Below are 54,618 nucleotides of genomic sequence, written 5' to 3'. Positions count from 1 at the left end.
GATGTCCTTCGCCAGCGCGAGGTTGCGGATGCCGGGTTCGATGATGTTCATGCGGATATCGGGAGTTCTCAAAAAAGTTGTCGGGTGCTGCCGGGCAGATGGGTGGGCCGCGCGGCGTTTCAAGCGGTGCGGCGGATTCAGGTCAGCACGCGGTGCCGCCACGCGGGCAGGCTCTGGCGTACGTCGGCGATGCGTTGCGGATCGAGCGTGCCGAGCACGACGCTCGCACCCTCGTCGCGCACCGCGACGATCTCGCCCCACGGGTCGATCAGCATGCTGTGGCCCCACGTGCGCCGGCCGTTCTCGTGCTTGCCGCCCTGCGCGGCCGCGAGCACGTAGCACTGATTCTCGACGGCCCGCGCGCGCAGCAGCGTTTCCCAGTGCGCGCGGCCCGTCGTATACGTAAACGCCGACGGCACGACCATCAGCGCGCAGTCGCCCATGCGGCGATACAGCTCCGGAAAGCGCAGATCGTAACAGACCGACAGGCCGACCCGACCGAACGGCGCGTCGAACGCGACGACCGTGTCGCCCGCGCGGATCGTGCGCGCCTCGTCGAACGATTCGTCGCCTTTCTCGAAGTTGAACAGGTGGATCTTGTCGTAGCGCGCGGCCTCGTTGCCGGACGGATCGAACACGAGCGTCGTGTTCAGCACGCGGTCGGGCTGCGGCGCCTTCAGCGGCAGCGTGCCGCCGATCACCCAGATGCCGTGGTCGCGCGCGGCGTCGGCGAGGAATTGCTGGATCGGGCCGTCCCGGTACGGTTCGGCGAGCGCGAGCTTGTCGGTGTCGCGGTGGCCCATGAAGCAGAAATACTCGGGCAGCAGCACGAGCTGCGCGCCTTCGCCGGCGGCCTCCGCGATCAGGCGCCGCGCTTCGGCGAGATTGCGGGTGACGTCCGGCGCGCTCACCATCTGCAGCGCGGCGACCTGGAAGGGCGTGGCGGAACGGGCGTGGTCGGTCATCGCGGAATCGCTTGCGTCATAAATGGGGTGCGGCCCGGCACCCTGCGGCGCGATATGCGCTCAATGGCTCGATGCATCGGCCGGACCGTGATTCATCTTACCCTGATCGCTCCGCACCCGCTCGATGTGCGGGTGCGCCCACGAGCCGGTGATCGCGTAGTCGAGCGCGAACGCGTGCGACAGCGTTTCGGACAGCGCGTAGTTCGCGGCCAGCACGCCGACGCCGAGCAGCGGGTTGATGATGGCTGCCCCGATCGCGGCCGCGCCCGCGCTGATCTTCGGCGCGACGTGCGCATGCAGGTCCTGCGTTTCGGTGCCGAGATCGACCGCGCCGCGCACGGTGACGTTCGCGGGGCCCGTCATCATCGAGAAGTCGTCGGTGCGCGCGATCCCGTTCGAAATCCGGCCGGTGCCGGTGATCTTGTCGAACGGCAGCCCCTTGCCGACCACGTCGCGGAAGTTCAGCGTCAGGAAGCGCGCGAGGCTCTGCAGGCTCAGCACGCCGAGCAGTTTCGCCGCGCCCGGGTCGACCTTCAGGATCTTCCCGTGTTCGAGGTCGACCGCGACCTGGCCGCCGAGCGACGGGAAGTCCAGCGCGGTCGGGCCGCCGCGCCAGCCGACCTTGCCCGTGACCGAGCCGTGACCGTCCGCGAGCGTGCGCGGCAGGCCGACGCGGTCGAGCAGCGCGCCCGCATTGTCGATGTCGAGCTTGAAGTCGAACACGGTGCGGCGCGGCGCGTCGTTTTCGTCGGCGCCACGGGCGAGCGCGCGGCGCGACGTGCGCCAGTTGCCGGTGGCCGTGAGCTTCGCGGCCGGGTTCGACAGTTCGAGCTTGTCGAGCTGCCACACGGGCGTGCCGTCTTCGTCGATGTTGCGCGCGTTCACGACGAGCCGGCCGATGTCGTGATCGCGCGCGACGACCTGGTCGACGATCAGGTCGATCGACGGCATCGGGCGGTCGGTCGGCGTCGGCAGGTTCATCGCGCGGCCGACGAGATCGTGCTGCGCGCTCTGCGGCACGACGAGCTTCGCGAGCCGCGCGTTGAGCACGCCCGCGCCGTTGTGGCCGCCGCCCGGCGCCCACGACAGGTAGCCCGACACCTGGTTCGACGCGATGTTCGCCTGCCAGAGATCGTCGACGTGCGACGCGCCGACGATCACGTTCTCCCAGTTGCGCTTGAGCAGCTTCAGCGTGCCGAAATGGAACGCGAAGCGCTTCGGCGCGAAGCTCGCGAAATCGACGCGCGGCGCGGCCGGCGGCGCCGGTGCGCGCGGCGTGTCGGGCCGCAGCGTGTGGGCGAGCGCGAGCCACGCGTCGGCGTCCAGCTCGGCGACGTCGACGGCCGCGCTCACGCCGTCCTGCGGCATGTCGGGCATCCGGTGGATGCCCATCGCGCCGCGCACCGCGCGCAGCGGCTGGCCGCGCGTCGCGTCGAGCAGGTAGGTCGCGGACACCGGGCCGAGCGTCAGGTCGGCGTGTTCGAGGCGTTTGCCGTCCGCCTGCGGCGCCGGCTGGAGCGTGAAGCGGAACGGCATCGGCGTGCCGGCCGGTTTCGCGAACGGCGCCGGGAAGTTCAGCGCGACGCCCGTCAGGTCGGATTGCGCGCTGACGTCGGGCAGGCGGCCCGGCGCGCCACGCACGGCGACCTGGTACGGTGCGTCGCCGACCACGTGTTCGAGCAGCGCGGCGGCCGCGCCGTGCAGGTTCAGGCCGCGCGCGGCGTCGAGCGCGAGCCGGCCGTCGACGTCCACCGCGTACGGGCCGTGCGACCGGAATGTGCCGTTCGCGCGCACCGGGCCGCCGAGGAAGCGCCCCGACAGGCCGTGCAGCGACGCGCCGGCCTCGGTGAAGCGGACGCTGCCGCGCAGGGCCGACAGCGGCGGCACGCCGCTCGTCGACAGCGTGTTGCCGCCGAACGCGAGCGCGCCTTCGACGTGCGTGTGCGGATGGGGGACGTGCTGCGGAATCGTGATCTTGAGCGCGAGCGACGCGGGCCCCTGCGCATCGATCCGCTGGCCGATGTGGCCGCTCATCGTGCCGAGCGAGCTGTTGTCCGCGTAGTCGATCAGGTCGGCGAGCGGGCCCTGCGCATGGCCGTCGATGATCAGCGGCGAGTGCGACGGATTGCCGAGATCGTCAATGCGGCCCGCGACCTTCGTCAGCGTGACGCGCTTGTAGCGCGCGCGCTCGATGTCGAAACGCAGCTTGTTCTGCGCGAGTTCGAACACGCCGTCGATCCCGTCGAGCGCCGGCCAGACGCTCGGCGTGCCGTTCGCGAGCTTGCGCGGCGGGTACGGCGTCGGCTCGAAGCGGCCGCCGGTGAACGGCGCGACGATGTGGAACACGCCGGCGTCCGGCTCGTGTTCGAACGGGAATTTCTCGAGCGGGCCGCGTGCGACGATCGACGCGCCCTTGGTCACCTTGCCGTCCTGCAGCGCATGGCCGAGATAGTCGCGCAGGTGCTCGGACATCCCGGTCGGCAGGTAGCGCGGAATGCGCGCGACCGACGCGCGCGCGAAATCGGCGCGCAGGTCGAGCGAGCCGCGGCCGTGGCCGGGGTTCGTGTACGAGCCGGACACCGCGATTTCGGCATCGGGGTTCGACACGAGCAGATCGGGCAGCGACACGTCGACGCGCGCGTGCTTGTCGCCGGGCGCGGGCGTGATCGTCCATTTGGCGTTGCCGCGCAGCCGGTCGAACGTCAGGCGCGGCTCGTCGAATTCGCCGGGCACGGTGACCGCCGCGTTGACCGTGTCGATATGCGCGGAGCCGCCGGTCTCGTTCGCATCGACGCGGCCCCACAGGTTCTCGACGCCCGGCCAGCCGGCGCGCGGGTGACCGCGCGGCGAGAGCCCGGGCGGCGGCTCCTGCGCGGCGAAGCTGATGCCTTGCAGATCGCCGAGGAAGCGGTAGCGGACGATCGGCGCGGCGCCCATGCGCCGCTCCTCGTCGGCGAGATCGGCGTGCGCGGGTTTCGCGCGCTCGACCTCGATGTGATAGTTCGACACCATCCCGCGCGGGTCGATCTTGATCAGCTCGTTGCGCAGGCGCGCCGGCAGCGGCAGCCCGCGGATGAATTCGCTGAGGATGCCGAGATCGACGCGGTCGCCGACCACGCTGAGCAGTTGTCCCTGGGTCGCGGTCGGCACGCGGTAGCGTGCCGTCAGCGTCGACAGCGCGAGCGAGCGGGCGAGCGGCGTGCCGTCCGGCAGCGGCGGCTGGCCGAGCTCCGCATTGAATCGCGTCAGGTGCAGCGTGTAGTCCTGGCCCGCATCGAGCGCCATGTCCCAGCCGAAGCGGACCGTCGGCACGTCGAGCCGCGGCTGCGTCGGGCGCACGCGCAGCGCGACGTCGGCGCCTTGCAGATCGCCGCCCGCCGAGCGCAGGTGGCCGTCGCCGAAGGTCGCCCAGATCGCGTTGTCGATCCGGCCCGCGTGGATCGTGAGCGGCATGTCGAGGTAGCGCGCGAGCGTCTGCAGGTCGACCGGGCCGGTCGACAGGTACGCGTCGCCGGTCCAGTTCGACGGCTTGCCGATCGGCGCGAGCGGCTTGTGCTTGAAGCGCGCGCGGAAATCGAGCGGGCCGAGCAGCAGCGTGCCGTTCGCGGGCGCCTGCAGCGCGGCCTTGTGCACGCGGCCGTCGTTGAGCACCGCGAGCCGGATGCCCGACAGCACGAGCTCCGGTGCATCGTGCTGCGCGTCGCGCCAGCGCAGCGTGCCGCCGCGCAGCACGATCGCCTCCTGTTTCAGCAGCCACGTGCCGAACGTGTCGTTGCCGCCGTGGGTGGTGGCCACGCCGACGCCCGCGACGCTCAGCGAGCCGTCGGCCGCACGCGCGACGACGAGGTCGGGCTGGTCGACGATCAGGCTCGACAGCGCGGGCGACAGCCGCAGCAGCGACATCCACGACAGCGCGGCCGTCGCGTGCGGCACCGACAGCGCGACCTTGCCGTCGCGGCCGCGGATCGTCAGGTTCGTGAGTTCGACGCCCGGCTGCATGCCGGACCAGTTCGGGGAAAGCTTGCCGATCGAAAGCTGCGCGTGGAGCTTGTCGGACACGGCGCGCTCGATGCGCGGGCGGTATTCGTCGATGCGCGGCAGCAGCACGTAGCGCAGCCCGAGAAACGCGCCGGACGCGACGAAGTAGGTGCCGATCCCGACTGCCAGCGTCACCCTGAACACGCGACGCAGGACCGGATGATCGTGCTTCGGAGGTCCCGCTTCGGGCGCTGCTACGGCGGATTCCTGACGGTCGGACATGCGGCGGACGGGCGGCGATATGGTAGTTTTGCAGACTGACGTTGAAATGTATCACACGGGTTCGTGTCGGCGGCCGTTGGGGGCCGTACGGCACGGGCTTTCCGGCGCGCGGCGTCGCGACGGGCGCACGCGCGTCCGGCGCGGCCGCGCCGAGTCCATTCGGGCCGGTCGGCAGCGGGGCGCGCACGTGCCGGCCCGCTGCCCGCCGGTCTTTCCGCCAGGCCCGCTTCTCGATGACCGACGCTTCCGCCCTGCTCAGCACGTCCTATTCCCGATACCTTGCCCGCGCGGCGGCCGCCCGGCCCGCGCTGGCCGCGCAGATCGCCGCGTGGGCGGCCGCGCCGCTCGGCCGCGCGCGGCTCGACGCGCGCCTCACCGAGCTGCTCGCGACGCCGGCCGGCACGTCCGCGCCGGACGAGGAGCAGCTGAAGCGCGCACTGCGGCAACTGCGGGCCGAGGCGTTCGGCGCGGTCGCGGAGCGCGACCTGCGCGGGCTGGCGGACGTCGCCGAAGTGACGGGCGCGATGACCGATCTCGCCGAAGTGGCCGTGCAGCGTTCGCTCGCGCTGCTGTCGGCCGAACTCGAGGCGCTGTACGGCGAGCCGCGCGGCGCCGACGGCCAGCGCGTCGTGCTCGGCGTGGTCGGGATGGGCAAGCTCGGCGGCCGCGAGCTGAACGTGTCGTCGGACATCGACCTGATCTTCGTCTATGAGGACGACGGCGAGACGACGGGCGGCACGCGTTCGCCGCTGTCCACGCAGGAATACTTCACGCGGCTCGGCCGGCGCCTGATCGGCGTGCTGTCCGAGGTCACGGCCGACGGCTACGTGTTTCGCGTCGACATGCGGCTGCGCCCGAACGGCGATTCGGGGCCGCTCGTCTGCAGCATCGGCATGCTCGAGGAATATTTCTACGTGCAGGGGCGCGAGTGGGAGCGCTATGCGTGGATCAAGGGGCGGCTCGTGTCGGAAGGCGACAGCGACGCGGCGCGGCGGCTCGCGGCGCAGCTCGAGTCGATCGTCAAGCCGTTCGTGTACCGTCGCTATCTCGATTTCGGCGTGATCGGCGCGATCCGTTCGCTGCATCAGCAGATCCGGCAAGAAGCCGCGCGGCGGGCGTCGATGCGGCCCGACAAGGCCGACGACATCAAGCTCGGGCGCGGCGGGATCCGCGAGATCGAGTTCAGCGCGCAGGTATTCCAGTTGATCCGCGGCGGCCAGGATGCGGAGTTCCGCGTGCGGCCGACGCTCGCGGTGCTGCGGCATGCGCAGGCGCGCGGACTGATCGGCGACGACGTATGCGCGCGCCTGACCGACGCCTACCGTTTCCTGCGCACGCTCGAGCACCGGCTGCAATACCGCAACGACGCGCAGACGCACGCGATGCCGGTCGAGCCCGACGAGCGCGCGGCGCTGGCCGCGTCGCTCGGGTTTGCCGACTACGCGGCGCTGATGACGGTGCTGGACGAGCACCGGAACTTCGTCGAGGCGCAGTTCGACCAGATCTTCGCGGACAAGGTGAAGGGCGGCGGCCCATGCACGGCCGGCGACGACACGGCCGCCGCGTGGATCTGGAGCGGCGCGCTGGCCGACGACGGCGAGGACGACGCGCTGGTCGCGCGCCTCGACGGCCTGGGCTTCGCCGATCCGGCCGCCGTGCTCGCGCGGCTGCGCGCGATCTGGCAATCGTCGCGCTATACCGGGCTGCCGGAAAAGAGCCGGCAGCGCTTCGACAGCGTCGCGCAGCGCGCGCTCGACGCCGCGCCGACGATCGACGCCGCGCGCCGCGACGAGACGATCGTGCGCCTGTTCGACCTGCTCGAGACGGTCAGCCGGCGCGGCGTCTATCTCGCGCTGCTGACCGAATACCCGGCCGCGCTCGACCGCGTGCTGTCGGTGCTCGGCGCGACGCGCTGGGGCGGCGGCTACCTGATCCGCCACCCGCAGCTGCTCGACGAGCTGCTCGACGACGAGGCGATCGCGAGCCCGTTCGACTGGCCCGCGTTCAAGGAGGCGCTGCGCGCGCGGCTCGCCGCGGCCGACGGCCCCGAGCAGCAGATGGACCTGCTGCGCCATGCGCAGCACGCGGAGGTGTTCCGGATCCTGCTGATCGACCTGGCCGGGCAACTGTCGGTCGAGCACGTGAGCGACCGGCTGTCCGAGCTGGCCGACGCGGTGCTCGACGTGACGATCGAAGTCGTCTGGTCGCAGCTCGCGAAGCGCCATCGCGACGTGCCGATGTTCGCGGTGATCGCGTACGGCAAGCTGGGCGGCAAGGAGCTCGGCTATGCGTCCGATCTCGACCTGATCTTCCTGTACGACGATCCGGACGAGCGTTCGGCGGACGTCTACACGACCTTCACGCGGCGCCTGATCACGTGGCTCACGACGGCGACCGGCGCGGGCGCGCTGTTCGACATCGATCTGCGGCTGCGGCCGAACGGCGAGGCCGGGTTGCTCGTCACCGATCTCGACGCATTCCGCCGCTATCAACTGCGCGAGGGCGACGCCGCGAACACCGCGTGGGTGTGGGAGCACCAGGCGCTGACGCGCGCCCGCTACAGCGCGGGCGACGCGCGGATCGGCGCGGCTTTCGAGGCGATCCGCCAGCAGGTGCTGACGACGCCGCGCGACGGGGCGATCCTCGCGAAGGAGATCGTCGACATGCGCGGGAAGGTGTTTGCCGGCCACCCGAACCAGACCGGGCTGTTCGACCTGAAGCACGATCGCGGCGGGATGGTCGACATCGAGTTCATCGTCCAGTACTGGGTGCTGCTGCACGCGTCGAGCGACGCCGAGCTGATCCGCAATACCGGCAATATCGCGCTGCTGCGCGAGGTCGCGCGCTTCGGGCTGATGGGTGCGGACGAGGCCGAGCGCGTCGGCGCGGCGTATCGCAAGTACCGCAAGCTGCAGCACAAGCTGCGGCTCGACGGGATGGAGAAGGCGCGCGTCGAGCCGGCGCTGGTGGCCGACGAGCGGGCGGCCGTGACGGCGCTGTGGGCGCGCGTGTTCGGGGCGGTCGAACCGGGCGTTTGAGTCGCCCGTTCGAATCCGGCGTACGAATCGGCGGCGCAGGCCGGCCGCGATCGAGCGGCTGGCCTGCCGTAACAAAAAAGACCGGCGCATGCGCCGGTCTTTCCGCATCCGGACCAACGTGGAGCCGGCGTCAGGCCGCCAGCATTTCCTTCGCGTGCTTGCGTGTGGTCGCGGTGATTTCGAGCCCGCCGAGCATCCGCGCGACTTCCTCGATCCGGCTGGCGCGGTCGAGCGCGACAACGGTCGATACCGTGCCACCGCGCTCGTCGGCGCCCTTCGCCACCTGGAAATGATGGTCGCCGCGCGCGGCGACCTGCGGCAGGTGGGTCACGCACAGCACCTGGCGGTCGCGCCCAAGCTGGTGCAGCAGGCGGCCGACCACTTCGGCGACGCCGCCGCCGATTCCCGTATCGACTTCGTCGAAGATCAGCGTCGGCGTCGGGCTCGCGGCGCTGGCGATGACCGCGAGCGCGAGGCTGATCCGTGCGAGCTCGCCGCCCGACGCAACCTTCGCGAGCGGCCGCAGCGGCACGCCCGGGTGCCCGGCCACGCGGAATTCGACCTGTTCCAGCCCGTGCGGGCCGCCGTCGGCGAGCGGCACGAGCGCGACTTCGAAGCTGCCGCCTGCCATCGACAGTTCCTGCATGCCGGCCGTGACGGCCGTGCCGAGCGCCTTCGCGGCCTGCGCGCGCGCCTTCGACAGGCGTTTCGCATCGGCGAGATAGGCTTCCCGCGCCTTGGCCTGCGCAGCTTCGAGCGCGCCGAGATCGGCGGCGGCGTCGAGCGCGGCGAGTTGCGCGCGGCGCGCCGCATGCTCCTCGTGCAGCGTGTCGGGCGGCAGCCGGAACTTGCGGGCGGTCGAGTGCAGCGCGTCGAGCCGCGTTTCGACCTGCGCGAGCCGCTCCGGGTCGAGATCGACGCGCTGGGCATAGTGCGACAGCGAATACACGGCTTCCTGCAACTGGATCTCGGCTGGCTCCAGCGATGCCAGCGCATCGCCGAGCGCGGTGTCGTAGTCGGCCAGGCTGCGCAGCTTCGACACGATCGCGCCGAGCTGCGCGAGCATCGCGTCGTCGGACTCGGACAGCGCGTTGAGCGCGCCGCGCACGCCTTCGATCAGGTTCGCCGAATGCGACAGGCGCTTGTGTTCGTTGCTGACTTCGTCCCATTCGCCGGCTTGCGGCGCGAGCTTGTCGAGTTCGGCGAGCTGCCACGCGAGCTTTTCGCGCTCGAGCTGCAATTCGCGCTCGTGCGCCTTCGCGGCGTCGATCGCCTGCGTCGCGTCGCGCCACACGCGCCACGCGCGCGCGACGTTCGCGGCATCGGCGACGAGCCCCGCGTGCGTGTCGAACAGCTCGCGCTGCGCGTCGGGCCGCATCAGCAACTGGTGCGCGTGCTGGCCGTGGATGTCGACGAGCATCTCGCCGAGTTCGCGCAGTTGGGCGAGCGTCGCGCTGGTGCCGTTGATGAACGCACGCGACCGGCCGTTCGCGTCGATCACGCGGCGCAGCATCACGGTGTCCTCGGCGTCGAACGCGTGGTCGTCGAGCCAGCGCGCGACACGGTCGTGCGGCGTGAACTCGGCCGTGATGTCGGCGCGGCCGCAGCCGGTGCGCACGACGCTCGCGTCGGCGCGTTCGCCGAGCGCGAGGGCGAGGGCGTCGATCAGGATCGACTTGCCGGCCCCGGTTTCGCCTGAAAAGACGGAAAAGCCGCTGTCGAATTCGAGATCGAGCGCGGCGACGATGACGAAGTCGCGGATCGAGAGGTGGCGGAGCATGGTGTCGGGCGGAGCGGCGTCAGGACGCCTTGTCGTCTTCGTTCGATGCGTGTTCGTTCCAGTGCAGCTTCTTGCGCAGCGTCGTGTAGTAGCTGTAGCCGATCGGGTGCAGGAACGGCACCGTGTGCTTCGAGCGGCGCACCTCGATCGTGTCGTTCAGCTCGAGCGACGTGAACGACTGCATGTCGAAGTTCACGTTGACGTCGCGGCCGCCGACGATCTGGATCGCGATCTTCGAATCGTCGGGCAGCACGATCGGCCGGTTCGACAGCGCGTGCGGCGCGATCGGCACGAGCACGATGCCGGCCAACTGCGGATGGAGGATCGGGCCGGCCGACGACAGCGCATACGCGGTCGAGCCGGTGGGCGTCGCGACGATCAGGCCGTCGGAGCGCTGGTTGTACATGTAGCGGCCGTCGACCGACGCACGCAGCTCGACCATCCCGGAGAAGCCGCTGCGGTTCACGACGACGTCGTTGAACGCGAGCGCGTGGTAGATCGGTTCGCCGTCGCGTACGATCCGCGCCTCGAGCAGCGAGCGCTCCTCGCGCTCGAACTTGCCGGCCAGCATCACGGGCACGAGCGCCTGCATGTCGGAGGCCGCGATGTCGGTGATGAAGCCGAGCCGCCCGTGGTTGATCCCGATCAGCGGTGTCCGGTACGGCGCAAGCTGGCGGCCGATGCCGAGCATCGTGCCGTCGCCGCCGAGCACGATTGCCACGTCCGCTCGTGCCCCGATTTCGGCCGGAGTGAGCGCCGGGTAGCCGGCGATGCCGATTTCCCGCGCGGTATCGCCTTCGAACACGACCTCGAAGCCGAGCGTGGCAATGCTGTCCGCCAGCGTGGCGAGCGGCTCGGCGATGCCGGGCGTGTTGCTCCGGCCGACGAGCGCGACAGTGTTGAACTGATTACCGGTTTTCATGCCGGCATTACACCATAGCTCGTTGACGAAAAGAACCGCCCGTGCGCCGACGGGGCCGGATCGGGCCGGCCCGCGCAATGGTGGCCGACGCCACTCGCCGTGCTTGCGCGGTTGCGCTAAAATTTTCCACCATGCTAGATCCTCGCGCACGAACCCTCCTGAAAACCCTGATCGAACGGTATATCGCCGACGGTCAGCCAGTCGGATCGCGCACGTTGTCCCGTTACTCCGGGCTCGAGCTGAGCCCGGCGACGATCCGCAACGTGATGTCCGACCTGGAGGAGCTCGGCCTCGTGTCGAGCCCGCACACGTCGGCCGGCCGCGTGCCGACGCCGCGCGGCTACCGGCTGTTCGTCGACACGATGCTGACGGTCGAGGCGCCGATCGACGCGGAGGCCGTCGCGCGTCAGGTGCAGAACACGCTGCAGGCCGGCGAGCCGCAGCAGCGGGTGGTGGCGGCCGCCGCGAGCGTGCTGTCGAACCTGTCGCAGTTCGCGGGCGTCGTGCTGACGCCGCGTCGCAGCCACGTGTTCAAGCAGATCGAATTCATGCGCCTGTCCGACAAGCGCATCCTGCTGATCATCGTCACGCCCGAGGGCGACGTGCAGAACCGCATGCTCGCGACGCCGCGCGACTATTCGCCGTCGCAGCTGACCGAGGCGTCCAACTACATCAACGCGCATTTCGCCGGCCTGTCGTTCGACGAGGTTCGTCGCCGCCTGCGCGACGAGATCGACCAGTTGCGCGGCGACATGACGACGCTGATGCACGCGGCCGTGACGGCCAGCACCGAGGTGCCCGACACCGAGGACACCGTGCTGATTTCCGGCGAGCGCAACCTGCTCGAGGTGGCGGACCTGTCGTCCGACATGGCGCGGCTGCGCAAGCTGTTCGACGTATTCGACCAAAAGACGGGCCTCCTGCAACTGCTCGACGTGTCGAGCCACGCCCAGGGCGTGCAGATCTTCATCGGCGGCGAATCGACGCTCGTGCCGATCGAGGAAATGAGCGTCGTGACCGCGCCTTACGAGGTGAACGGCAAGATCGTCGGCACGCTCGGCGTGATCGGCCCGACCCGCATGGCGTACAACCGCGTGATACCGATCGTCGACATCACCGCGCGCCTGCTGTCGCTCACGCTGAGCCAGCAGTAGCAGCCGCCCCCGACGCCGTCCCGCCATCGTGCCGCGGCGTCGCGCGCGCCGCCAGTCGGCCGAACGGCCAGCCGACCCGAGCGCTGCGGCCCGCTATAATTGAGGGCCGTCCGACTGCGTGCCCCGAGCACGTTCCTGCCCATGCGTTTCGATCTTGAGCCGCCATCGAGTGTCGCGGCTGCCCATCGCATCGGTGTGCTGCTGATCAATCTCGGCACGCCCGACGCGCCCACCCCGCGCGCGGTGCGGCGCTACCTGGCCGAATTCCTGTCGGATCCGCGGGTCGTCGAAATTCCGCAGGCCGTCTGGCAGGTGCTGCTGCGCACGCTGATCCTGCCGCTGCGCGGCCGCGCGTCCGCGAAGAAATACGCGGCCGTCTGGATGCCCGAGGGCTCGCCGCTGCGTGTCTACACCGAGCGCCAGACCGACAGCGTGCGGCACCTGCTCGCGTCGAACGGCTATCACGTGATGGTCGACTACGCGATGCGCTACGGCAGTCCGAACATTGCGCACGCGCTCGCGCAGTTCAAGCGGGCGGGCGTCGAGCGCGTGCTGCTGATGCCGATGTATCCGCAATACTCGGCGTCGACCACCGCCACCGCGTTCGATGCCGCGTTCGGCGCGCTCGCGCGCATGCGCAATCAGCCGGAAGTGCGCACGGTGCGGCACTACGCCGACCATCCGGCCTATATCCACGCGCTGGCCGAGCAGGTGCGCCAGTACTGGGCGCAGCACGGCCGGCCCGATTTCGCGGCCGGCGACAAGCTGGTGCTGAGTTTCCACGGCGTGCCGAAGCGCACGCTCGACCTCGGCGATCCCTATCACGACCAGTGCCAGCAGACGGGTGCGTTGCTGATGGCCGCGCTCGGGCTGTCGGCCACCGAATGCCGCGTCACGTTCCAGTCGCGCTTCGGCAAGGCCGAATGGCTCCAGCCGTATACCGCGCCGACCCTGCGCGAATTCGGCGAGGCCGGCGTGCGGCGGGCCGACGTGTTCTGCCCCGGCTTCACGGCCGATTGCCTCGAGACGATCGAGGAAATCGGCATGGAAGTGCGCGACGAGTTTCTCGCCGGCGGCGGCAAGACCTTTCACCGCATTCCGTGCCTGAACGGTGCCTCCGCATGGATCGGCGCGCTCGGCGAGATCGTCGCGGAAAATCTGCAGGGCTGGCCCGTCAAGGCCGCGCAGCCCGAACCGGTCAATTGAGATGAAACGATTCCCACGCGCGCGTTGTTCGCCGTTCCCCGGGGCGGCGGTCAGCCATCACACGGCGGCCCGGCGGAGGCTTGCATGAACTACAGGATTTCCACGGAGCCGGGCGCGAAGCTGCGCATCGACAAATGGCTGTGGGCAGCCCGATTCTTCAAGACGCGCTCGCTCGCGACCGATGCGGTCGACAAGGGGCACGTGAAGATCGGCGGCGCGGCGGTCAAGCCGGCGAAGGACGTGCGGGTGGGCGACGAGGTCGAGATTGCGATCGACGGCATCGTCTGGCACATTGCCGTGCTGGGCGTGTGCGACGTGCGCGGGCCCGCGAGCGTCGCGCAGACGCTCTACGAGGAAACGGCTGCGGGGCGAGCCGCGCGGCTCGCCGAACTGGAGCGGCGCCGGACGTATCGCGAGCCGGCGGCCGAATTGCACGGCCGGCCGACGAAGCGCGACCGGCGCATCATCGACAGATTTTCTGGTGGGAGCTGAACATCTGGTCGAACGTCGCCCGCGCGCTTCCGTATTCGGTCGTGCGGTCGGTGACGGCCCCCGACAGGCAGATGGTGGTGGTGCCGGCAATGAGTACCAGCGCGACCACCGATATCGCAAAGGTCAGTTTCACGGTACTCCCCTCGAGAACAAGGGTGAAAACGGCGCCAGGTGGAAGGTCACGCGGCGGTCAGCTAGGGTAAACACGCTTTTCCGACGCTTGAGTGGAGTGTAGTGCAGCCGGCCTGTGTGCAGCTAGTACTTGCCGGGTAAGCGTTGTTACAGGCCGTTTCGCCCGAGGCGGCGGACGATGCGGCGCCTGCCCCGGCAGACGCGCGGTTGTTTCGCGGCATTGGAGAATGCCGGCGAATAACCCTCTTGAAACCGCAGTTTTCGCCCTTATTTGCACCAGTAATGTGCGGTGCCGCCGGGTATACGTCCGGCGGTTGCCGATTTGGCTTCAACCTCTAATCGACTTTCAGCGACATGGAAAACACGCAAGAGAACCCGGCTACCCAATCGGCCGAAGACATCGGCAGCGAGAAGCAGGCGGAGCAAGGCGCCGCACCCGCCGCCGAAGCCGCCGACGCGGCGCTCGCGGAGGCTCAAGCCAAGGTCGCCGAGCTCCAGGAAAGCTTCCTGCGGGCGAAGGCCGAAACCGAGAACGTGCGCCGCCGCGCGCAGGACGACGTGTCGAAGGCGCACAAGTTCGCGATCGAGAGCTTCGCGGAGCACCTGCTGCCCGTGCTGGACAGCCTGGAAGCGGCCGTCAACGATACCTCCGGCGACATCGCGAAGGTGCGCGAGGGCGTCGAGCTCACGCTGCGCCAGTTGACGAGCGCGCTCGAGAAGGGCCGCGTCGTCGCGATCAATCCGGTCGGCGAGAAGTTCGATCCGCACCAGCACCAGGCCATTTCGATGGTGCCGGCCGAGCAGGAGCCGAACACCGTCGTCACGGTGCTGCAAAAGGGCTACATGATCGCCGACCGCGTGCTGCGCCCCGCGCTCGTCACCGTCGCGCAGCCGAAGTAAGGCGGCCGACATGGTGCCCGCCGGCGTCGATCCGGCCGCGTTCGACGCGTTCGACATGCAGGCGCTCGACGCCGGCACGTTCGACGCGGCCGTCGACGGCGCGGGCGATGCGCTGGCCGTGGTGTTCTTCTGGGGTGTCGACTGCTTCAACTGCGAAATCGCGAAGAAGGCGATGCTCGCCCAGCCCGACGCGATCCGCGCGCTGGGCCTGAAGTGGTTCCATTGCAACGTGTACGAGCACCATCAGCTGGGGCGCCGCTTCGGGCTGCACGGCGTGCCGACGTGGTTCTTCTTCCACCGCGGCAAGCGGTTGGGCCGCGCGACGGGCTGGCATGGTCTCGCGCAGTTCCAGGCAGCGGTTGCGGCGGCACGCGCGAAGATCGGCGCGGCGGCCGGTGCCCCGTCCCGCGAGGGCACCGGCCCACACGATCCGCTGGCCGGCGGCGATTGAAAAAATTTAATATCCGCATCGCTCGTCGGGTCTTGAAAACGGATCGGGCGGACGCATTTCGGGAACAGAGTTGAATTCTGGCGTGCGAAACCGCCCAAAAACGCGGCGTTTCGCGCAGCAAACAAGCATTTCTGGAGATTAGGAAAAAATGGGAAAGATCATCGGTATTGACCTCGGCACCACGAACTCGTGCGTCGCCATCATGGAAGGCAACCAGGTCAAGGTCATCGAGAACTCGGAAGGCGCTCGCACCACGCCGTCGATCATCGCGTACATGGACGACAACGAAGTGCTCGTCGGCGCGCCGGCCAAGCGCCAGTCGGTGACCAACCCGAAGAACACGCTGTTCGCGGTGAAGCGCCTGATCGGCCGCCGCTTCGAAGAGAAGGAAGTCCAGAAGGACATCGGCCTGATGCCGTATGCGATCATCAAGGCCGACAATGGCGACGCATGGGTCGAAGCGCACGGCGAAAAGCTCGCGCCGCCGCAGGTGTCGGCCGAAGTGCTGCGCAAGATGAAGAAGACGGCCGAAGACTACCTCGGCGAGCCGGTCACGGAAGCCGTGATCACGGTGCCGGCATACTTCAACGACAGCCAGCGCCAGGCGACCAAGGACGCCGGCCGCATCGCGGGCCTCGAAGTCAAGCGGATCATCAACGAGCCGACCGCGGCCGCGCTCGCGTTCGGCCTCGACAAGGCCGAGAAGGGCGACCGCAAGATCGCCGTGTATGACCTCGGCGGCGGCACGTTCGACGTGTCGATCATCGAGATCGCGGACGTCGACGGCGAAATGCAGTTCGAAGTGCTGTCGACCAACGGCGACACGTTCCTCGGCGGCGAAGACTTCGACCAGCGCATCATCGATTACATCATCGGCGAGTTCAAGAAGGAGCAGGGCGTCGACCTGTCGAAGGACGTGCTCGCGCTGCAGCGCCTGAAGGAAGCCGCCGAAAAGGCGAAGATCGAGCTGTCGTCGAGCCAGCAGACCGAAATCAACCTGCCGTACATCACGGCGGACGCGTCGGGCCCGAAGCACTTGAACCTGAAGATCACCCGCGCGAAGCTGGAAGCGCTGGTGGAAGACCTCGTCGAGCGCACGATCGAACCGTGCCGCATCGCGATCAAGGACGCAGGCGTCAAGGTGTCGGACATCGACGACGTGATCCTGGTCGGCGGCCAGACCCGCATGCCGAAGGTGCAGGAGAAGGTGAAGGAGTTCTTCGGCAAGGACCCGCGCCGTGACGTGAACCCGGACGAAGCCGTCGCGGTTGGCGCGGCGATCCAGGGCCAGGTGCTGTCGGGCGACCGCAAGGACGTGCTGCTGCTCGACGTGACCCCGCTGTCGCTCGGTATCGAGACGCTCGGCGGCGTGATGACGAAGATGATCAACAAGAACACGACGATCCCGACGAAGCACGCCCAGGTGTATTCGACGGCGGACGACAACCAGTCGGCCGTGACGATCAAGGTGTTCCAGGGCGAACGCGAAATGGCGGCGGGCAACAAGCTGCTCGGCGAGTTCAACCTCGAAGGCATTCCGCCGGCCCCGCGCGGCGTGCCGCAGATCGAAGTGACCTTCGACATCGACGCGAACGGCATCCTGCACGTCGGCGCGAAGGACAAGGCGACCGGCAAGGAAAACAAGATCACGATCAAGGCGAACTCGGGCCTGTCCGAGGCTGAAATCGATCAGATGATCAAGGACGCGGAAGCGAACGCAGCGGAAGACCACAAGCTGCGCGAGCTGGCCGATTCGCGCAACCAGGGCGACGCGCTGGTCCACAGCACGAAGAAGGCGCTGACCGAGTACGGCGACAAGCTGGACGCGGGCGAGAAGGAAGCGATCGAAGCGGCGCTGAAGTCGCTCGAGGACGTGCTGAAGGACACGTCGGCCGACAAGGCCGCGATCGACGCGAAGGTCGAGGAGCTCGGCAAGGTCTCGCAGAAGCTCGGCGAGAAGATGTACGCCGACATGCAGGCCCAGCAGGCAGGTGCGGCCGGCGCGGCCGGTGCGGCGGAAGGCGCGGCCCACGCAGGCGGTGCGCAACAGGCTGCCGACGACGTCGTCGACGCCGAGTTCAAGGAAGTGAAGAAGGACTAAGCCAGGTTGCAATGGCACCGCATGCCGCGCGCGCAAAAACGCGCGCGGCGCGACTGACCAGCGGCTGAAAAGCGGTCTGTCTTTCCTTCCGGATGGCCGGATCGACTCCACGCCTGGCGGGCCTTGCGGCCCTCCGGGCACATTTGTTTTTTGGCGGGTGCTGCGCGAGCCGTCCGCGGACGGTGCAGCGCCAGACGAGTCGAGAGACTTTACTGCGGGCGAAAGGAGCCGCCGCGTGCGCGATGCGTGGCGGCACAGTGAATCGATATGGCGAAACGGGATTACTACGAGGTTCTGGGCGTCGCGAAGAATGCGAGCGACGACGAAATCAAGAAGGCATATCGCAAGCTTGCGATGAAGTATCACCCTGACCGCAATCCGGACAGCAAGGATGCGGAAGAGCATTTCAAGGAGGCGAAGGAAGCCTATGAAATGCTGTCGGATGGCCAGAAGCGGGCCGCGTATGACCAGTACGGCCACGCGGGCGTCGATCCGAACATGGGCGGTGCGGGTGCGCAGGGCTTCGGCGGCTTCGCGGATGCGTTCGGCGACATCTTCGGCGACATCTTCGGCCAGGCCGCGGGCGGTGCCGCGCGCGGCGGCCGCGGCGGCCCGCAGGTGTATCGCGGCGCCGACCTGCGCTACAGCATGGAAATCACGCTCGAGCAGGCCGCGCACGGCTACGACACGCAGATCCGCGTGCCGAGCTGGGTGTCGTGCGAAGTCTGCCACGGCTCGGGTGCGAAGCCCGGCACGAAGCCGGAAACCTGCCCGACCTGTCACGGCCAGGGCACGGTGCGCATGTCGCAGGGCTTCTTCAGCATCCAGCAGACCTGCCCGAAGTGTCATGGCACCGGCACCTACATCCCCGAGCCGTGCGCGCATTGCCACGGGTCGGGCAAGGTGAAGGAAACCAAGACGCTCGAAGTGAAGATTCCGGCCGGGATCGACGACGGGATGCGGATCCGCTCGGCCGGCAACGGCGAACCGGGCATCAACGGCGGGCCGCCGGGCGACCTGTACGTCGAGATCCACATCAAGCCGCACTCGGTGTTCGAGCGCGACGGCGACGATCTCCACTGCCAGATGCCGATTCCGTTCACGACCGCCGCACTCGGCGGCGAGATCGAGGTGCCGACGCTGGCCGGCCGCGCATCGTTCCCGGTGCCGGAAGGCACGCAGTCGGGCAAGACGTTCCGCCTGCGCGGCAAGGGCATCAAGGGGCTGCGTTCGAGCATCGCGGGCGATCTGTACGTGCACGTGCAGGTCGAGACGCCCGTGAAGCTGACCGACCAGCAGCGCGACCTGCTCAAGCAGTTCGAGAAGTCGCTGGCCGAAGGCGGCGCGCGTCACAGCCCGCAGAGCAAGAGCTGGTTCGACCGGGTGAAGAGCTTCTTCGAGTAACGGGCATGACTGAAGGCAACGAGAGCGCGTCGTTCGCGCTCTTGGACGATTGCGACTCGACCGCGTCCGCGCGGTCGAGTCGTTTGTATTCGGGCTTCGTGCGCGAACGCGTGTGCACGGACCCGGCGCAGCTCGACGCCATCGATGCGGCGCTCGCGCGGGATCTGCGCGACGGGCTGCATGCGGTCGTCGTCGGCGATTACGAATTCGGACGCAACCTGCAAAAGGCGCAGCCGGGCGATGCCCCGCTGCGCTTTTTGCTGTATGCGCACTGCGAGCGGCTGTCGCGCGACGAAGTCGACGCGTGGCTCGCACAGCAGGATGGCGGCGGCCCGCCGTCGATCGCCGGTGTCGCGCACGTCGCGAAGAGCGTGTCGCGCGACGCGTTCGACGCGGCGATCGGCGCGGTGCAGGACGCGCTGCGCGCAGGCGATTCGTATCAGGTCAACTACACGTACCGGCTGAATTTCGACGTGTTCGGCACGCCGCTCGCGCTGTACCGGCGGCTGCGCGCGCGCCAGCCCGTGCGGTACGGCGCGCTGATCGCGCTGCCCGGCGGCGCGTGGGTCGTATCGTGCTCGCCCGAGCTGTTCGTCGAGAAGCAGGGCGACGTGCTGCGCGCGCGGCCGATGAAGGGCACCGCGCCGCGTTCGGCCGATCCGCGCGACGATGCGGCGGCCGCCGCGTTCCTCGCGAGCGATCCGAAGAACCGCGCGGAAAACGTGATGATCGTCGACCTGCTGCGCAACGACGTGTCGAGGATCGCACGCACGGGCAGCGTCAAGGTGCCGGCGCTGTTCTCCGTCGAGCCGTATGCGTCGGTGTGGCAGATGACGTCGACGGTCGAAGCCGGCTGGCGCGACGGCACGACGTTCGCGCAGATGCTGCGCGCGCTGTTTCCGTGCGGGTCGATCACCGGTGCGCCGAAGTACAAGACGATGGAATTGATCGACGCGATCGAGTCGACGCCGCGCGGGCTCTATACGGGCGCGATCGGGTGGCTCGATGCGCCGCGGGACGGCGCCGTGGAGGACGCCGCGAAAGACGTTCCGTCGGCGAGCCACGGCGCCGCGCGACAGGTTGACGGCGCCGGTGCGTCGCCGGGCCGTGCGGCGTCCTGCGGCGATTTCTGCCTGTCGGTCGCGATCCGGACGCTGACGCTCGATGCGGCTGGCGTCGATAATGACGCGGACGGCACGGGCATCGCCGCGGCCGGCCGGCGGCGCGGCACGATGGGCGTCGGCGCGGGCATCGTGCTCGACAGCGTCGCGGCCGACGAATATGCGGAGTGCGAATTGAAAGCGCGATTCCTGACCGATGCCGACCCCGGCTTCCAGCTATTTGAAACCGCCGCCGCGACGCGCGCGGACGGCATCCGGCATCTGGAGCGCCATCTCGCGCGGCTGCAGCGCAGTGCCGATGCGTTCGGCTTCCGCTTCGACGCCGACACGCTGCATCGCGAGATCGATGCACGCTGCGCGGCGCTCGACGGTGACAGTCCATACCGGATGAAGCTCGCGCTCGCGAAGGACGGCGCGGTCGACATCACGGCCGCACCGCTGAAGGCGCTGCCCACCGGGCCGGTTAGCGTGATGCTCGCGTCCGAGCACGGCTTTGCGCCGACCTGCGCGAGCGACGCGCTGCTGCTGCACAAGACCACGCGCCGTGCCGAATACGACCGCGCGTGGCAGGCGGCCGAAGCACTCGGCGGATTCGACATGCTGTTCGTCAACGAGCGCGGCGAGGTGACGGAAGGCGGGCGCTCGAACCTGTTCGTGAAGCTCGACGGGCAATGGGTGACGCCGCCGCTTGCAAGCGGCGTGCTGCCGGGCGTGATGCGCGGCGTGCTGCTGGACGATCCGGCGCTAAACGCAACGGAGCGCGCGCTGACGCTCGACGATGTGCTGAACGCAGACGCGTTGATGATCTGCAATGCGTTGCGCGGGCCGATGACGGCGCGGCTGATTCGCGACTGCGCATCGGCCTGAACGGATTACTTTCGTGGCGTACATTGCCAGGTTTGTACGATGGCGTGCCCTCGTTTATAGCGCGCGACGCAAGTTTGCGCATGTTTGCCGAGTGGCCGTGCGATCACGACGCTCGTATTGCCGTAGTCACACGAGACCCAGTAGTCTTCACGGGCTTCGGCCAGCGACCAGGTGTACACATCGCTTTTGGGCTCGGTGCGCGAGCGATTGGGCAGCAATGACATTATCCGGTCCGGCGGCCCCGACCAGAAGGTGACACCGGCAAGCGGATAGGTGCGTTGCGTGTCGAAGTTTTTCCAGCCATCGGGTGGTTGACCGTCGAGCTGCTGGGTGACGGCAATGCGTGCGGGGCAATTTGCAATGGCGGCGGATACGGGTAAGACGGTGAGCGAACTGAATGCGAACGCGGTAATGGTGAGCAGCCGGTACGGCGTTTGCCGGATGAACGTCATCATTTCACCACCGAAAATGCATCGGCATTGTTGCTTGGATCGATGTAACGGCCAGTTTGGTCCTTGCCCTTGAATGCAATACATCGTCTCTTGATTGCCCTGCGAATATGGGACGTGTATGGAATTGCGATGTGTACGACGCGTGATAGATGTTCTCGAGCGGGCGTCGACATTGTCTTCGCCTTCCGCTGCACCCTCATCCGCAGTGCCAGTCGATCATCTTCGGCGGCGTCCGCTTCGCGTCGTAGCGGACCGTGCAGGTTCGCGCGGCCGTGCCCAGCGGACGGGCAATGATCGCGGCCGTGTCGAAATACTCACAACTCACCCAGTAATCGGTTTCGGCTTCCGCGAGTGGCCACGTGTTGACGAGCATATCGCGCCGTTTGACGCCGCTCGATGGGGCGAGCATGGCGAGTTGATCGGGCGGCCCGGACCAAAACGACACGCCGATCAGCGGATGTGCCTTCTGTGAATCGTAAGGGCGCCAGCCGTCGGGCGCGGGATCTGTGACCGTCTGTGAAACCGCCAGGCGGGCCGGACACTGAACAGGCGCCGAAGTGGCGTACGCCGACGAGATGCAACTAGCTGTCAGCAACGCGGCGAGCGCCGCATTGGCTGGAAAACAGGCGAGTGCCATCGTCATCGCACCACCGAGAACGCATCGGCGTTGTTGCTCGGATCGATATAGCGACCGTTTCTGTCCTTGCCCTGGAACCGGATGTGCCGTTTCCGGATTTTCGACAGACTGCGCCATTGTTCGACGACGTAGATGCCTTTCGAATCCTGACTCAGATAGAACGCCGCATGGTTGCCGTACGATTTGTTCGGATAACGCTCGTTCTCGAAAGTCGCGATGACCGTGCCCGGACGAATGGTCGAATCGCCCTTTACCGTCTTTTCCGGTCGCCACCCCGAGGTCGCGCCCACTTTGGTATGGACCTTCACGAGCGCAACGCACTCACCATCGCCTTGTAGTGGTTCGCCGGCCAATTGGGCTGCGCGTTCGTATACGTGGGACATTTCGCCTCCATGGAATGATGGAAGCGCAATGGTCTCCGCAACGAAGGCCTACGGATATAGGACGTGTTTGAAAATGCAGTGCTGCCAAATCGAACGACGGGTGTCGTCGAGCAGGTGGCGGCCTTTGCCTTCGCATCGAGCCGCCACCTCGTCCGAAATCAGAACGAATGCTCCGGGCCCGGGAACGTGCCGTCCTTCACGGCGCGCACGTACGCTTCGACGGCCGCCTGAATGTTCGGCTGCCCCTGCATGAAATCCTTCACGAAACGCGGCCGCTTGCCGGGGAACACGCCGAGCATGTCGTGCAGCACGAGCACCTGCCCCGAGCAGTCGACGCCCGCGCCGATGCCGATTGTCGGAATCTTCAGCATGTGCGTGACTTCGGCCGCGACGAGCGTCGGCACGGCTTCGAGCACGACGAGCTGCGCGCCGGCATCCTCGATCGCGCGCGCGTCGCGCAGCAGTTGCGCGGCGCCGGCTTCCGTCTTGCCCTGGACCTTGAAGCCGCCGAACGCATGCACCGATTGCGGCGTGAGGCCGAGGTGCGCGCACACGGGCACCGAGCGTTCGACGAGGAAGCGGATCGTATCGGCGAGCCATTCGCCGCCTTCGAGCTTCACCATCTGCGCGCCCGCGCGCATCAGCTTGACCGCGTTCGCGAACGCGTCGGCCGGCGTTCCGTACGTGCCGAACGGCAGATCGGCGACGACCAGCGCGCGCGGTTGAGCCCGCGCGACACAGGCGGTGTGGTACGCGATGTCGTCGAGCGACACGGGTAGCGTGGTCGTGTGGCCCTGCAGCACGTTGCCGAGCGAATCGCCGATCAGCAGCACGTCGGTGCCGGCGCGATCCAGCAGCGCGGAAAAGCTCGCGTCGTAGCAGGTCAGCATCGCGATCTTCTCGCCGGCGTCGCGCATTGCCTGCAGCTTGGGTACGGTCACGGCAGGCCGGCTCGATTCCTGGAGATAGGTCATGGGAAATCCGGGTCGGTGGGGAAGAACGACGGGCGATGACGCGTCAGCGCGTCGTCTCGCCCTTGACGAAGAATTCCTTGCGGCCGCGCATCGTCTCGATGCGCTCGACCAGCAGGGCAAGGTCTTCGGGGGAATCCAGCGGGTTCAGGTGCTCGGCTGCGACCGTCAGCACCGGCGTGCGGTCGTAGTGGTAGAAGAATTCGTTGTACGCGTCGACGAGCGAGCGCAGGTACGCATCGCTGATCTGCAGCTCCATCGGCAGCCCGCGCTTCTGGATGCGCGAGAACAGCACTTCGGGGCTGGCCTGCAGATAGACGACGAGGTCGGGCGACGGCGCGTGCGGAACGTCGACGTGCGTGGCGACCGAGCGATACAGTTGCCATTCGTCTTCCGGCAGGTTCAGCCGCGCGAAGATGTCGTTCTTCTGCGGCATGAAATCGGCGATGACCGGGCGGCCGGTGTCGAGCGCGCCGATCAGCTCGCGTGCCTGCTGCGCGCGCTGCAGCGCGAACGACAACTGGACGGGCAGCGCGTAGCGCGCGGTGTCGCGGTAGAAGCGTTCGAGGAACGGGTTGTCCTGCGGGCGCTCGAGCAGCGCCTGCATCGACCAGCGCTCGCCGAGCAGGCGCGCGAGCGTCGTCTTGCCGACGCCGATCGGGCCTTCGATCACGAGATAGCGGTGCGGGGCGCGCAGGTCGGGCGCGGTGACGGTCAGCGGAGTCGAGTTCATCGGCAGCGGGTCTTGTCGGCGTCTGCGTCGGCCGCGAGCGCCTTCTGCATCGGGCACTGGCAGGTCTGCACCTTTTCGACGCGCTGATCGGCGACGGCGGCGAGAAAGGCGTCGGCACGGCCGCGCGCGGGGATGTCGAGCGCCGGCTCGATCTCGACGAGCGGCACGAGCGCGAACGCGCGGTCGGTAAGGCGCGGGTGGGGGACGATCAGGTCGGGTTCGTCGATCGAATCGGCGCCGAACAGCAGGATGTCGAGGTCGAGCGTGCGCGGCGCATTGCGATACGGACGCTCGCGGCCGAAGTGATGTTCGATCTTCTGGCAAAGCGCGAGCAGCTCACGGGCCGACAGCGTCGTGTCGAGCTTGACGACGCAGTTGTAGTAGTCGTCGCCGCCCGCTTCGAACGGCGCCGTGCGATACAGGCTCGATTTGCCGAGGATCGAGATGGTGCGCTGCTGCGCGAGGCACACCACCGCGTCCTTCAAGGTCTGGCGCGCATCGCCGAGATTCGCCCCCAGTCCGATATATGCAACCGTCATGGCATCACTTCCTACGTCGTTCGCCGGCGGGCGCGTCAGTCGTCGGACCCGCCCGCGGTATCCGGCGCCTGCTCGGCGGCACCTTCACCCGGCTTGCGGTTTCGCGCACCGCCGCGGCGGCGCCGCTTGCGGGGCGATTTTTCCTTCGAGCCGCCCTGCGTGAGCAATGCCTCGCGAGCGGCCGCGTCGCCTTCGATGAAATCCGTCCACCACTGTCCGACTTCCGCATCGAGCTCGCCGGATTCGCAGCGTAACAGGAGGAAATCATACCCCGCTCTAAACCTTTGGTGTTCCAGCAGCCGCATCGCGCTGCGGCCCGAGCGTTTCTCGAGGCGCAGTTGCAGGCCCCAGATCTCGCGCATGTCGGCCGAGTAGCGCTTGTGGATCGCGAGTTTCTCGGTCTGCATGTCGAGCACGTCGTCCATCGCGCGATGCAGCGCCGGCACCGGGATTTCGCCCTCGGCCGTGTATTGCTCGAAGCGCTGGCGCATGTCGTGCCACAGCAGCGTCGCGAACAGGAAGCCCGGCGACACCGGCTTGCCGGCGCGCACGCGCGCGTCGGTGTTGTTCAGCGCGAGCGTGATGAACTTCTCGCCCTGCGGCTGTTCGAGCACGACGTCGAGCAGCGGCAGCAGCCCGTGATGCAGGCCTTCCTTGCGCAGCTTCTTCAGGCACGCGAGTGCGTGGCCCGACAGCAGCAGCTTCAGCATTTCGTCGAACAGGCGTGCGGCCGGCACGTTGTTGATCAGGTCGGCGAGCGCGTGGATCGGCTCGCGCGTATGCGGCTCGATCTCGAAATCGAGCTTCGCCGCGAAGCGCACGACGCGCAGCATCCGCACCGGATCCTCGCGGAAGCGCGTGGCCGGATCGCCGATCATCCGCAACAGGCGGGCGCGTACGTCGGCCATCCCGTCGTGGTAGTCGAGCACCGTCTGCGTCGACGGGTCGTAGTACATCGCGTTGATCGTGAAGTCGCGGCGCGCGGCGTCCTCGTGCTGCTCGCCCCACACGTTGTCGCGCAGTACGCGGCCGCTCGCGTCGACCGCGTGCGTGCGGCGATCGAGTTCGTCGCGCTTCAGGCGCCTCGGCGGCTCGGCCGTGGCCGCGGCCGCCTCGGGCGGCGCGTCGACCAGCGCGCGGAACGTCGACACCTCGATCAGTTCCTGGCCGAACTGCACGTGCACGATCTGGAAGCGGCGGCCGATCAGGCGCGCGCGGCGGAACAGGCGCTGCACCTCGGTCGGCGTCGCGTCGGTCGCGACGTCGAAGTCCTTCGGCGCGATGCCGAGCAGCAGGTCGCGCACCGCGCCGCCGACGATGAATGCACGAAAGCCCGCCTGCTGCAGCGTGTCGGTCACGCGCACCGCGTTCTTCGAGATCAGCGCCGGGTTGATGCCGTGCACGCTGGCCGGCACGACGGTCGGCTCATGGTTGCTGCGCGGTTTCTTCGCGCCGCCGCGAGCGCCCTTCGGGGCGCGCGGGGCGGCTGGGGCCGCTTCGTCGGCCGGGGCCGCGGCGGGAGGCGTTTGCTCGGTTTCGTCCTGGCCGAGCAGCTTGCGGATGAATTTTTTGATCACGACGTTCAGAAGAGATCGAGGATACGCCAGCCGCGGTTGCTTGCATGCGCGCGCAGCGTGTCGTCAGGGTTGGTCGCGATCGGGTCGGTGACTTTCTCGAGCAGCGGGATGTCGTTGTGCGAGTCGCTGTAGAAGTAGCTATGTTCGAAGTCGTCCCAGTGCTTGCCGAGCGATGCGAGCCATGCTTCGGTGCGCACGATCTTGCCTTCGCGATAGCTCGGCGTGCCGGTCGGCCGGCCCGTGTACGGCGAGTCGGGATGCCCGTCGGTCGTTTCGACCTCGCACGCGATCAGCGTGTCGACGCCGAACGCGGTCGCGATCGGACGCGTGATGAATTCGTTGGTGGCCGTCACGACGCAGCACAGGTCGCCGGCATCGACGTGCTTGCGCACGAGTTCGAGCGCGGCGGGCGTCATCGCGGGGCGGATCACCTCGTGCATGTACTGCTCGTGCCATTCGGCCAGCTGCGCGCGCGAATACTTCGCGAGCGGCGTGAGCATCGCGCACAGGTACGCGTGGATGTCGAGCTTGCCGGCCTTGTAGTCGGCGAAGAACTGGTCGTTCTGACGCGAGAAGCTTTCCGCGTCGACGATGCCGAGCTTCACCATGAAGCGACCCCATTCGTGGTCGCTATCGGTGGGGATCAGCGTGTGATCGAGGTCAAAGAGTGCCAGATTAGTCATGGAAGCGCATTTTACTCGAAGCGGTTCGGGCCCGTGCCCGGTGGTGTGATGTCGTCGCCGGGACGCGCGAGCATCCGGCGCAGCAGCGGCAGCGTGACCGCGCGTTTCTGCTCGAGCGAGAAGCGGTCGAGCGCGTCGAGCAAGGCCATCAGGCTCGGCATGTCGCGCCGGAAATGGGTCAGCAGGTACGCGGCGATGTCGTCGGTGAGCGCGATCCCGCGCTCCTTCGCCGCGAGCTTGAGCACGGCGATCTTGCCGGCGTCGGACGGCGGCGACAGGTGGAACACGAGCCCCCAGCCGAGGCGCGTGCGCAGATCCTCGCGCACGTCGAGCGCGAGCGGCGCCGCCGGGCCCGCCGCGACGAACGCGCTCGACGGGTGCGCGCGCACTTCGTTGAACAGGTTGAACAGCGCGACCTGCTGCGTGTCGCTCATCCGGTCGCAGTCGTCGATCGCGTAGATGCCGATGCGCGGGTCGAACGTGAACGCGCCGAGCGGGCTCTGCGGGCTCAGGTAGCGCGCATAGCCGTACGACGCGTCGCTCACGAGCGCCTGCAGCAGGTGGGTGCGGCCGCTGCCGGGCTCGCCCCAGATATAGAACGACCGGTCCGGCACGGGGCCGGCCGCGAGCGCGAGATCGAGCTTCTGCAGGCGCGTGACGAGCTCGTCGTTCTCCTCGCTCATGATGAAGTTGTCGAACGTGGCGGGCGGCGGCGTGCCGAGATCGAGCGTCAGTTGACGGGACACAGCAGTCACAGTGCGGATCGGTTGAAAAAACGCGTGCCGTACGCCGGGCGCGCGCGCGGGAAGGCGCCTCGGCCGGCTTCACGCGCGACCGTACGCACGGCGGCGCGGCGCGGGCTTCGGCGCGCTTCGCCCGGCGATGAAAACGGGGACGTGTTGACCAAGATGCAATCCCTGACGATTCGGTGCTCGGAATTCCGGCCAACGGGCCGGCTTCGGGTAAAATCGCATTTTACCGACCTTCTCGCATTCCCCCATGAATCCTCCGAAATCCGCTCCCGACGCTCAGGGTCTGTCCTATCGCGACGCAGGTGTCGACATCGACGCCGGCGACGCGCTCATCGACAAGATCAAGCCTTTTGCGAAGAAAACCCTGCGCGACGGCGTGCTCGGCGGCATCGGCGGGTTCGGCGCGCTGTTCGAAGTGCCGAAGAAGTACAAGGAGCCCGTGCTCGTGTCGGGCACCGACGGCGTGGGCACCAAGCTCAAGCTGGCCTTTCATCTGAACAAGCACGACACCGTCGGCCAGGATCTCGTCGCGATGAGCGTGAACGACATCCTCGTGCAGGGCGCCGAGCCGCTGTTCTTCCTCGACTACTTCGCGTGCGGCAAGCTGGACGTCGACACGGCCGCCACCGTCGTCAAGGGCATCGCGCAGGGCTGCGAACTGTCGGGCTGCGCGCTGATCGGCGGTGAAACGGCCGAAATGCCGGGTATGTACCCGGACGGCGAATACGACCTGGCCGGCTTCGCGGTCGGCGCGGTCGAGAAGAGCAAGATCATCGACGGCAGCACGATCGCCGAAGGCGACGTCGTGCTCGGCCTCGCATCGAGCGGCATTCACTCGAACGGCTTCTCGCTCGTGCGCAAGATCATCGAGCGCGCGAACCCGGATCTGTCCGCCGATTTCCACGGCCGCTCGCTCGCCGACGCGCTGATGGCGCCGACGCGCATCTACGTGAAGCCGCTGCTCGCGCTGATGCAGAAGCTGACGGTGAAGGGCATGGCGCACATCACCGGTGGCGGCCTCGTCGAGAACATTCCGCGCGTGCTGCGCGAAGGCCTCACCGCGGAGCTCGACCAGAAGGCATGGCCGCTGCCGCCGCTGTTCAAGTGGCTGCAGGAGCACGGCGGCGTCGCCGATGCGGAAATGCACCGCGTGTTCAACTGCGGGATCGGCATGGCCGTGATCGTCTCGGCGGCCGATGCCGACGCAGCGATTGCCGACCTGACCGCCGCCGGCGAACAGGTGTGGAAGATCGGCACCGTGCGTGCGACCCGCGAAGGCGAGGCGCAGACGGTCGTGGTCTGACGCATTGCCGCAGCAGATGCAGCAAGGAAAGCCGCCCGGGATGGATCCGGGCGGCTTTTTTTTCGGCCGCTCGAGCGCTCAGTATGGCCGGCGCACGCCGACGCTCAAGCGGCCGCTCGCGGTGCGTTCGCCGGGCGCGCGCCGGCCAGCAGCGGCGGCACGAGCAGGTACAGCAGCGCGGCGCCAGCCCACACGAGCCCCGGCCACGTCGTGCGCGTCGCCGCGTAGGTTGCGGTAACGACCAGCGGCCCCGCGACGCCGATCAGGCTCGCCACGCTCGCCAGCGTGCCTTGCAGTTCGCCCTGGCGCGTATCGTCCACCTGCCGCGCGAGCATCGCCTGCAACGCCGGCAGCGTCATGCCGCCGGCCGCGAACAGCGGCAGCAGTGCAAACGGCACCCATGAGGCCGTGGCGAACGCGATGACCACAAGCCCGAGCGCATCGCCTGCCAGCCCCAGTGCGAGCGCGCGCCGCTCGCCGAGCCGCGCGATCAGCGGCCCGATCGCGAACGCCTGCGCGAGCGTGTGGCATGCGCCGTAGCCGGCGAGCGACAGTCCGGCGACCGGCGTCGACCAGCCGAAATGCTCCTGGCCGTACAGGATCCACAGCGTCGCGGGCGCCTGCGACACGAGTGCCACGATCACGTAGATGCCGACCAGCGGTGCGAGCGCGGGCGCGCCGCTCAGCCGGCGCAGGCTCGCGAACGGGTTGAGCGTGCCGGCCGTCCGGCCTTCCCGGGCCGCGCGCGGCCGCGATTCCGGCAATGCACGCCACACGAGCACGAGATTCAGCGCGTTGAGCGACGCGGCCGCGACGAACGGCGCACGCAGGTGCAGCGCGCCGAGCAGCCCGCCGATCAGCGGGCCGGCGATGAAGCCGATGCCCATCATCGCGCCGAGCTGGCCGAAGCGCCGCGCACGGTCGGGTTCGGCCGTCACGTCGGTCACGTACGCGGTCGCGACCGCGACGTTCGCGCCGGTGATGCCGGCGATCAGCCGCCCGACGTAAAGCCACGTGAGCGTGGGCGCGAGCGCCATCAGCAGATAGTCGAGCGCGGCGCCCGCGAGCGACGCGAGCAGCACCGGCCGGCGGCCGAGACGGTCGCTCAGCGCGCCGAGCAGCGGCGCGCACAGGAACTGCGCGAACGCGTACAGCGCCAGCAGAATGCCGTAGTGGGTGTCGGTGCGGCCCGCAGTGGCGAGCGCGCGCAGTAGCCCCGGCAGGATCGGCATCACGATCCCGACGCCGATCGCGTCGAGCAGGACCGTGGCAAGAATGGCAATCAGGGACGGATTCAAGGGCATTACTCTATCGATGATAGAGTGAGGATTATTCCACAGTTTCCCTATCGGTGATAGAGATGAAGGACGCAGGCGCGCGGCTGACGCGCGACACGGTATTGCGCGCGGCGCTCGAACTGCTGAACGAAGTGGGCATCGACGCGCTGTCGACGCGGCGGCTCGCCGAACGGCTCGGCGTGCAGTCGCCGACGCTGTACTGGCATTTCAGGAACAAGGCCGAGCTGCTCGACGCGATGGCCGAGGCGATCATGCTCGAGCGCCACGGCGCGTCGCTGCCGAAACCCGGCGACGTGTGGGATGCGTGGCTCGCGGAGAATGCGCGCAGCTTCCGCCGTGCGCTGCTGGCTTATCGCGACGGGGCGCGCCTGCACGCCGGCACGCGGCCGCGCGCGCTGCATTTCAGCTCGATCGAACGCAAGATCGCGCTGCTCGGCGACGCGGGGTTCACGCCGGACGAAGCGGTCGACGTGATGGTCGCGATCGGCCGCTTCGTGGTCGGATGGGTGCTGGAAGAGCAGGCGGCGCCGGACGCGGACGCCGATGCGTCGCTGCCGGACGCGGCCGACTATCCGTTGTTCGCGAAAGGCTGGGCCGTGCTGCGCGAGCGCGGCGGCGACGAAGCGTTCGAGCGCGGCATCGCATGGATCGTCGACGGCGCGCGCGCGCGCCTGGTGGCGCGTCGGGCGGATTGAGCGGTCAGCGCGGCGTGCGGCCGTCGAGCACGCGTTCGAGCGCGTCGAGCGCGCGAGCCGTCGAATCCGGCGCGATGCAGTCGACGACGATCCGTTCCGGCATCGCGCGCAGCCACGTGATCTGGCGCTTACACAGCTGACGTGTCGCGAAGATGCCCTTGTCGCGCATCGTCCGGTAGTCGGTATCGCCGTCGAGGAATTCCCACGCCTGCCGATAGCCGACGCAACGCATCGACGGCAGATCGGGATGGAGATCGTCGCGGCGCCGCAGCCGCTCGACTTCGTCGATGAAACCCGCATCGAGCATCGCGTCGAAGCGCTGCGCGATCCGTGCGTGCAGCACCGCGCGATCCGACGGCTCGAGCGCGACCGGCACGAAGCGGTACGCGGCGGCCGCATCATCCGTGCGGCGCGGCGCGGCGAGCAGCGCCGACATCGGCTGCCCGCTCAGCATGAAGACTTCGAGCGCGCGCTGGATCCGCTGCGAATCGTTCGGCGCGAGCCGCGCGGCCGTGTCGGGATCGACCTGCGCGAGCCGCGCGTGCAGCGCGGGCCAGCCGTCGCGCGCGGCGTCGGCGTCGAGTGCCGCGCGGATCTCCGGGTCGGCTCGCGGCAGGTCGTTGAGCCCTTGCGTCAACGCCTTGTAGTACAGCATCGTGCCGCCGGCAAGCAACGGCGTGCGGCCGCGCGCGACGATCTCGCCGATCAGCCGCAGCGTGTCCGTGCGGAATTCCGCGGCCGAATACGCATCGGCCGGGTCGATGATGTCGATCAGGTGATGCGGCACGCTCGCGCGCTCGTCGCGCGACGGTTTCGCGGTGCCGATATCCATGCCGCGGTAGACGAGTGCCGAATCGACGCTGACGATCTCGATCGGGCGGCGCGCGGCGAGCGCCAGCGCCGCGGCGGTCTTGCCCGAGGCGGTGGGGCCGAGCAGGCAGGCGATCGTCGTCGGAGTGGGCTGCGAGGAAGCGCTCATTGCCCGCGCATGAAGAGACGGTCGAGGTCGTTCAGCGTGAGCTGGTACCAGGTCGGCCGGCCGTGATTGCACTGGTCCGCGCGTTCGGTCGCCTCCATCTGGCGCAGCAGCGCGTTCATCTCGTCGAGCGTCAGGCGCCGGTTCGCGCGCACCGCGTGATGGCACGCGAGCGTGCCGAGCAGCTCGTGCTGGCGCTCGGTGAGCACACGCGAGCCGCCGAACGCGTGCAGGTCGGCGAGCACCGCGCGCGCGAGCGATTGCAGGTCGGCATCCTTCAGCAGCGCCGGTACCGCCCGGATCGCGAGCGTCGTCGGCGACAGCACCGCGAGGTCGAAGCCGAGCGATTCGAGCGTGTCGCGCTCTTCCTCGACCGTGCCGATTTCGACCGGCGTGGCCGTCATCGAGATCGGCAGCAACAGCGACTGCACGGCGACCGAACGATCGGCGAGCGCGTTCTTGAACTGCTCGTACAGGATTCGCTCGTGCGCCGCGTGCATGTCGACGATCACGAGGCCGTACGCATTCTGCGCGAGCACGTAGATGCCGTGGATCTGGCCGAGCGCGAAGCCGAGCGGCTGCTCGTCGTGCGCGCCGGCGGCGAGCGGCGCCGCGGCGAAGCCCGGCAGCGGCGCGACCGGCGCGTCGGCCGTATCGCGGGCGACGAGCGTCGTGCCGTCCGGCGTGCCCGCGCCAATGTCCTTGCGGCCGAACAGCGCATCGTAGAGCGCGAGCGGCTGCGCGACGGGCAGCGTGCCCTGCGTCATCCGCGCCTGGCGCATCCAGGTATTGCCCGCCGACGATGAAGACGACGGCGACGAGAAGCCGCTGCCGCCTGCCGCGTGGCCCTGGCTTTGGCCGAGCGGCGTGTCGACGAACGACGCCGGCCCGCGCGGCGCCGGGGAGAGTTGCGCGGCATGGCCGCCCGCGGTGGTTTCCGGCGACGCGCCCGCATGGCGGGCAAGCGCACGCTGCACCGCATGGAACACGTACTGGTGGATCGAGCGCGAATCGCGGAACCGCACCTCGATCTTCGACGGATGCACGTTCACGTCGACGGCTTCGGGCGGCAGGTCGAGGAACAGCACGTACGACGGGTAGCGGTCGCCGTGCAGCACGTCCTCGTAGGCCGCCCGCACCGCGTGCGTCAGCAGCTTGTCGCGCACGAAACGGCCGTTCACGAAGAAATACTGCTGGTCGGCGCGCCCGCGGCTCGCGGTCGGCAGGCCGGCGCAACCGTACACGGCGAGCGGGCCCGCCCGCTCGTCGAGCGGCAGGTGCGCGGTCGCGAAGCCGTCGCCGAGGATCTTCGCGACGCGCTGCGCGGGCTCGGTCGCGTTCCAGTGCTCGACGGCCTTGCCGTTGTGCAGCACCGAGATCGCGACATCCGGCCGCGCGAGCGCCGCGCGGCGGATCATTTCGAGGCAGTGGCCGAATTCGGTCTGCTCGCTTTTCAGGAACTTGCGCCGCGCGGGCGTGTTGAAGTACAGCTCGCGCACCTCGATCGTCGTGCCGATCGAGCCGGCGGCGGGCGACAGCACGCCCGTCTGCGCATCGATCTTCATCGCATGCGCGGCATCGGCCGTGCGGCTCGTGATCGACATCTCGGCGACCGATGCGATCGATGCGAGCGCTTCGCCGCGAAAACCCAGCGTCGCGACTGCCTCGAGTTCCTCGAGCGAGCGGATCTTGCTGGTCGCGTGACGCATCAACGCGAGCGCCAGTTCGTCCGGCGGAATGCCGCAGCCGTCGTCGGTGATCGAGATGCGCTTGACGCCGCCTTCCTCCAGCACGATGCGCAGCGTCGTCGCGCCGGCGTCCATCGCGTTCTCGAGCAACTCCTTGACGACCGACGCCGGGCGTTCGACGACCTCGCCGGCGGCGATCTGGCTGATCAGCTGGTCGGGCAGGGGCTGGATCGCGCGCAGCGGGCGCGCGGCGGGGGTGGGCGCGGCGCCCGCGGCCGTTTCGGTGATATCGGACATGGCCGAATTATAGCGAGGCGGCGAACGTGTGCCGGCGCGAGCGGCCGTTACGTTTTTTCACGGACCCTTAAGGGAGTTTCGGTATCATCACCCCGTTGCACGCGCCGCCCTGGCCGGCAGGCGCGTCGGCCATCTCTGGCCTGTCCCGGCCGTTCCGGCCCCATCGCCTTCGAGGAATCGCATTTGGATACGCTGCTTCATTTCGTCAACCTTGTCCTGCATATCGACGCTTTCCTCGGCGATTTCATCCGGCAGTACGGCGCGTGGGTCTATCTCGTCCTGTTCCTGATCGTGTTCTGCGAGACGGGGCTCGTCGTCTTCCCGTTCCTGCCCGGCGATTCGCTGCTGTTCATCGGCGGCGCGTTCGCGGCGACCGGTGAAATGAACGTCGGCCTGCTGATCGTGCTGCTGCTCGTCGCGGCGATTACCGGCAACACCGTGAACTACCTGATCGGCCGCTGGGTCGGCCCGAAGGTGTTCAATACGCATATCCCGGTGCTCGAGCGGTTCCTCGATCGCGCCGCGCTGCAGAAGACCCACTCGTTCTACGACAAGCACGGCGGCAAGACGATCGTGCTCGCGCGTTTCATCCCGGTCGTGCGCACGTTCGCGCCGTTCGTCGCGGGCGCGTCGTCGATGAGCGTCGCGCGCTTTCAGTTGTTCAACGTGATCGGCGCGCTGGTGTGGGTGCTGCTGCTCGTGCTGCTCGGCTATTTCTTCGGCAACATCCCGTTCGTCCGTCAGTACCTGAACGTGATCGTGCTGGTCGGGATCGGCGCGGCGATCGTGCCGGTCGCGCTCGGCGCGGTGTGGAAGCTCGTGCGCGGGCGGCGCTCGAACGGGGCGCCGAAGGCGGGCGGGCGCTGACGCGACGCGCTTCGACGCAATAAAAAAGCGTGGCGGCGGCCACGCTTTTTTTCGTCCGCGCGGTTCGCCGTGCGGTTCGGCTGCTGCCGTCACGCGTTGCGTTGCGAGACCGGCGTTTCGGGCGTCGGATAGCCGGCTTCGCGGAACGTCTCGAGGATCACGCGGTTGGTGTCGCAGTACACCTGCCAGTAGTTCTCCGGTTGAGTCGACGGGCGCACGAACAGCAGCGGGCCTTCCGGCGTGAACTGCAGCACGCCGACATCCGGCGCCGGCACTTTCAGCACGTTCGGCACCAGCTGGATCTGCGTCTTCAGGCGGTTGATCGCATCGGCCGCATCGACGCTGTTCGCGATCTTCGCGGTCAGGTCGACGCGGCGGTGCGGCGTCGCGCTGTAGTTCGCGATGTTGTCCGAGAAGATCTTGTTGTTGCCGACGATCGTCACGATGTTGTCGGCGGTGATGATCGTCGTGCCGAACAGGCCGAGCTCCTTCACCGTGCCCGTGACGCCGCCCGCGCTGATCACGTCGCCGATCTTGAACGGGCGCAGCACCTGCATGAACACGCCGGCGGCGAAATGCGCGAGCAGGCCGCCCCAGGCCGTGCCGATCGCGAGGCCGAGGCCGGCGAGCAGCGCGGCGAACGAGGTCGTCTGCACGCCGAAGATCTGCAGGATCGCGAGGATCAGCAGGATCGTCAGCAACACGCCGACGACGGAGGTCAGGTAGTCGGTGAGTGTCGGGTCGACCTTGCCGCTGCGGCGTACGACCTTGCCGAGCAGGCGCGTGCCGATGCGGATCGCCCAGCGGCCGACGAACCATAAGACGATCGCGGCGAGGAGGTTGAGGCCGAAGTCGAGGCCGCGGGTCATCAGGAATTGCTGGGCGGTGGCGAGATCGATCATGCGTTCTCCGAAGTCAAGGGTAAAAGGGCGGCGCATGCACCGGAACGGGTGCGCTTTTATAACCTGACCGGCGAGCGGCGGGCAACCGGGCTGACATTGCTTGACGTAGTGAAAAACGGGCGGGACGTGGATGCGTGTGGCCCGTTTGAGGACGGCCTGTCGTGGCGCGCGGCGCGCGGCGGGCGTCGAGTGGCTTGCCGCGCCGCGCGGCCGTAGGTGCCGTCGAGGCTGGCGGTGTCGTCCTCGCCGAGATGCGTGCCCGACTGCACTTCGATCGGTTCGAGCCGAATCTTGCCGGGGTTCGCCGGACGGTGCGTCGTGCCGAGCGGGATGTCGGTCGGCTGGTTTTCAGTCAGATCGCGCCGCGGTGGCCGACGATGGCGCGGTGCTCGCGGCGAGGGCGATGCACGACGGGCAGCGGACGACGTTCGACGATGGGCATCAGCCGTTCAACGGCAATTTGCGCATGATCGCGTGCACGCATTCCAGCGGACCTGCCTCGCCCGTGCGCACATGCACGTCGGGCGATACCGGCTGCTCGTAGATCGATTCGATGCCGGTGAACTGCCGAAGGGTCCCTTGCCTTGCCCGCGCGTAGAGCCCTTTGGGGTCGCGCGCCTCCGCCACGTCGAGCGCGACGTCGACGAAGACTTCGAAGAACATGCCCTGCGGAAAACGTGCGCGCGCTTTGGCGCGTGCCTCGCGAAACGGCGAGATCTGGGCAACGATGACGACGAGCCCGGCATCCACCATCAGGCGCGCGACCTCGGCTGTCCGACGAATGTTCTCGTGGCGGTCTGCGTCGCTGAATCCGAGGTCCTGATTCAATCCTTCGCGAAGCCGATCGCCGTCCAGCAGAAAAGTCCGCAGACCGCGCGCATCGAGTTGCTGCTTCAGCAGGTTCGAGAGGGTCGATTTGCCGGCGCCGGAGATACCGGTGAGCCATACCACGAAGGCATGGTCCTGCTTCATGCTGGAAGGCACGGATGGATCGCGCGTGAGCGTGACAGGGGGAGAACTGGGGAGATCTTGAGCCATCTCGGATTCGATGTGCCGGTAACGGCCTCGTACTTTAATTGTGAAGCGGATTCATCCGTCGGCGAATTGTAGCGGTGCTTTTCAAAATTGGTAACTTGAATATTTTAATCAGGAATAAACGTTCGCCTTCAGTCGGCGTGACGGCGTGCGAGCATTGCCCGCACGGTAATGATTGCCGATCCGCCGTAATAATTCGAAATGAATGCGTGTCGCTGACAGGGTGCTCGACCGTGTGTCGATTATTGCCGTGGTTCCCGGTCGGGATGAATCGCAAGGGCATCGATTTTTTTATTCAGCGAAAACTGTGCTAGTGCGCAGAATCCGCTTTCGCCATGCGACTCCGTCGCTCATTATCGAATTGGGGAATTATCCGAGGTGTTTGCCCGATCGTATTCGTCGAGCGACGATTCGTATCGCTTTCGATTGATCTGGCAGTACCGGGCGTCGGCCCGGCGCAACCGGATCGGCGAAACGGCCGTATCGCACCGAAGTACTCGCCACCTGGACGCGCTCGATTCGTCAGAACTGCGGCATGTCACTTGTGCCGCGGCCCGAACGGCCGCTGCTGCACGTCGGCGCCGTGCGCGACGATCGCCATCCCCTCCGGCACTTCCTCCCACGCGCCGCGCAGGTCGACGAGCGGTTCCGACACGACCATGAACGCGTCGTCGCCGGCTTCGGCGATGCGCGGGTTATGTGGATACAGCTCGTGCAGATGCTTGAACGACGTGCTGTGGAACAGCGAGCGCGATTGCCGTTCGCTCGAATAGCGCACCGCGACGATCCGTTCGCCGTCGGTCGCGCAGATCGTCATGTTCAGCGGGTCGGTGACGCGATGCCGCGCGGCGGTTTCCTCGACCACGCCGACCATCCGTTCGAGCGCCGGCAGCGGCGCCTGCTCGAGACCGTACGTGAGCGCGAGGCGGAACATCAGCTCGGAGTCGGTCGAGCCTTCGAGCGTCGGGAACAGCGCGGGATCGACCTTCATCGTCAGGTCGCGGCGCAACTTGTGGAAGTCGCGGATCAGCCCGTTGTGCGCGAACAGCCAGCGGCCGTGACGGAACGGATGGCAGTTGGTTTCCTGCACGGGCGTGTCGGTCGCCGCGCGAATGTGCGCGATGAACATCCGCGAGCGGATCGCACGCGCGGCTTCGCGCAGGTTGCGATCGTTCCATGCGGGATGCACGGAGCGATAGCGGAACGGGAGTTCGTCGGGATGCCCGTACCAGCCGATGCCGAAGCCGTCGCCGTTGGTGGTCGTGGCGCCCAGCTCCGAATGCAGGCTCTGGTCGATCAGCGAATGCTTCGCGCGGAACAACACGGTTTCCAGATGGATCGGATTACCCGTATAGGCGAGCCAGCGGCACATGGAACGCTCCTTCACGATGTATCGTTCGCGCATGGTAGCCGACTGAGCGGCGATGCCGCATCGAGGCGCGTCACCGGCAATCGTCATACATGGCGGCCGCATACGCGCGATGGACCACCGTGCGGCCGCACTGCCGGCGTGACGCAACGCAGCCGTTCGACGCTGCGGTGCGGCACGACGGCAGTGCCGCACCGCGTCGGCTCAGTCGCCGAGCGCGTCCATCACACGCGCCGAATAGACGAGCGCCGCGCCGGCATTCAACGCAATCGCGACGCCGAGCGCTTCCGCCACTTCCTCCCGGGTCGCGCCATGCTTGGCCGCTTCGGCCGTGTGCACGGCGATGCAGCCGTCGCAGCGCGTCGTGACGGCCACCGCGAGCGCGATCAGCTCGCGCGTTTTCGCGTCGAGATGGCCGGTTTTGGCCCCGGCGCCGGACAGCGCCTGGTAGCCGGCCAGCGTGTCGGGCGACAGCTTGGCGATGTCGCCGATACGCGTCGAGAGCTCCTTCCGGTATTCGTTCCAGTTCAGCATGATGCGTCCTTTTTCGAGAAGAGTGACGAGCGCGGCGGCTGCCGCGATCTCGGGCGATGCAAGGCTATTCTGATCGCTCTCGATGAGGGTTTCGATAGGCGGGAGTGTCAATTTTTAGCGCAATCGTCTCATGGATGCATTGAGTCAACTGCTGTCGCTGGGTCGCAGCCATGTCGAGCTCGACGTGCGCTGCCTGCTCGACGGCCTGGTTCGCGATGCCGCACGGCCCGCTGCCGCCCGGCGAGGCGGCGTTCCACCTGGCGCCGGCTGGAACCTGCCGGCTGCGTGTCGCCGACGCACGCACGCTGCAACGCTCTGACGGCGATTTCGTGCTGTTTCCCGGCGCGGACGACGTGTTCATGCTCGCGTGCCGATGCGCGGCTCGGCCCGCCGGGCCAGGCCGTGCTGCAGGCGCCGGCGCAACCGTGGACGGTCGAGCCGCTCGGCGCCGCGGCCGCGATGTCGCGCGCCGAAGCTGCTACCATGCGCAAAACGCAGTTCAACGACAACGATTTCGAACAACAAGAAAGAGAGGGCAAAGCAATGAACCAGACCACCATCCAGCAACCGTCGTTCGCGTTCGTGGCCGCGTCGTGGGCCGCGCTGCTCGCCGGTTTCGCGGCATTCCTGATCGGGCTCTGGAACGCCGGCATGCAGCTCAACGAGAAGGGCTACTACTTCACCGTGCTGGTGTTCGGCCTCTATGCGGCGATCTCGCTGCAGAAGAGCGTGCGCGACCGCGCGGAAGGCATTCCCGTCACCGGCATCTACTACGGCCTCAGCTGGATCGCGCTGCTGCTGTCGATCGCGCTGCTGATCGTCGGCCTTTTCAACGCGACGCTGCAACTGAGCGAGAAGGGCTTCTACGCGATGTCGTTCGTGCTCGCGCTGTTCGGCTCGGTGGCCGTGCAGAAGAACACGCGCGACTTGCAGAACGCGAAGCCGCGCTATACCGACGCGGATTCCGCGCCGTCGATCCAGGAATAACGGCGCGCGCGGCGGGCGCCGGATCGACTTCGTCGAGATCGGCGCGAACACCGGCTACGACGAGGAGAGGAACGACGGCTTCGATCGCGTCGATGCGTCGCGTTGCGACATCGTCGGATTCTGCGATGCCGATTGCCGGCCGGCCCGCGACTGGCTCGAGCACCTGCTCGCGCCGTTCGCGCGCGACGCGATCACCTGTCGCGGTGGCGGGGCGGACCGGCCATGCACCCAACGTGTACGCGATCGACCGCGGCAACCATACCGTGTTGTGGAGCGACGCCCGGGGCGATGCGGCGGTGGTCGCTGGACGGCTCGATTCACGCGGCAATCGGCCGGGCGCGTTGCAGGATGCGCTGAATCGTCCGGCGGGGATGGTCGTCGCGCCGAACGGCGATCTGCTGGTCGAAGTCGGTGACGACGGAATCGTGCGATGGCGCGCGTCGGGCGCGCCGTGGCGCAGGTGCCGGTTGCGGCGGCGATGTCCGGAGGGGCCGTGGAGGCAAACTTGCGGCAGCCGTGAGGGGCAGCGCGATCGACGTTTGCGGGGGGCTTCATCGGCGCTGGCGGGTCTCAGCGAAGGGCGTCCAACGCGGCAAAGGCGACAGACGCAAAAAAGCCTCCGCGAGGGAGGCTTTTTTGCACTATCGAAGATAGTTGGTAGGGTGGGAGGGACTCGAACCCTCGACTCTCTGATTAAAAGTCAGATACTCTAACCAACTGAGTTACCACCCCACGTTCTTGAAACCTGCTGGTTCGTTGCCTCGACAACTTGGGCAGCGACCTAAAGAGCAAAAGATTATAGCGACGGGTTGATGGACTGTCAACAACGCGCCACGATAATTATTTGATCGTTTCGAGCTTGCCCTGCGCCGTCTGCGCCGCGTTCGACCCGGCGTACTGCGACACGACCTGCTCGAACGTCTTCTTCGCGGCCGCCTTCTGGCCTTGTTCGAGCTGGTTCGTGCCGATCGCCACGAGAGCGTCGGCCGCGCGCGGATGTTGCGGGAACTTGCTGACGATCCCTTGCCACGTCGCGGTCGAACCACGGTAGTCGCGCAGCGCGTATTGCGCGTTGCCGTACCAGTACTGCGCGGTCGGCTGATAGGGGCTCTGCGGATACTTCGCGATGAACGCGCGGAACGAAGCCGCCGCCGCCTTGAAGTTGCCGTTGCGGAACTGCTGCTGCGCCGCGCTGAGCGCATCCGTTTCACCCGGCTGCACGGTGCCTTCGACACCATCGATCGTCGCCTGCTGCGGCTCGAACTTCTTGAGCCGCGTGTCGAGATCCTGGTAGTACTCCTTCTGCTGCCGCTCGAGCGTCGTCAGCCGGTTCGTCAGATCCTCGTTCTCGCCGCGCAGCGTCGCGACCTGCTGGTTCAGCTGGTCGATACGGCCGGATTGATCGAGGATCGTACGCTGGGCGGCCGACAACTGGCTCGACAGATTGTCGCTCTTGCTGCGCAGATCGAGCACGGCGCGGCGCGCCTCGTTGTCGTCGAACATGCCGGCGTGCGCCGGCGCGGCCGACCACGCCGCGCCCGCGACGCAGAATGCTGCGGCAACGCGCAGCCAGGTTGAACGGTGCGTCATACGGCGATTCTTCCGTTACTTACTGTTGGTAGACGAGGTCGGCGCGACGGTTCTGCGCCCACGATGCTTCGTCGTGACCCGTTGCCTGCGGCTTTTCCTTGCCGAGGCTCACGGCTTCCATTTGCGAGTCGTTCACGCCGAGCAGGGCCATCGCACGGCGGACGGCTTCCGCACGCTTCTGGCCCAGCGCGAGGTTGTACTCGCTCGTGCCGCGTTCGTCGGTGTTGCCCTGGATCAGCACGTGACGCTGCGGATGGCTCTTCAGGTACTGCGCGTGCTGCTGCATCAGCGGCTGGTACTCGTCCTTCACCGAATAGCTGTCGAAGTCGAAGTAGATGCTGCGCTTCGCGAGCGGGCTGTTCGGATCGTTCAGCGGATCGACGTTCACTTGCGCGACGTTGTCGGCGCTCGGCTGCGTGCTGACTGCGCCCGCGTTGTTTGCCTTGTCGTCGAGCTTCACGCCCGACTTGCACGCGGCGAGCGCGCTGATCATCATCACGGCCAGGGCCAGACGAGCTTTATTCGACATCATGGTTACTCTCCTTGTGGTCATTGCATGAAGGGCCCCCACGACGGCTCGCGAACGGAGCCGCCCTGGACGGACAGGATCTGCGGCGGCGCGCTGCCGTCGGAAGGCACGGCGGCCAGAACGTTGCGGCCACCCGACTGGGTAGCGTACAGAAGGTACTGGCCGTTTGCCGCGAAGCTCGGCGATTCGTCGCGATTGGTATTCGTGATGGCGTTCGCCGCGCCAGTCTGCAGATCCTGAACGTACAGCTTGAAGCCCCCACCCGTGCGGGAGATGTAAGCGAGCAGCTTGCCGTCCGGGCTCACGCGCGGGCTCGTGTTGTAGCTGCCGGTGAAGGTCACGCGCTGCGCGGCACCGGCGCTTTCACCCTGTGCGGGCATCCGGTAGATCTGCGGCGCACCGCCCCGATCGCTCGTGAAGTAAATCCAGCGGCCGTCCGGCGAGTAGAACGGCTCGGTATCGATCGAACTGCTCTGCGTGAGACGGCGCAGGCCGCCCCCGTTCGCGTTGACCGTATAGATTTGCGTATTGCCCGTCAGCGACAGCGCGACGGCGAGCGTGTTGCTGTCCGGCGACCACGCCGGCGCGCTGTTGTTGCCCTTCTGGTCGGACACCATGTAGCGGCGGCCGGTCGGCAGGTCGTGGATGTAGACGATCGGCTTCTTGCGCTCGAACGATACGTACGCGACCTTCGTGCCGCTCGGCGACCAGGCCGGCGAGATGATCGGTTCGGTGCTCGACAGCGCGATGCGCGCGTTCTGGCCGTCCGAATCCGAAATCTGCAGCTGGTAGCGATTGCCCGTCTTGATCACGTACGACAGGCGCGTGGCGAACACGCCGCGCACGCCGAGCAGCTTCTGGTAGATGTAGTCGGCGATCTTGTGGCCGGCCGTGCGCAGCGTGGTGTCGGTGGCCGTCAGCGACAGGCCGCCAAGGCTTTGCTGCTTCACGGTGTCGTACAGGATGAAGTTGACCTTGTACTGGCCGTTCGCGTCGCGGTTCACGCTGCCGGCGACGAACGCGTTCGCGCCCTTGGCCTTCCATGCGCCGAGATCGACCGAGGCGGTCTCGGGCACGGGCGTGCTGCCTGCGTCGATGTTGGTGAACTTGCCGCTGCGGGCGAGGTCGGCGCGCACGATCGACGTAACCTGCTGCGGCAGGTTCGCCTCGTTCGTGAAATTCGCGGTGGCGATGGGGAACTGGGTCGACCCGACACCGGTGATCAGCACGTTGACCTGGGCGTTAGCGGCGCTGCCCGCCGTAATCAGACACGAGGCCACGAGTGCCCTGAAACCTAGCTTTGTCATCAAACTCATGCTTCTTGCTTCCCGTATGGCTTGGATCGCTGCGCAACCGCAGAGACAGTAAAAATACCCGATTCGTTCCCATCCGACAGCGACGCCCGGAGTGTAAGCGCATTTCGCTTCACTCCGCCGCCTTGAAGGTAATCGTAATGTCGGACGGGGTACGGCCGTTGGAATCGGGCGGCAACGGGACCGACGCGTGGATTGCATTCACCACGGCTTGATCCCACCCCGAATTCCCGCTCGAGCGGGAGACCGATGCGTTCAATACGTCACCGGACGGCGTGCACCGAATCTTGACGACGGTGGTCAGGCCTGCCCGCTCGCCGCCCCAAACGATGTTCGGCTTGACGCGGCGGCGCACCTTGTCGGCATAGCCGGGCGTCGCGGCATTGCCGCCGGAGCCCGTGCCGGTGCCGCCTTTCGCCAGGCCGTCGCCGCCGCCTTCGCCGGCGCCGGACAGGCCTTGCAGTTGCGCGAGTCGCGCGCTGCGCTCGCGGTCGAGCTTCGCGTTCGCCGCCGCATTGGCCTTCGCGCGCGCCGCGGCTTCGGCCTTCGCCTTGGCCTGGGCTTCCGCCTTGGCCTTCGCGGCTGCGTCGGCCTTCGCCTTCGCCGCCTGCTGTGCTTCGAGTTGCGCCTGCTTTTGCTGCTGGAGCTTCTGTTGTTCGAGTTTCTGCTGCTCGGCGAGCTGCTGTTGCCTGAGCTTCTCGGCCTGCTTCTGTTTGTCGCGTTCCGCGGCCTTCTGGGCGGCGAGGGCGGCCGCCTGCTGCGCGGCGAGCTGCGCACGCCGGGCTTCCTCTTCCTGCTGGGCCTTCAGTTGCTGGGCGCGGCGCTGCTGCTCGAGCAACGCTTCCCGCGCGGCCGCTTCCTGCTGACGCTTCTTCTGCTGCAGCGCGATGTCGGCCTGTTCGTCGCGCACCGGGGCAGGGGGCGGCGCGACCTTCGCGGGCGGCGCGGGCGTGACCACCGGCCGCGGCGCGGGGACGTCGGGCACTTCGGTCCACAGCTCGGCCTCGGCGCCGGCCGGCGTGCTGTTCTGCCACTGCACGCCGTGATAGAGGAACAGCGCGAGCAGCACGTGCATCAGCGCGGCGAGCGCGAACGCGCGCCATGTCCCGCGCTCGCGGGGAGGCTGGAGCGGGTACGCGGATCTGCGCGTGGATTGCTGCCGGTTCATTGCGATTTGACGAGGAGGCCGACGCGCTTGACGCCGCGCGCCTTCAGATCGGACATCACGGTCATGACGGCATCGTACTGCACGGTCTTGTCGGCTGCGATCACGACCGGCTGGTCGGGGTGATCGGCCTGCCGGGCCGAGATGAAGCTGTCGAGCTCGGCCTTCGTCATCGTGTCTTCCTGGGTCGCGCCCGAGTCGCCCTTGTACTTGACGCTCATCGTGCGGTCGGCCTTGATGTTGACGACGACGGGCGGCGTCTGCTCTTGCGGCGCGGCATTGCCGACGGTGGGCAGGTTGATGATCGACGGGGCGACGAGCGGTGCGGTGACCATGAAGATCACGAGCAGCACCAGCATCACGTCAATGTACGGCACGACGTTGATGTCGGCCATTGCGCGGCGCGAGCGGCCGCCGCGCATGCTGGATCGGATGGGGCTTCCTGCCATGGCGCGCTCCTTACTGGGCCTGACGCTGCAGGATGTTCGAGAACTCTTCGATGAAGGTCTCGAAGCGGATCGCGAGGCGATCGATGTCGTGCGCGTAGCGGTTGTACGCGACCACCGCCGGAATCGCGGCGAACAGGCCGATCGCGGTGGCGACGAGCGCCTCGGCGATGCCCGGCGCGACGTTCGCGAGCGTGGCCTGCTGCACGTTCGCGAGGCCGCGGAACGAGTTCATGATCCCCCAGACCGTGCCGAACAGACCGATGTACGGGCTGACCGAGCCGACCGACGCGAGGAACGCGAGGTTCGCCTCGAGCACGTCCATTTCACGCTGGAACGACGCGCGCATCGCGCGGCGCGCACCGTCGAGCACGAGGCCCGGGTCGCTCAGGCGCTTTTCCTTTCCCTTCAGGAATTCGCGCATCCCCGATTCGAAGATCCGCTCGAGTGCGCCGATCGTATGGCGGTTGTTGGCTGCGCTCTGATACAGCGCCTGCAGGTCGCCGCCCGACCAGAAGTCCTTTTCGAAGCGTTCGGTCTGCGCGCGCGCGCGGCGGATGGCAAACCATTTGCGGAAGATGAAGGTCCACGACATCAGCGACAGCAGCAGCAGCAGCCCCATCACGGCCTGGGCCAGCACGCTCGCGTTGAGGACGAGGGAAATGATCGACAGGTCTTGAACAGTATTCATAGAGGTTTGAGTAACGTCCCTTCGGGGGTGCCCGGCAAGGGCGTCCGGTGTGCGTGCGGCGCGGCGCGCCGGCCATGCCTGACGCCGAACCTTGCTTAGTATCGAATCAGAACGGCAAGTTCATAGGCTGTGTCTAAACGGCGCTCATGCGAGCTTCGTTGACAAACCAGTCTGCCCGGCGTCGATGACGGGCCCGCGTTGCAGCGCGTCGAGCACGGCCGGCGGGATGGCCGCGGGCCGGATGCCGTGACGGTCGACGCAGCCGAGGCGGATGTGCCCGACCACGAGCAGCGTGTCGCCACACCAGGCTTCCTGCGTGAATTCCACCGACGCGCGGCCGATGCGTCCGGGCCGGCTCGTGATCGTCAACGTGTCGTCGAGTCGCGCCGGCGCGCGGTAGTCGAGCGACGTGTTGCGCACGATGAAGATCGCACCGGTATCGTCGGCGAGCCGACGCTGGTCGACGCCGCAGGCGCGAAGCCACTCGGTTCGGGCGCGTTCGAAGAACTTCAGGTAGTTGGCATAGAAGACGATGCCGCCTGCGTCGGTATCCTCGTAGTACACGCGCACCGGCCAGGTAAAGCCGGACGGCGCTTCCGGGGAGCGGGTGGGCTGAGTCATGGCGCGCATTCTACCGGAAGGCAAAGACCGGATTCGTAACCGATTCGTAACGGAATGTAGTGCGTCGTGGCACACCGTCATGGCACACCGCGGGCCGGCCGGAGGCGGGCCCGCGGCTGCGGGCGACGTGTCAGCCGCGATGGACCGTGAGGCCGGCCGGGGCTTGCGCGACCGGCATCATTTCGATCGTGTTGATGTTGACGTGCGCGGGGCGCGTCGCAATCCAGTAGATCGTGTCGGCGATGTCCTCGGCGGTGAGCGGCTGGACGTTCTGGTAGACGTTCGCCGCCTTTGCATCGTCGCCGCGGAAGCGGACGTTCGAGAATTCCGTGCCGCCGCACAGGCCCGGCTCGATGTCGGTGACGCGCAACGGCGTGCCGATCAGGTCGGTGCGCAGGTTCAGGCTGAATTGTCTGACGAACGCCTTGGTCGCGCCGTACACGTTCCCGCCCGGATACGGATAGGTGCCGGCCACCGAGCCCAAGTTGAAGATATGGCCGCGACCGCGCGCGATCATGCCGGGCAGCAATGCGTGCGTGACGGTCACGAGGCCCGAGCAATTCGTGTCGATCATGGTCTGCCACTCGTCGAGGCTCGCCTTCTGGGCCGGCTCGACGCCGAGTGCGAGGCCGGCATTGTTGACGAGTACGTCGAGCGCCGCGAATTCGGCGGGAAGGGCGGCCGGCACGGCCTCGACGGCCGCGCGGTCGCGCACGTCGAGCTCGAGCGGCAGCAGGGCGTCGCCGAGTTCGGCGGCGAGCGCGTCGAGACGGTCCTTGCGGCGTGCGGTCGCGACGACGCGATGGCCGCCCTTGACGAAGGCACGGGAGATGGCGGCGCCGAAGCCGGCGGACGCGCCTGTGACGAACACGATCATTGCTGCTCCTGGTCGGTAACGGAATAGCGGGTGGAATCCCGCAAGCCTACTGAGAATGCCGCACCGCGGCAAGGCGGCAAAGCGTGTCGGCACGGGCGCGTAGAGTCCGGCCCCAATTGATTCGGGCGCCCTGCCGCGCGGTTGCCTATTCATGACGCATCCAATACACTAATGCGCTCATCACCCCTGCGTGACTGGCGATAGAACCCTTCGGGTTCAAGGTGGAGCATCCCACCGTGAAGCGCGGGGCGCCGTTTTTGCCGTTCGCCTGGGCAGCCGTTGTGCGCCGTCGCGTGCATCGCCGGTGGCTGTCCTGCCTCGCGTCATACGGATTCTTCCGCCACGTCGAGCTGGTCTCGCCAGCAGCGCACCGTACTCGGCCACTCCGGTCAACCTGTACACACTTAACGGAAACCGTATGTTTGACAGAGCCCAAAGCACCATCGCGAACGTCGATCCCGAAATCTTCGCAGCGATCGAGCAGGAAAACCGCCGCCAGGAAGATCACATCGAGCTGATCGCGTCGGAAAACTACACGAGCCCGGCCGTGATGGCCGCGCAGGGCTCGCAGCTCACGAACAAGTACGCGGAAGGGTACCCGGGCAAGCGCTACTACGGCGGTTGCGAGTACGTCGACGTGGTCGAGCAGCTGGCGATCGACCGTGTGAAGCAGCTGTTCGGCGCGGAAGCCGCGAACGTGCAGCCTAACTCGGGTTCGCAGGCGAACCAGGGCGTGTTCTTCGCGATGCTCAAGCCGGGCGACACGATCATGGGCATGAGCCTCGCGCATGGCGGCCACCTGACGCACGGCTCGCCGGTGAACATGTCGGGCAAGTGGTTCAACGTGGTGAGCTACGGCCTGAACGAAAACGAAGACATCGACTACGACGCGGCCGAGAAGCTGGCGAACGAACACAAGCCGAAGCTGATCGTCGCGGGTGCGTCGGCGTTCGCGCTGAAGATCGATTTCGAGCGTCTGGCGAAGATCGCGAAGTCGGTCGGCGCGTACCTGATGGTCGACATGGCCCACTACGCGGGCCTGATCGCGGCGGGCGTGTACCCGAACCCGGTGCCGCACGCGGATTTCGTGACGACGACGACGCACAAGAGCCTGCGCGGCCCGCGCGGCGGCGTGATCCTGATGAAGGCCGAGTACGAGAAGCCGATCAACTCGGCGATCTTCCCGGGTATCCAGGGCGGCCCGCTGATGCACGTGATCGCGGCGAAGGCCGTGGCGTTCAAGGAAGCGCTGTCGCCGGAGTTCAAGGCATATCAGCAGAAGGTGGTCGAGAACGCGCGCGTGCTGGCCGAAACGCTGGTCAAGCGCGGGCTGCGGATCGTGTCGGGCCGCACGGAAAGCCACGTGATGCTGGTGGACCTGCGTGCGAAGAACATCACCGGCAAGGCAGCGGAAGCGGCACTCGGCGCGGCGCACATCACGGTGAACAAGAACGCGATCCCGAACGACCCGGAAAAGCCGTTCGTGACGAGCGGCATCCGTCTCGGCTCGCCGGCGATGACGACGCGCGGCTTCGGGCCGGCGGAAGCCGAGCAGGTCGGCAACCTGATCGCCGACGTGCTGGAGAACCCGGAAGATGCGGCGACGATCGAGCGCGTGCGCGCGCAGGTCGCCGAGCTGACCAAGCGTTTCCCGGTCTATCGCTGATCGCCGATGCGCTGCCCGTTCTGCCGGCATGACGACACGCAGGTCGTCGACTCGCGCGTGTCCGAAGATGGCGCCGCGATTCGGCGGCGCCGCCGCTGCTCGGCTTGCGACAAGCGCTTCACGACGTACGAGCGGGTCGAGTTGTCGCTGCCGTTCGTCGTGAAGAAGGACGGCAGCCGCACGGAATTCGACCGTCGCAAGATCGTCGCCAGCATGCAACTCGCGCTGCGCAAGCGGCCGGTTGCCGCCGACGCGATCGATGCGGCGGTCGCCCGCATCGAATATCAACTGCTCGCGACTGGCGAGCGTGAAGTGCGTAGCGAGAAGCTGGGCGAGCTCGTGATGAACGAGTTGCGCGGCCTCGATACGATTGCCTATGTGCGCTTCGCATCGGTGTATCGCCAGTTCGAGGATGTCTCCGAATTTGCCGACGTGATCGAAGAGTTCCGTCGCGCCTCTCCCGCCAAGACCCCGCGTAAGCGCTGACGCGCTGCGTTCGTTCATCGTCTGCTCCGTTGGTTCGATTCGCGCCGATTGTGTCGGTCGCGATCGCATGTCGCCAGTCGGCCGTTCGGCCAATGGCGTGCGTCCGCACGCGCCGCTACAGTCGTCGCATCACCGTGGCGGAGGACGATTGCGATGGAACCTGGCGCTCAATCCTTGAAGAATGTGGTGCAACGATCGGGCGGATTCACGCTCGTCGAGCTGATGGTCGCCCTGTCGCTGGCGGCGGGCCTGGCGCTCTATGCGGTGCCCACATTCGACCAGTGGCGCATGCGTGAACGCGTGGATGCCCGCTCGCGCGCGCTGCTCGGTGCGCTGTCGTTTGCGCGTACCGAGGCAACGCGCCTCGGTACGCGCGTCACGCTGTGCCGCGCCGGGCGCGACGGCGCCTGCCTGCGTGCCGGAGAGCGGTGCGATCCGGCCGAATGGTCGTGCGACTGGATCGTCAGCGGGCAGGTCGACGGGTACTCGCGTGTGCTGCGACGCTATCCGCGCGATGCGGAAGTGGCCGTCGTGGGCGCCGCGCATGAGCTCGCGTTTGCGCCGCCGGCCGGCCAGTCGATCGGCGGGATTCGGCGTTTCGAGTTGCGTCCGAGGCGCGGCGTGTCCGATGCCGACGACGCGCGCGCATCGCGTTGCGTGCGCATCGCGGCCGGCGGCCGCGCGCGGCTGGTCGCCGGCCGCTGCGACGCGGCATGATCGCCATGCGCCATGCGCCATGCGCCATGCCATGCGCGGTACGTCGTTGCTCGAGGCGACGCTCGCCATCGCGCTGCTCGCCACCGTGATGTTGGCGGTCGCCGGCAGCCAGCTCGCGATGGCGCGTACGCAGCGCGCGACGATCTGGCGCGAGCGCGCGCTGTGGCTGGCCGATGCACGTATCGAGCGTCTGCATGCCGCGGCGGCGGTCGACGACGGCCTCGCGGCGTCGGCGGCGACCTCGTTGCCCGGTGGCGCGATGACGCTCGACGGCGGGCCGGGCGGCGTCCGCTACGCGGTCGTCGGCTGGCGGGGCGGCAACGGGGGCGCGTCGCCGCGCTGCGATGCGGCAGGGGCGTCGTCAGCGCAGCCGCGATCGTGTGTCCGGATACCGTTTCGGGAGAGGGCACGCGATGAGCGCTGATCGCCGTACGTGTGGCCATACGCTGCTCGAAGTGCTGATTGCGATGACCGTCGGGCTGCTCGTGCTCGCGGCGGCCGGTGCGCTGTACCACGCGCAGCGCATTGCGCAGCGTCGCGCGGAAGACGGGTTCAGGATGCGCGACGCGGCGGCTGCCGCGCTGATGCTGATCGGTCAGCAGATCCAGATGGCGGGTTTCCGGCCGCTCGATGCCGAAGCGGCATCGCCGTTGCCGCCGGTGTTCGGCTGTTCGACGGCACGCGTGCGCGGTAGCGGCGCACAGGTGCGCTGCGAGCCCGCGCGTTCGGCGTCGGACGCGTTGCTGGTCCGGTATGTCGGCGATGCCGTGTCCACGTGGACGACGGTGAGCGGCCAGGCGTCGGATTGCCTCGGGCAGGGTGTCGGCGAGCCGGGCGAGCCGGCGCCGGTGGAGAATCGCTTCGATGCGTATGTCAGCCCGTCGACGGGCGAGCCCGAACTGTATTGCGAAGGAAGCGGCCGTCCGGGCACGCCGCAGCCCGTCGTGGCGGGGATCGATCAGTTGCGCATCCGTTATTTGCGTCGCGGCGCCATGCGGTTCGTCGACGCTGACGCGATGCGTGCCGACGACTGGCGCGAGGTCGTGGCCGTGCATCTCTGCGTCAGGGCGCGCGGCGAGCCGATGCGCGAACCGGCGCGTCAGGTCGACTGCGACGGCCGCGTTGCCGTGCCGTCGGACGGCCGCGCCCGTTTGACGCTCGATCGCATCGTCGCGTTGCGCAACGTCGCGCTCGCCGCCGACGCTGCGTCGCATGATGCCATTCGAGCAAGCGAGGTGGCGCGATGAGCGGAGCAGCGCGATACGCGCGGGATGGCATCTTGCGACGCGGCGAGGCTGGCCACGCGCACGAGCGCAGCGTCGCGAGCGGCGGCGATCGGCAGCACGCCGTACGTGCTCGCGTTCCAGCGGCGACTCCGCGCGAGCCGAACATGCGTTTCCGGCCCGGTCGCCGTGCGTGGCGGCGCGATGCGGGCCTTGCGTTGCCTGCGGTGATCGCCATCGGCGCAGCGGTCGCGGCACTGACCGGTACATGGTTCGACGCCGCGCTGACGGAGTCGCGCCGCACACGCGCATTGTCCGATCGGCTGATTGCATTCCACGCGGCCGATGCCGCGCTTGCCGCGTGTACCGCGCGATTGCTGCGCGGCTCGGCGCCGTATGTGTACGAAAGCGAATCGCATGCGGAGCCCGACGCATGGCGACGCATGCCGCCGCTGGCGGCTGCCGAAGCGTTCGCGCCATTCGCCGAATGGCCGATGGCCGAGCAGCCGCCGCGATGCCTGATCGAGGCGTGGCGGCGTCCGGCAGGGCAGGCACGCGACCGCGCTTATCTTGTGACCGCGCGCGGTGTCGGCGCGCACGCGTCGAGTGCCGTATGGCTGCAGCACCAGGTTGCGATGCGGGACGGCCATATCGTCGTGCTGCGCTGGCGTCGTGTCGCGGCGGTGCTTCGATGAACGGCCGCCTGTTCAGGGCTCGAGCGGCGGGGTTCACGCTGATCGAACTGATGATCGTGCTCGCGATCGTCGCGGTGCTGGCCGGGTGGGGTATCCCGTCGTATCGCGAGCATGTCGTGCGGGTTCACCGCGCGTCGGCGGTGTCCGCGCTGTACCGTGCGGCCCAGTATCTCGAAACGCTCGACGGTGCACCGCCGGCGGCATTGCCGGACGTGCTCGCGCAGGCGCCGCCGGACGGGCCGGCCGTGTATCGATTGACGCTCGGGCGGCCGGACGGCGACGAGTCGCCGGTGAGCTATGAACTGGTAGCGACGCCGCTCGAAACGGGGCCGATGCGCGACGATGCATGCGGCATGTTCACGCTGCGCTCGGACGGGACGAAAGGCAATGCGGGAAGTGGGGGCGCCGACGAACCAGGCGCTGCCTGCTGGGGCGTGCGCTGAGTTCGCAACGAACGCGCGCAACGAACGCGCGCGGCGGCGCATGGCCGTGCGCGCAGGAGGCCCGCGGTCAGTCGTCGCGTGCGTCGAGCCCGCGCTCGTCGCGGGACTGCTTCCAGATCCGGTAGACCTCCCATGCGGCGAAGCCGAGCGTGCCCCACTTCAACGCGGGGCCCGCGCTTGCGCGTAGCAGCGAGCGAACGGGTTTCGCGAGCACGAGCGATGCGAGGGAACTCAGCATCGGATACTGGTTGACGAGGTGGCCGAGGCTTGCGTTCAGGTTCCTGGCCGACTGGCCGAACTTGCCGGTCGACAGCCCGGGGATGAACACCTTGAGCCAGCTGAAGCGCGTGACGGCCTGGCGCATTTCGGCGGCGGCTTCCGCGAGTTCGAGCCGCTCGACTTCGGATCGCAGGATCAGCAGTTCCTTGCGCAGCGCGCGGTGCTGCGACGCGCTCCAGTTCGATCGCGACGAATGGGAGCGGGATGGATTGCCCGTGATGTTCTGGCTCATGGCGCGTCGGCGAAGTAGGTGGAAGGGATGAGCGCGAGGGCGTTCACGGCTTGCCGCGGAACAGGTCGCGGTCTTTCTCGAGTTCGGCGAGCGTCGCCTCGAACACGGTTGGCGCGCCCCGCAGGCCCGAGCGCGCCTTCAGCCCGCATACGATGCCGCCAACGGCATACAGCGCGGTGATCGCGGCGAGCGACTGCCAGCGGTAGGTATCCCAGAACGCGATCGCGATCAGCACGGTCAGGCTGATGAGTGCCATCGTCGCGAGCATCATCGCGGCGAGGCCGAGGAACAGCACGCCCATCAGGCGCTCCTTCTCCTCGGCAAGCTCGATGCCCACCAGTTCGAGGCGCGTTTGCAGGAGGCCGATGGCCGAGCCGACGAGGCGGCGCAGCGGTCCTTGACCGGACGGCTGCGAGGGGGTGTCTGTCGTCATGGATGCGGTGCTTGCGCGTACAGTGAGCAGCTAGGACAAAGCCGCCGGCGCAGGCCGGCCGGCTTCGACGCCCGCGCGCCGCGTCATCATGCGGCCCGCGGGACGAAACGGCGCAAAGCGCGTTACTTGCGGTTGATCAGCAGGCCGATCAGCACGCCAACGCCGGCAGCCACGCCGATCGACGTCCACGGATGCTCGTGCACGTAGTCGTCGGTCGCGCGCGCGGCCTTCTTGCCTTTCTCGACCACCACGACCTGGACGTCGGCTGCCTTTTCCTTGGCCTGCTTCAGGCGCGACATGGCTTTCTCGCGCAGCTCGGCCGCACGGTCGCCCGTGCTGCTCGCAGCTTGCTTGAGCAGGTCTTCGGCGTCCGAGAGAACGGTTTTGATATCCGACATCAGTTTCTCCTTGTTGATTTCCGACATTGCAACTCCCTTCGTGCTGTCATGCTGCAGGTTCACATCGTAGCGAAACCCGTGCCTGCTGGCGAGCCGGGAAGACGCACGGCGGCAGCGCAAGACTGCATGGTAAACGACTTGTAATGATGAACAGAGCGGCAAACGGATTGAAAAGTTTCCCCGCTGCCGTCCGTTCTCCCACGACGCCGGGTAAAAATGACAAAAAAGTATGAATATCAAACGGAATAATCGTTCGCACGGCCCATTGCTTCCCGTAAGCTGATGGACTGCCCCGCGCTGTCCGGCGCGCGGTTTCAACCAGCATCGTTCGAGGAGGGAACATCATGAGTCTGCGTCTTGGCGACATCGCACCGGATTTCGAGCAGGAATCGAGCCTGGGCACCATCAAGTTTCACGAGTGGCTCGGCAACAGCTGGGGTGTCCTGTTCTCGCATCCGGCCGACTACACGCCGGTGTGCACGACCGAACTCGGGCTGACCTCGAAGCTGAAGGGCGAATTCGAGAAACGCAACGTGAAGGTGATCGCGCTGTCGGTCGACGGCGTCGAATCGCACAAGGGCTGGATCAACGACATCAACGAGACGCAGTCGACGGTCGTGGGCTTCCCGATCATCGCCGACGCGGACCGCAAGGTGTCGCAGCTGTACGACATGATTCACCCGAATGCGAACGAAACGCTGACGGTGCGTTCGCTGTTCGTGATCGACCCGAACAAGAAGGTGCGGCTCACGATCACCTATCCGGCCAGCACGGGGCGCAATTTCGACGAAGTGCTGCGCGTGATCGATTCGCTGCAGTTGACCGACAATTACAAGGTCGCGACGCCCGGCAACTGGAAGGACGGCGACGACGTCGTGATCGTGCCGTCGCTGCAGGATCCGGAAGAACTGAAAAAGCGCTTCCCGAAGGGCTTCAACGCGGTGCGTCCGTATCTGCGCCTGACGCCGCAGCCGAACAAGTAAGCATCGACGCAGCCCCTGCCCGCGGCTACGATGACAAAGGCCCGTCCGGCAGCGATGCCGGACGGGCCTTTTACGTGGCGGCGCTCGCAGGCGCGGCATCGCCGCCGCCGCGTGCGTCATGGTCGAATCATCAGAAGAACGCCTGGATGCCCGTCTGCGCGCGGCCGAGGATCAGCGCGTGGATGTCGTGCGTGCCTTCGTACGTGTTCACCACTTCGAGGTTCACGAGATGGCGCGCGACGCCGAATTCGTCGGAGATGCCGTTGCCGCCGAGCATGTCGCGCGCGAGCCGCGCGATGTCGAGCGCCTTGCCGCACGAGTTGCGCTTCATGATCGACGTGATCTCGACGGCGGCCGTGC

At 67.6% G+C, this 54,618-nt stretch carries 57 protein-coding genes, 1 tRNA gene, 2 pseudogenes and 1 riboswitch (2 of these 61 only partly in view); of the genes and pseudogenes, 23 read left to right on the top strand and 37 right to left on the bottom strand.

What is annotated here, in order from left to right; all coding sequences use genetic code 11:
• From tldD to C5F75_RS15450, 3 genes are all read right to left on the bottom strand, one after another.
• Positions 1-51, bottom strand: partial view of a metalloprotease TldD gene (tldD, locus tag C5F75_RS15460; protein WP_059574293.1) — the 5' end (the start) only. 1,416 nt of this gene lie to the left of the window's left edge; the window shows 51 of its 1,467 coding nt (coding positions 1-51); it begins with the start codon at positions 49-51; its stop codon lies off the left edge, out of view.
• An 86-nt stretch (positions 52-137) separates the two neighbouring features.
• The gene (locus tag C5F75_RS15455; protein WP_059642148.1) at positions 138-965 is read right to left on the bottom strand and encodes a carbon-nitrogen hydrolase family protein; all 828 of its coding nucleotides are present in this window, start codon (positions 963-965) and stop codon (positions 138-140) included.
• 60 nt (positions 966-1,025) lie between these two features.
• A complete protein-coding gene (locus C5F75_RS15450; protein WP_059574291.1) occupies positions 1,026-5,225 on the bottom strand; it encodes a YhdP family protein in 4,200 nt (1,399 codons plus the stop codon).
• A 233-nt stretch (positions 5,226-5,458) separates the two neighbouring features.
• Between C5F75_RS15450 and glnE the strand changes: the two genes are divergently transcribed.
• Positions 5,459-8,263 (top strand): bifunctional [glutamate--ammonia ligase]-adenylyl-L-tyrosine phosphorylase/[glutamate--ammonia-ligase] adenylyltransferase, encoded by a 2,805-nt coding sequence (glnE, locus tag C5F75_RS15445; RefSeq protein WP_104012420.1) that lies wholly within the window; start codon positions 5,459-5,461, stop codon positions 8,261-8,263.
• 130 nt (positions 8,264-8,393) lie between these two features.
• On the opposite strand, the gene recN is transcribed toward glnE, so the two are convergent.
• Positions 8,394-10,043 (bottom strand): DNA repair protein RecN, encoded by a 1,650-nt coding sequence (recN, locus tag C5F75_RS15440; protein ID WP_059574289.1) that lies wholly within the window; start codon positions 10,041-10,043, stop codon positions 8,394-8,396.
• Positions 10,044-10,062: 19 nt separating this feature from the next.
• Complete coding sequence (locus C5F75_RS15435) at positions 10,063-10,965, bottom strand: NAD kinase (RefSeq protein ID WP_006492558.1); 903 nt, start codon at positions 10,963-10,965, stop codon at positions 10,063-10,065.
• Between the two features lie 131 nt (positions 10,966-11,096).
• Between C5F75_RS15435 and hrcA the strand changes: the two genes are divergently transcribed.
• The 3 genes from hrcA (at position 11,097) to C5F75_RS15420 (ending at position 13,817) form a co-directional block, all read left to right on the top strand.
• Positions 11,097-12,119, top strand: coding sequence for a heat-inducible transcriptional repressor HrcA (hrcA, locus tag C5F75_RS15430; RefSeq protein WP_059451324.1), 1,023 nt, complete (start codon positions 11,097-11,099; stop codon positions 12,117-12,119).
• Positions 12,120-12,260: 141 nt separating this feature from the next.
• Positions 12,261-13,325: a ferrochelatase gene (gene hemH, locus C5F75_RS15425; protein WP_059574288.1), complete on the top strand. Its 1,065-nt coding sequence runs from the start codon at positions 12,261-12,263 to the stop codon at positions 13,323-13,325.
• Positions 13,326-13,409: 84 nt separating this feature from the next.
• Positions 13,410-13,817 carry an RNA-binding S4 domain-containing protein gene (locus C5F75_RS15420; RefSeq protein WP_059574287.1) on the top strand — a complete coding sequence of 136 codons (408 nt, stop codon included), beginning with the start codon at positions 13,410-13,412 and terminating at the stop codon, positions 13,815-13,817.
• Here the strand turns inward: C5F75_RS15420 and C5F75_RS36770 are convergent.
• Complete coding sequence (locus tag C5F75_RS36770) at positions 13,789-13,950, bottom strand: hypothetical protein (protein WP_006476841.1); 162 nt, start codon at positions 13,948-13,950, stop codon at positions 13,789-13,791. The genes C5F75_RS15420 and C5F75_RS36770 overlap by 29 nt on opposite strands.
• 353 nt (positions 13,951-14,303) lie before the next feature.
• Between C5F75_RS36770 and grpE the strand changes: the two genes are divergently transcribed.
• The 5 genes from grpE (at position 14,304) to C5F75_RS15390 (ending at position 20,793) form a co-directional block, all read left to right on the top strand.
• A complete protein-coding gene (grpE, locus tag C5F75_RS15410; RefSeq protein ID WP_059574286.1) occupies positions 14,304-14,849 on the top strand; it encodes a nucleotide exchange factor GrpE in 546 nt (181 codons plus the stop codon).
• A 10-nt stretch (positions 14,850-14,859) separates the two neighbouring features.
• Positions 14,860-15,300, top strand: coding sequence for a thioredoxin family protein (locus tag C5F75_RS15405; protein ID WP_060011413.1), 441 nt, complete (start codon positions 14,860-14,862; stop codon positions 15,298-15,300).
• Positions 15,301-15,448: 148 nt separating this feature from the next.
• Positions 15,449-17,401 (top strand): molecular chaperone DnaK, encoded by a 1,953-nt coding sequence (dnaK, locus tag C5F75_RS15400; protein ID WP_059574284.1) that lies wholly within the window; start codon positions 15,449-15,451, stop codon positions 17,399-17,401.
• A 267-nt stretch (positions 17,402-17,668) separates the two neighbouring features.
• Positions 17,669-18,805, top strand: a complete 1,137-nt coding sequence (gene dnaJ / locus C5F75_RS15395; RefSeq protein WP_006476837.1) for a molecular chaperone DnaJ — start codon at positions 17,669-17,671, stop codon at positions 18,803-18,805.
• 5 nt (positions 18,806-18,810) lie between these two features.
• Positions 18,811-20,793: a chorismate-binding protein gene (locus C5F75_RS15390; RefSeq protein ID WP_059574283.1), complete on the top strand. Its 1,983-nt coding sequence runs from the start codon at positions 18,811-18,813 to the stop codon at positions 20,791-20,793.
• A gap of 5 nt (positions 20,794-20,798) precedes the next feature.
• Here C5F75_RS15390 and C5F75_RS36330 read toward each other — a convergent pair whose 3' ends face one another.
• From C5F75_RS36330 to hda, 10 genes are all read right to left on the bottom strand, one after another.
• Positions 20,799-21,248, bottom strand: coding sequence for an STY0301 family protein (locus tag C5F75_RS36330; RefSeq protein WP_124658252.1), 450 nt, complete (start codon positions 21,246-21,248; stop codon positions 20,799-20,801).
• Entirely contained in the window at positions 21,245-21,418 is a 174-nt protein-coding gene (locus C5F75_RS15385) for a BPSL0067 family protein (protein WP_226093706.1), read from the bottom strand. Before C5F75_RS15385 ends, C5F75_RS36330 begins: the two co-directional genes overlap by 4 nt.
• Positions 21,419-21,441: 23 nt before the next feature.
• A complete protein-coding gene (locus tag C5F75_RS36325; RefSeq protein ID WP_124658253.1) occupies positions 21,442-21,888 on the bottom strand; it encodes an STY0301 family protein in 447 nt (148 codons plus the stop codon).
• Positions 21,885-22,265: a BPSL0067 family protein gene (locus C5F75_RS15380; RefSeq protein WP_059574282.1), complete on the bottom strand. Its 381-nt coding sequence runs from the start codon at positions 22,263-22,265 to the stop codon at positions 21,885-21,887. Before C5F75_RS15380 ends, C5F75_RS36325 begins: the two co-directional genes overlap by 4 nt.
• A 158-nt stretch (positions 22,266-22,423) precedes the next feature.
• Entirely contained in the window at positions 22,424-23,239 is an 816-nt protein-coding gene (panB, locus tag C5F75_RS15375) for a 3-methyl-2-oxobutanoate hydroxymethyltransferase (protein WP_059574281.1), read from the bottom strand.
• Positions 23,240-23,282: 43 nt separating this feature from the next.
• Positions 23,283-23,969, bottom strand: a complete 687-nt coding sequence (locus C5F75_RS15370) for a deoxynucleoside kinase (RefSeq protein WP_059574280.1) — start codon at positions 23,967-23,969, stop codon at positions 23,283-23,285.
• Entirely contained in the window at positions 23,966-24,508 is a 543-nt protein-coding gene (gene folK / locus C5F75_RS15365) for a 2-amino-4-hydroxy-6-hydroxymethyldihydropteridine diphosphokinase (protein ID WP_059574279.1), read from the bottom strand. Before folK ends, C5F75_RS15370 begins: the two co-directional genes overlap by 4 nt.
• 35 nt (positions 24,509-24,543) lie before the next feature.
• Complete coding sequence (pcnB, locus tag C5F75_RS15360; protein WP_104012418.1) at positions 24,544-26,085, bottom strand: polynucleotide adenylyltransferase PcnB; 1,542 nt, start codon at positions 26,083-26,085, stop codon at positions 24,544-24,546.
• Between the two features lie 5 nt (positions 26,086-26,090).
• Positions 26,091-26,768 (bottom strand): histidinol-phosphatase, encoded by a 678-nt coding sequence (locus tag C5F75_RS15355; protein WP_011656045.1) that lies wholly within the window; start codon positions 26,766-26,768, stop codon positions 26,091-26,093.
• A gap of 11 nt (positions 26,769-26,779) precedes the next feature.
• The gene (hda, locus tag C5F75_RS15350) at positions 26,780-27,514 is read right to left on the bottom strand and encodes a DnaA regulatory inactivator Hda (RefSeq protein WP_059574276.1); all 735 of its coding nucleotides are present in this window, start codon (positions 27,512-27,514) and stop codon (positions 26,780-26,782) included.
• Positions 27,515-27,767: 253 nt separating this feature from the next.
• On the opposite strand from hda, the gene purM reads away from it, so the two are divergent.
• Positions 27,768-28,823 carry a phosphoribosylformylglycinamidine cyclo-ligase gene (gene purM, locus C5F75_RS15345; RefSeq protein WP_059574275.1) on the top strand — a complete coding sequence of 352 codons (1,056 nt, stop codon included), beginning with the start codon at positions 27,768-27,770 and terminating at the stop codon, positions 28,821-28,823.
• Positions 28,824-28,927: 104 nt separating this feature from the next.
• On the opposite strand, the gene tet is transcribed toward purM, so the two are convergent.
• Positions 28,928-30,127: a Tet(A)/Tet(B)/Tet(C) family tetracycline efflux MFS transporter gene (tet, locus tag C5F75_RS15340; protein WP_104012417.1), complete on the bottom strand. Its 1,200-nt coding sequence runs from the start codon at positions 30,125-30,127 to the stop codon at positions 28,928-28,930.
• Between the two features lie 56 nt (positions 30,128-30,183).
• On the opposite strand from tet, the gene tetR reads away from it, so the two are divergent.
• On the top strand, positions 30,184-30,816 hold the full coding sequence (gene tetR, locus C5F75_RS15335; protein ID WP_104012416.1) for a tetracycline resistance transcriptional repressor TetR: 633 nt from the start codon (positions 30,184-30,186) through the stop codon (positions 30,814-30,816).
• Positions 30,817-30,820: 4 nt separating this feature from the next.
• Here tetR and miaA read toward each other — a convergent pair whose 3' ends face one another.
• Positions 30,821-31,795, bottom strand: coding sequence for a tRNA (adenosine(37)-N6)-dimethylallyltransferase MiaA (gene miaA, locus C5F75_RS15330; RefSeq protein ID WP_104012415.1), 975 nt, complete (start codon positions 31,793-31,795; stop codon positions 30,821-30,823).
• Positions 31,792-33,777, bottom strand: coding sequence for a DNA mismatch repair endonuclease MutL (gene mutL, locus C5F75_RS15325; RefSeq protein ID WP_059574271.1), 1,986 nt, complete (start codon positions 33,775-33,777; stop codon positions 31,792-31,794). The genes miaA and mutL overlap by 4 nt, the downstream gene beginning before the upstream one ends.
• A 183-nt stretch (positions 33,778-33,960) precedes the next feature.
• Here mutL and C5F75_RS15320 point away from each other — a divergent pair, with 183 nt between their 5' ends.
• Positions 33,961-34,644, top strand: coding sequence for a DedA family protein (locus C5F75_RS15320; protein WP_059574270.1), 684 nt, complete (start codon positions 33,961-33,963; stop codon positions 34,642-34,644).
• A gap of 89 nt (positions 34,645-34,733) precedes the next feature.
• On the opposite strand, the gene C5F75_RS15315 is transcribed toward C5F75_RS15320, so the two are convergent.
• From C5F75_RS15315 to C5F75_RS15295, 5 genes and pseudogenes are all read right to left on the bottom strand, one after another.
• Positions 34,734-35,546, bottom strand: coding sequence for a mechanosensitive ion channel family protein (locus C5F75_RS15315; RefSeq protein WP_059574269.1), 813 nt, complete (start codon positions 35,544-35,546; stop codon positions 34,734-34,736).
• A gap of 200 nt (positions 35,547-35,746) precedes the next feature.
• Positions 35,747-35,902: pseudogene (locus C5F75_RS37225) on the bottom strand (mannose-1-phosphate guanylyltransferase/mannose-6-phosphate isomerase); the annotation flags it as partial.
• 85 nt (positions 35,903-35,987) lie between these two features.
• Positions 35,988-36,518: an adenylyl-sulfate kinase gene (gene cysC, locus C5F75_RS15305; protein WP_060011431.1), complete on the bottom strand. Its 531-nt coding sequence runs from the start codon at positions 36,516-36,518 to the stop codon at positions 35,988-35,990.
• 601 nt (positions 36,519-37,119) lie between these two features.
• The gene (locus tag C5F75_RS15300) at positions 37,120-37,953 is read right to left on the bottom strand and encodes a class II glutamine amidotransferase (protein WP_060965615.1); all 834 of its coding nucleotides are present in this window, start codon (positions 37,951-37,953) and stop codon (positions 37,120-37,122) included.
• 201 nt (positions 37,954-38,154) lie between these two features.
• Complete coding sequence (locus C5F75_RS15295) at positions 38,155-38,484, bottom strand: carboxymuconolactone decarboxylase family protein (RefSeq protein WP_059574266.1); 330 nt, start codon at positions 38,482-38,484, stop codon at positions 38,155-38,157.
• Between the two features lie 130 nt (positions 38,485-38,614).
• Between C5F75_RS15295 and C5F75_RS15290 the strand changes: the two are divergent.
• The 3 genes and pseudogenes from C5F75_RS15290 to C5F75_RS37630 form a co-directional block, all read left to right on the top strand.
• A pseudogene (locus C5F75_RS15290) lies at positions 38,615-38,903 on the top strand (cupin domain-containing protein); the annotation flags it as partial.
• A 124-nt stretch (positions 38,904-39,027) separates the two neighbouring features.
• Positions 39,028-39,471: an inner membrane protein YiaA gene (yiaA, locus tag C5F75_RS15285; RefSeq protein ID WP_059642197.1), complete on the top strand. Its 444-nt coding sequence runs from the start codon at positions 39,028-39,030 to the stop codon at positions 39,469-39,471.
• Positions 39,434-39,886: a glycosyltransferase gene (locus C5F75_RS37630; protein ID WP_316252117.1), complete on the top strand. Its 453-nt coding sequence runs from the start codon at positions 39,434-39,436 to the stop codon at positions 39,884-39,886. Before yiaA ends, C5F75_RS37630 begins: the two co-directional genes overlap by 38 nt.
• A gap of 240 nt (positions 39,887-40,126) precedes the next feature.
• On the opposite strand, the gene C5F75_RS15275 is transcribed toward C5F75_RS37630, so the two are convergent.
• The 9 genes from C5F75_RS15275 to C5F75_RS15235 form a co-directional block, all read right to left on the bottom strand.
• Positions 40,127-40,203, bottom strand: a tRNA-Lys gene (locus tag C5F75_RS15275).
• A 108-nt stretch (positions 40,204-40,311) separates the two neighbouring features.
• Complete coding sequence (gene ybgF, locus C5F75_RS15270; protein WP_006484965.1) at positions 40,312-41,061, bottom strand: tol-pal system protein YbgF; 750 nt, start codon at positions 41,059-41,061, stop codon at positions 40,312-40,314.
• Between the two features lie 19 nt (positions 41,062-41,080).
• Positions 41,081-41,593 carry a peptidoglycan-associated lipoprotein Pal gene (gene pal, locus C5F75_RS15265; protein WP_006484980.1) on the bottom strand — a complete coding sequence of 171 codons (513 nt, stop codon included), beginning with the start codon at positions 41,591-41,593 and terminating at the stop codon, positions 41,081-41,083.
• Between the two features lie 17 nt (positions 41,594-41,610).
• Positions 41,611-42,906, bottom strand: a complete 1,296-nt coding sequence (gene tolB, locus C5F75_RS15260; protein WP_059574261.1) for a Tol-Pal system beta propeller repeat protein TolB — start codon at positions 42,904-42,906, stop codon at positions 41,611-41,613.
• Between the two features lie 109 nt (positions 42,907-43,015).
• Positions 43,016-44,071 carry a cell envelope integrity protein TolA gene (tolA, locus tag C5F75_RS15255; RefSeq protein ID WP_059642107.1) on the bottom strand — a complete coding sequence of 352 codons (1,056 nt, stop codon included), beginning with the start codon at positions 44,069-44,071 and terminating at the stop codon, positions 43,016-43,018.
• Positions 44,068-44,517 (bottom strand): protein TolR, encoded by a 450-nt coding sequence (tolR, locus tag C5F75_RS15250; protein ID WP_006484943.1) that lies wholly within the window; start codon positions 44,515-44,517, stop codon positions 44,068-44,070. The genes tolA and tolR overlap by 4 nt, the downstream gene beginning before the upstream one ends.
• 10 nt (positions 44,518-44,527) lie before the next feature.
• Positions 44,528-45,205, bottom strand: a complete 678-nt coding sequence (gene tolQ / locus C5F75_RS15245) for a protein TolQ (protein WP_059574259.1) — start codon at positions 45,203-45,205, stop codon at positions 44,528-44,530.
• A 144-nt stretch (positions 45,206-45,349) separates the two neighbouring features.
• Entirely contained in the window at positions 45,350-45,835 is a 486-nt protein-coding gene (ybgC, locus tag C5F75_RS15240) for a tol-pal system-associated acyl-CoA thioesterase (protein ID WP_059574258.1), read from the bottom strand.
• A gap of 121 nt (positions 45,836-45,956) precedes the next feature.
• On the bottom strand, positions 45,957-46,703 hold the full coding sequence (locus tag C5F75_RS15235) for an SDR family NAD(P)-dependent oxidoreductase (protein WP_059574257.1): 747 nt from the start codon (positions 46,701-46,703) through the stop codon (positions 45,957-45,959).
• A 180-nt stretch (positions 46,704-46,883) separates the two neighbouring features.
• Positions 46,884-46,984: riboswitch (ZMP/ZTP riboswitch) on the top strand.
• Positions 46,985-47,121: 137 nt separating this feature from the next.
• Between C5F75_RS15235 and glyA the strand changes: the two genes are divergently transcribed.
• The 7 genes from glyA to C5F75_RS15195 all read left to right on the top strand — a co-directional run bounded on the left by glyA (position 47,122) and on the right by C5F75_RS15195 (position 51,933).
• Positions 47,122-48,369 carry a serine hydroxymethyltransferase gene (glyA, locus tag C5F75_RS15225; protein WP_059574256.1) on the top strand — a complete coding sequence of 416 codons (1,248 nt, stop codon included), beginning with the start codon at positions 47,122-47,124 and terminating at the stop codon, positions 48,367-48,369.
• Positions 48,370-48,375: 6 nt separating this feature from the next.
• Positions 48,376-48,855, top strand: a complete 480-nt coding sequence (nrdR, locus tag C5F75_RS15220) for a transcriptional regulator NrdR (RefSeq protein WP_050011738.1) — start codon at positions 48,376-48,378, stop codon at positions 48,853-48,855.
• Positions 48,856-49,008: 153 nt separating this feature from the next.
• Entirely contained in the window at positions 49,009-49,572 is a 564-nt protein-coding gene (locus C5F75_RS15215) for a GspH/FimT family pseudopilin (RefSeq protein WP_104012414.1), read from the top strand.
• Between the two features lie 31 nt (positions 49,573-49,603).
• Positions 49,604-49,996 (top strand): type IV pilus modification PilV family protein, encoded by a 393-nt coding sequence (locus C5F75_RS15210; protein ID WP_407641350.1) that lies wholly within the window; start codon positions 49,604-49,606, stop codon positions 49,994-49,996.
• Complete coding sequence (locus C5F75_RS15205) at positions 49,986-50,819, top strand: PilW family protein (protein WP_104012413.1); 834 nt, start codon at positions 49,986-49,988, stop codon at positions 50,817-50,819. The genes C5F75_RS15210 and C5F75_RS15205 overlap by 11 nt, the downstream gene beginning before the upstream one ends.
• A gap of 143 nt (positions 50,820-50,962) precedes the next feature.
• Positions 50,963-51,490, top strand: a complete 528-nt coding sequence (locus C5F75_RS15200; protein ID WP_181035421.1) for a hypothetical protein — start codon at positions 50,963-50,965, stop codon at positions 51,488-51,490.
• A complete protein-coding gene (locus C5F75_RS15195) occupies positions 51,487-51,933 on the top strand; it encodes a type IV pilin protein (protein ID WP_181035419.1) in 447 nt (148 codons plus the stop codon). Before C5F75_RS15200 ends, C5F75_RS15195 begins: the two co-directional genes overlap by 4 nt.
• A gap of 67 nt (positions 51,934-52,000) precedes the next feature.
• Here C5F75_RS15195 and C5F75_RS15190 read toward each other — a convergent pair whose 3' ends face one another.
• The 3 genes from C5F75_RS15190 to C5F75_RS15180 form a co-directional block, all read right to left on the bottom strand.
• Positions 52,001-52,444, bottom strand: a complete 444-nt coding sequence (locus C5F75_RS15190) for a DUF3318 domain-containing protein (RefSeq protein WP_059574252.1) — start codon at positions 52,442-52,444, stop codon at positions 52,001-52,003.
• Positions 52,445-52,487: 43 nt separating this feature from the next.
• Positions 52,488-52,877 (bottom strand): phage holin family protein, encoded by a 390-nt coding sequence (locus C5F75_RS15185; RefSeq protein ID WP_059574251.1) that lies wholly within the window; start codon positions 52,875-52,877, stop codon positions 52,488-52,490.
• Positions 52,878-52,999: 122 nt separating this feature from the next.
• Positions 53,000-53,302 (bottom strand): DUF883 family protein, encoded by a 303-nt coding sequence (locus C5F75_RS15180; protein WP_006494044.1) that lies wholly within the window; start codon positions 53,300-53,302, stop codon positions 53,000-53,002.
• Between the two features lie 317 nt (positions 53,303-53,619).
• Between C5F75_RS15180 and C5F75_RS15175 the strand changes: the two genes are divergently transcribed.
• Entirely contained in the window at positions 53,620-54,258 is a 639-nt protein-coding gene (locus C5F75_RS15175) for a peroxiredoxin (protein WP_006476788.1), read from the top strand.
• A 130-nt stretch (positions 54,259-54,388) separates the two neighbouring features.
• Here the strand turns inward: C5F75_RS15175 and C5F75_RS15170 are convergent, their stop codons facing one another.
• Positions 54,389-54,618 carry the 3' portion of an acyl-CoA dehydrogenase gene (locus C5F75_RS15170; RefSeq protein ID WP_060011435.1) on the bottom strand. It continues 958 nt past the right edge of the window, so the window shows 230 of its 1,188 coding nt (coding positions 959-1,188); its start codon lies beyond the right edge, outside the window — the gene reads right to left on this strand; the stop codon is at positions 54,389-54,391.

Origin of the sequence: Burkholderia anthinoferrum (assembly GCF_002925705.1) — a bacterium.
Lineage (GTDB): Bacteria > Pseudomonadota > Gammaproteobacteria > Burkholderiales > Burkholderiaceae > Burkholderia > Burkholderia semiarida.
This window is presented reverse-complemented; position numbering and strand designations above follow the sequence as displayed.

Bases quoted from the DNA above. Each gene is read 5' to 3' on its own strand.
- C5F75_RS15455 (WP_059642148.1), bottom strand. From the start codon at position 965: ATGACCGACCACGCCCGTTCCGCCACGCCCTTCCAGGTCGCCGCGCTG.
- C5F75_RS15450 (WP_059574291.1), bottom strand. From the start codon at position 5,225: ATGTCCGACCGTCAGGAATCCGCCGTAGCAGCGCCCGAAGCGGGACCT.
- glnE (WP_104012420.1), top strand. From the start codon at position 5,459: ATGACCGACGCTTCCGCCCTGCTCAGCACGTCCTATTCCCGATACCTT.
- recN (WP_059574289.1), bottom strand. From the start codon at position 10,043: ATGCTCCGCCACCTCTCGATCCGCGACTTCGTCATCGTCGCCGCGCTC.
- C5F75_RS15435 (WP_006492558.1), bottom strand. From the start codon at position 10,965: ATGAAAACCGGTAATCAGTTCAACACTGTCGCGCTCGTCGGCCGGAGC.
- hrcA (WP_059451324.1), top strand. From the start codon at position 11,097: ATGCTAGATCCTCGCGCACGAACCCTCCTGAAAACCCTGATCGAACGG.
- hemH (WP_059574288.1), top strand. From the start codon at position 12,261: ATGCGTTTCGATCTTGAGCCGCCATCGAGTGTCGCGGCTGCCCATCGC.
- C5F75_RS15420 (WP_059574287.1), top strand. From the start codon at position 13,410: ATGAACTACAGGATTTCCACGGAGCCGGGCGCGAAGCTGCGCATCGAC.
- grpE (WP_059574286.1), top strand. From the start codon at position 14,304: ATGGAAAACACGCAAGAGAACCCGGCTACCCAATCGGCCGAAGACATC.
- C5F75_RS15405 (WP_060011413.1), top strand. From the start codon at position 14,860: ATGGTGCCCGCCGGCGTCGATCCGGCCGCGTTCGACGCGTTCGACATG.
- dnaK (WP_059574284.1), top strand. From the start codon at position 15,449: ATGGGAAAGATCATCGGTATTGACCTCGGCACCACGAACTCGTGCGTC.
- dnaJ (WP_006476837.1), top strand. From the start codon at position 17,669: ATGGCGAAACGGGATTACTACGAGGTTCTGGGCGTCGCGAAGAATGCG.
- C5F75_RS15390 (WP_059574283.1), top strand. From the start codon at position 18,811: ATGACTGAAGGCAACGAGAGCGCGTCGTTCGCGCTCTTGGACGATTGC.
- C5F75_RS36330 (WP_124658252.1), bottom strand. From the start codon at position 21,248: ATGATGACGTTCATCCGGCAAACGCCGTACCGGCTGCTCACCATTACC.
- C5F75_RS15385 (WP_226093706.1), bottom strand. From the start codon at position 21,418: ATGTCGACGCCCGCTCGAGAACATCTATCACGCGTCGTACACATCGCA.
- C5F75_RS36325 (WP_124658253.1), bottom strand. From the start codon at position 21,888: ATGACGATGGCACTCGCCTGTTTTCCAGCCAATGCGGCGCTCGCCGCG.
- C5F75_RS15380 (WP_059574282.1), bottom strand. From the start codon at position 22,265: ATGTCCCACGTATACGAACGCGCAGCCCAATTGGCCGGCGAACCACTA.
- panB (WP_059574281.1), bottom strand. From the start codon at position 23,239: ATGACCTATCTCCAGGAATCGAGCCGGCCTGCCGTGACCGTACCCAAG.
- C5F75_RS15370 (WP_059574280.1), bottom strand. From the start codon at position 23,969: ATGAACTCGACTCCGCTGACCGTCACCGCGCCCGACCTGCGCGCCCCG.
- folK (WP_059574279.1), bottom strand. From the start codon at position 24,508: ATGACGGTTGCATATATCGGACTGGGGGCGAATCTCGGCGATGCGCGC.
- C5F75_RS15355 (WP_011656045.1), bottom strand. From the start codon at position 26,768: ATGACTAATCTGGCACTCTTTGACCTCGATCACACGCTGATCCCCACC.
- purM (WP_059574275.1), top strand. From the start codon at position 27,768: ATGAATCCTCCGAAATCCGCTCCCGACGCTCAGGGTCTGTCCTATCGC.
- tet (WP_104012417.1), bottom strand. From the start codon at position 30,127: ATGCCCTTGAATCCGTCCCTGATTGCCATTCTTGCCACGGTCCTGCTC.
- tetR (WP_104012416.1), top strand. From the start codon at position 30,184: ATGAAGGACGCAGGCGCGCGGCTGACGCGCGACACGGTATTGCGCGCG.
- miaA (WP_104012415.1), bottom strand. From the start codon at position 31,795: ATGAGCGCTTCCTCGCAGCCCACTCCGACGACGATCGCCTGCCTGCTC.
- mutL (WP_059574271.1), bottom strand. From the start codon at position 33,777: ATGTCCGATATCACCGAAACGGCCGCGGGCGCCGCGCCCACCCCCGCC.
- C5F75_RS15315 (WP_059574269.1), bottom strand. From the start codon at position 35,546: ATGATCGATCTCGCCACCGCCCAGCAATTCCTGATGACCCGCGGCCTC.
- cysC (WP_060011431.1), bottom strand. From the start codon at position 36,518: ATGAAGCAGGACCATGCCTTCGTGGTATGGCTCACCGGTATCTCCGGC.
- C5F75_RS15300 (WP_060965615.1), bottom strand. From the start codon at position 37,953: ATGTGCCGCTGGCTCGCCTATACGGGTAATCCGATCCATCTGGAAACC.
- C5F75_RS15295 (WP_059574266.1), bottom strand. From the start codon at position 38,484: ATGCTGAACTGGAACGAATACCGGAAGGAGCTCTCGACGCGTATCGGC.
- yiaA (WP_059642197.1), top strand. From the start codon at position 39,028: ATGAACCAGACCACCATCCAGCAACCGTCGTTCGCGTTCGTGGCCGCG.
- ybgF (WP_006484965.1), bottom strand. From the start codon at position 41,061: ATGACGCACCGTTCAACCTGGCTGCGCGTTGCCGCAGCATTCTGCGTC.
- pal (WP_006484980.1), bottom strand. From the start codon at position 41,593: ATGATGTCGAATAAAGCTCGTCTGGCCCTGGCCGTGATGATGATCAGC.
- tolB (WP_059574261.1), bottom strand. From the start codon at position 42,906: ATGAGTTTGATGACAAAGCTAGGTTTCAGGGCACTCGTGGCCTCGTGT.
- tolA (WP_059642107.1), bottom strand. From the start codon at position 44,071: ATGAACCGGCAGCAATCCACGCGCAGATCCGCGTACCCGCTCCAGCCT.
- tolR (WP_006484943.1), bottom strand. From the start codon at position 44,517: ATGGCAGGAAGCCCCATCCGATCCAGCATGCGCGGCGGCCGCTCGCGC.
- tolQ (WP_059574259.1), bottom strand. From the start codon at position 45,205: ATGAATACTGTTCAAGACCTGTCGATCATTTCCCTCGTCCTCAACGCG.
- ybgC (WP_059574258.1), bottom strand. From the start codon at position 45,835: ATGCGCGCCATGACTCAGCCCACCCGCTCCCCGGAAGCGCCGTCCGGC.
- C5F75_RS15235 (WP_059574257.1), bottom strand. From the start codon at position 46,703: ATGATCGTGTTCGTCACAGGCGCGTCCGCCGGCTTCGGCGCCGCCATC.
- glyA (WP_059574256.1), top strand. From the start codon at position 47,122: ATGTTTGACAGAGCCCAAAGCACCATCGCGAACGTCGATCCCGAAATC.
- nrdR (WP_050011738.1), top strand. From the start codon at position 48,376: ATGCGCTGCCCGTTCTGCCGGCATGACGACACGCAGGTCGTCGACTCG.
- C5F75_RS15215 (WP_104012414.1), top strand. From the start codon at position 49,009: ATGGAACCTGGCGCTCAATCCTTGAAGAATGTGGTGCAACGATCGGGC.
- C5F75_RS15210 (WP_407641350.1), top strand. From the start codon at position 49,604: ATGCGCGGTACGTCGTTGCTCGAGGCGACGCTCGCCATCGCGCTGCTC.
- C5F75_RS15205 (WP_104012413.1), top strand. From the start codon at position 49,986: ATGAGCGCTGATCGCCGTACGTGTGGCCATACGCTGCTCGAAGTGCTG.
- C5F75_RS15200 (WP_181035421.1), top strand. From the start codon at position 50,963: ATGCGTTTCCGGCCCGGTCGCCGTGCGTGGCGGCGCGATGCGGGCCTT.
- C5F75_RS15195 (WP_181035419.1), top strand. From the start codon at position 51,487: ATGAACGGCCGCCTGTTCAGGGCTCGAGCGGCGGGGTTCACGCTGATC.
- C5F75_RS15190 (WP_059574252.1), bottom strand. From the start codon at position 52,444: ATGAGCCAGAACATCACGGGCAATCCATCCCGCTCCCATTCGTCGCGA.
- C5F75_RS15185 (WP_059574251.1), bottom strand. From the start codon at position 52,877: ATGACGACAGACACCCCCTCGCAGCCGTCCGGTCAAGGACCGCTGCGC.
- C5F75_RS15180 (WP_006494044.1), bottom strand. From the start codon at position 53,302: ATGTCGGAAATCAACAAGGAGAAACTGATGTCGGATATCAAAACCGTT.
- C5F75_RS15175 (WP_006476788.1), top strand. From the start codon at position 53,620: ATGAGTCTGCGTCTTGGCGACATCGCACCGGATTTCGAGCAGGAATCG.